The following is a 53,071-nucleotide window of genomic DNA, read 5'->3' on the forward strand; positions in this document are numbered from 1 at the left end:
TGGCTCTGCTGCATTTGGAGCAGAAAAATCATTTAAAAAATAATAAGGTGATTCACCTGCACCCGTTGGTAAGCTTGGTTCAATGCGTGGCACATTGGGTTCACTATGAGCAGCTTGTGGCAAATGTGGCTCAAATGGTGGGTGCGGCAAATTAGCTCCACCAACCACAGGCGCAGACGCTACAATTCGACGTTCAGGGTAGTCTGGCAAATTTGGAATATGCTCAGGATATTCCGGATTAAGACTTTTCTGAAAGGCGATATGGGGCGCACGACCACTGAGAGCAGAGAATGGTTCACCCGGTTGTGGAGGGTGCGGTGGCGCTCCGACAGGTAAGTCCAAGTTAAGGCCCGATGGAGAAGCTGAACTGCTTGAGCTTGGTAATGCTGAAAAAAACTCATTAGCAAGTCGAGCAATGGTGGACTCATCAGGGAAGTTGGCTGGTGGGTTAACACCAGTCACTTCAGGCCCGGTTGGACTACCTTGCAGATTACTTGTAGTTAACTGGGTAGTCATGATATTTGTCCACCTCCACATCATCTAATACTGCCAATGCATCATCAGTGAGTACTGCAAGTGAGCAATATAATGAGATTAGATACGACGCAATCGCGTTACGGTTGATTCCCATAAAGCGTACCGAAAGCCCTGGTGACTGTTCACCAGCAAGACCTGGTTGGAACAAACCAACAATCCCTTGACGCTTTTCACCAACACGAAGCAGCAAGATTTTAGTTTTGCCATCTTCTACAGGAATTTTATTTGATGGAATGAGTGGAATACCGCGCCATGTAATGAATTGCGAGCCAAATAAGCTAACAGTTGGAGGTGGTACACCACGGCGAGTACATTCACGTCCAAATGCTGCAATCGCATCAGGGTGTGCTAGGAAAAATCCCGGTTCTTTCCAGACTTTACGTAGCAAATCATCAAGATCATCTGGAGTAGGTGGACCATTTAAAGTCGAAATACGTTGGTCATCTGTCACACTTGCCAGTAAACCGTATTCGGGGTTATTGATAAGCTCACTTTCTTGACGTTCTTTAATGGTTTCAATGGTTAAACGGAGCTGTTCTTTAATTTGATCGTGTGGGCTGCTGTAAAGGTCGGCAACACGTGTATGTACATCTAAAACAGTAGATACACCATTTAAAAAGTATTCGCGTGGCTCTGGGTCATAATCAACAAAAGTTTGAGGTAAAGTTGCTTCATCACGTTGTGTGCAAGCGACTTGAATATCATCAGTATTATTTACACGGTTTAAGCGGTAGATACCTGCTTCAACAGGAAGCCATTGAAGTAAGTGAGTCAGCCATCTGGGAGTAATTGTAGAAAGTTGGGGAGCAGTTTTGGTTGCATTGGCCAGTTGACGCGCTGCGTGGTCCCCCAGCGCAAGTTGTGCTTTGTCAGTATTTTTCGCCATGAATCATTTTTCCTTATTACAGTGGCTTGGTTATAAAATGTTAAATTTTTAAATTATCGTGTTAACAGATTAGAATTAAATATTCGATTTTCAAAATATGAATAAGGTATAAATAAATGAATACAGTTCACTTATTATGAATAAGCATATGTTTATGAAAATTTAATATAAATAAGTAATAAACTGATTTATATATACCAAATTCATGTTTTTAATATATTGGTTAAAACTCTTATATATAAAATTGTGAATACGATTTATTTAAATTCTGGATTTTTTTGATAAGACTCCAGTGGTGACTGTAAAATCTGGCTTCCTGCGGGAATACTATGTGTAAGCCAGACATTTCCCCCAATAATGGACCCTCGACCAATCGTAATACGACCTAAAATAGTGGCACCTGCATAGATCACCACGTCATCTTCAACAATTGGATGGCGTGTATAGTCTTTTTTCAAAGCACCATCATCATTGGTTTCAAAGCGTTTTGCTCCAAGGGTCACTGCCTGATAAATACGAACGCGTTCCCCAATCACACAAGTTTCACCAATCACCACACCCGTACCATGATCAATGAAAAATCCTTTACCGATTTGTGCACCCGGATGAATATCAATACCTGTTGCAGAGTGAGCCAACTCCGAAATAATGCGTGACAATAAAGGCACTTGAGCATAGAGCTGATGGGCAATTCTGTGATAAATAATCGCAAATATGCCCGGATAGCAGAGTAATACTTCATCTACACTATGTGCTGCCGGATCACCTTCATAAGCCGCTCGCACATCGCCGTCTAAAAGGCGCCGTATAGAGGGCAAAGTGTTGGCGAAATCCTGCACAATAGTTTGAGCAAGTTCTTGTGGCTGCTGCACTGGGCTTGAATGACCCACATGTCGTTTTGCTTCATAATTTAAAGCCAGTTGTACTTGAGCATGTAAGGCGGTTAGCACCCGATTTAAGGTATAGGCAATATAAGAATCTTCAGTTTCCTGACGTAAGTCGGCAGGGCCTAAACGCATTGGAAATAAAATTCCACATAGGTCATCTAAAATGGCTTTTAACGCTTCTTTAGATGGAAGTTCACGGCCCCCAAATTCTTTGGTCCTGTGCTGCTGCTGACGCCAGTCATGCCTTGCTTGTTGTAAACCTTGTACAACAGCATTAATGTTCCATTGAGTCACAAGCTTTCCTTGATTCACTGAAAATTGATTAAAATATTAGTCTTGTTGCCAAGGAAGTTGATGGATGCGCCAGCCATTTTTCTGATTACGGTGTTGCTGATCATTGAGATCGCCTTCGAAGCCTTCAAGAACGTTATAAATATGCTCAAAACCAGCATTAAATGCGGCCTCGGCAGCTTGTGCTGAACGGTTGCCACTACGGCATAACAAAAGAATGGTTTTGTCTTTGCCAACTTTTGATTCGAGTTCTTTTAAAAAGCGTGGATTACGGTTAAACGATGTGCCTGTTGCCCAAGCGACATGAACACTTTCAGGGACATAACCTACAAATTTACGTTCTTCATTGGTACGCACATCAACTAAAACAGCTTCGCCTTGTTGTACGAGCTGCCATGCATCAGTAGGTGATAAACTGCCACTAAAATTAAGTTCATGGTCCTGTGCGTATTGCTGTGCTTTAGCAAGAATATCTTCGGCTGAAAAGGATGTATTTGAACCATTTGAGATAAAACTTTGCGGAGTTTCAGTATTTAATTTAGCGTTCATTGAATATATCCTTATCTTTGATTCAGATTGTTAAGGTTCAATTTACGCGGTTTTAAATATAAGCAAAAATAAGGAATATCTATTTATATATATTATTTTGATAAATAAGAATGAGGGATATTTTTATAAAAATAGTATTAGTTAATCTTATAAACTTATTAAAATAAAATAGATTTAAGAAATTTTATTATTTAGTAAAAACCGTGCAGATTAAAATAATCCGCACGGTTTTTTAAAATTAAGCAAATCCACCATTTACCCGAATGACTTGAGAGTTTATCCAGCCCCCATCTGGACCAGCCAGCATGGCCACTATGCCAGCAATTTCTTCAGGTGTTCCGATTCGTTCCAATGGAGCAAGTTTTGCAATAGCTGCTACTTGCTCATCAGTTTTTCCATTGTAAAAAAGGTCAGTGCCTGTTGGACCGGGTGCAACAGCATTTACTGTAATATTTCGACCGCGTAACTCATTTGCTAACACATGTACCAAACCTTCGACACCTGCTTTTGAAGCAATATAAGGACCATATGCCGGAAAAGATTTGGCAATTACACTGGTTGAAAGCGCAATAATCCGACCACCATCTGGAACTGTTTCGGCTGCATGCGCCAATATTAAAAATGCACCACGTAAATTGGTATGAATTATTTTATCGAAATCTGGCAGACTTTCAGGTGTAATTTTCGCCATAGGCATAATGCCTGCGCTATGAACCACAACGTCTAATTGACCGTTAATGGCTTTAGCTTCTTGAAACAAACGACTCACTTCATGTTCATTTGAGACGTCCGCTTGAATAGCAGAGGCTTGACCACCTTGTTCAATAATATGATCTACAGTGGCTTGGGCATGCACCTTATTGCCCGCATAGTTAACAATCACATAAAAACCATCTTGAGCTAAACGTTCTACAATAGCACGGCCAATACTACGTGATGCACCAGTAACCAGAGCTGTTTTTCTTGAAATATTCATTTTTAGATTGCCTGTTTGAGTAGGTATGTCTTATTTTAATAATATAGAAATATGGGATAAATCTTTATAATTGGATAGGATAATTCCATATTAATTAATAATAGATAGGGTTAAAAGCGAGCACCATGGATAAATTTGATACCTTGCAACTTTTTACCCGCATCGTAGAGCTGGGTAGTTTTAGTCAAGCAGCCGATCAGCTAAATATCCCACGCGCTACAGCAAGTAATGCCATTAAAGAGTTAGAAAATAATTTACAGTGCCGTTTGCTAGAGCGGACGACTCGGCATGTAAGACCATCACTAGATGGACAGGCATTTTATGAGCGTTGCACACAAATATTATCGGAACTCGATGATGCCGAATCATCTTTACGCAATGTAATTGCTCAGCCCCGTGGTTTATTACGTGTTGATTTATCAGGCGCACATGCAACTAAAATTGTTTTACCCAATATTGACCAATTTCACGAGTTGTATCCCGACATTGAACTCGTAATTAGTACGGGTGATCGTTTGGTTGATCTGATTAGGGAAGGGATAGACTGTGTGGTGAGAGCAGGACGTTTGGATGATTCAACTTTAATTGCTAGACATTTGGTTGATATGCCACAAGTCATTTGTGCGAGTCCTGACTATCTAAATAAACATGGAACACCACAGCAACCAGAGGATTTGTTATCACATTATTGTGTCAATTTCTTCTCGACATCAGGCGGGCGGAATTATCCATTTGAATTAATGGTGAATGGCAAAAAACAAGATTATTTTTTGAAAAGCTGGATCGCGGTAAATGATGCTGAAAACTATGTATTGTCTGCTTTACGTGGGGCAGGTTTAATTCAGGTCCCGCGCTATCATGTAGCGAATGAGTTAAAAGACGGGCAACTGGTTAAGGTTTTATCTGAATGGAAAATCCCGAAGATGTCAGTTTCTGCTTTATATCCACAGCATCGGCAGCTCTCGCCACGCGTACGAGTTTTTGTCGCTTGGCTGAGTGAGTTATATACGAGTTATTTTGCCAACTTTGAATACCCGCAAAAATGAAATATCTTGCGGGTAAGCCAAAAACTGAATGATATTTTTAAGACTGATTCTGTAATTTATCTTGAGTCTTGGTCTCAAAATCACTCGCATCATGGCGTTCATGCAACTGCGTAGTTAAATCACCAAAAGTACGATTGACCATACGACCACGTTGTACCGCAGGGCGCGCTAAAATCGCATCTGCCCAACGTTGAACATTTTTATATTGATCAACACCTAAAAATTCCGCGCCGTTATACACCCAGTTTTTAACAAGACCGCCATACCAAGGGAACGCTGCAATATCAGCGATGCTATATTCAGAACCAGCCAAATATTCGTTTTTTGCCAGATGCTGATCTAATACATCAAGTAAACGTTTCGTTTCCAAGGCAAAGCGGTTAATTGCATATTCAACTTTAATGGGTGCATAAGCATAAAAATGTCCAAAACCGCCACCTAGGTAAGGCGCGCTGCCCATTTGCCAGAATAACCAATTAAGACATTCAGTACGTGCAGCAATATCAGTTGGAATGAAAGCTTTAAATTTTTCAGCCAAGTAAAGCAAAATTGAGCCAGATTCAAACACTCTTAATGGCGGGTTTTGGCTATGGTCAACCAATGCTGGAATTTTAGAGTTGGGATTAATTTCTACAAAACCACTACCAAATTGCTGTCCTTCACCGATTTTAATCAGCCATGCATCATATTCAGCATCTTGATGTCCTAATGCTAAAAGCTCTTCTAGCAAAATAGTGACTTTTTGACCATTAGGCGTTGCTAAAGAATAGAGCTGGAGCGGATGTTTCCCTACTGGAAGTGTATGCTCGTAACGTGCACCAGAAGTAGGTTGGTTTAAATCGGTTTTTTCTCCAGTCCATTGCCAAACTTGTGGAGGAATATAGTTTGAATCACTCATTTTTTATCTCATGTTTGGTGTAAATATAAGGATTTATTTATGTCGCAAGGCAAGCCATTTTTGTACGGTCGGACGTTGCCATTGCTGTAATGCATAGTTTTTTAAACGTTTTGGTACAACATCACCATTTTGAATAAGGCGTTGCAACATCAGGGCAAGTTCAGCATCCACAATGCTCCATGAACCAAAAAGAAATTCGGCATCAGACGCAAGAAGTTTTTCTGCAACAAAGAAAAGTTTCTCGGCTGCTTTTTTGCCTTCTTCTGAAAGTGGAGTGGAGGTGGGCTGAATAAAAATAACATCGGTTGGACGCTCAGTTCTTAGTGCCACTAAGTCTGATCGGAGCCATGCCTGAATTTGTCTTGCTCTTGCGCGTGTTTGAATATCTTTTGGATAAATAGATGTGTTTGGATAAAGCTCTTCAAGATATTCCAAAATGGCAGAAGATTCTGATAAGGCAAAATCGTTATGCTCAAGTACAGGCACTTTGGCAGTTAATGACTTTGCTACATAAGATTTTTCAAACTGGCCTTGCTGGCCTAAGTTAATGGTCGCAATTTCAAATGGAATTTGTTTTTCATGTAGCCCTACAAAAACTGTAAACGCATAGGGGCTTAGAAATTGTGAATCTGTGTATAGCTTAAAATGTTCATTATTCATTGTTATTGTCCATGTCATAAAACAATCGGATCTAGTCTAAGTGAGCTGATCCAAGATTGGGTAGCTTTTTTGTGGAAAAGCTTTATCGGTTTTTGAATTAAGCCATTTCAGTGTTCTACGTTAGGGCTTAATGTGCTGAAAATGTTGACGAACAATGCTAAGCCATGCCTGTACCGCTGGTGAGACGGGAAGATTTTTTTTCCACGCCATCACTAAGTGCCACTGAATATTTGGTTTTTCAAGCGGTACTGCTGCAAATAAACTAGGGTCAAGCATGTCGGTATAATATTGTGGCAAGAGAGCAATTCCCATGCGTTGTAACACCATATCTGCCAAAAGGTGCCATTGGCTGGTACGGCAAGCAATGGTTGGGTAAAAACCATGCTGCTTACAGGCATCGAGAATAATACTGTTTAAAGAGAAATTTTCAGGAAACATTAAAAACGATTGGTGTTGTAGCTCTTCTAGATTTATTTTTTTGCGTGTTGCCCAAGTGGCATCACGACGTAAAAGAACCATTAAAGGATAGTTACATAGCTCAATGCTATTAAAGATTTGCTCATCAAAAGGCTGCAATAAAACGCCAACATCTAGTTCATTGTTAAGCAAAGCTTGTTCAATACCACGTGAACCAACCTCCATAAAAGCTAATTCAATATCTGGCAATTGCTGATGATAATCAAATAGGGCAGTCGTTAAGAGCTGCGAGCCTAAAGGCGGAACGCCAAGTTTTAAAGTTCCTGTTTTTAATTGTTGGTAGTTTTCTATTTCAAGAAAGATGTTCTGTTCTGCTTGAAGAAGCTCAATCGCATGTTGATAAATGCGCTCTCCAATTTCAGTTAACTCGATTTGTCTTTTACGGCCATGATCAGGTTTAACCAAAAGCTGTACCTGAAGTTGCTCTTCAAGCTGCTGTAATATTTTACTAATAGTCGGTTGAGTCAGATACAACTCTTCAGCAGTACGGGTAAAACTTTTAGTTTTTACCAATGTAACGAAGCACTGTAGTGATTTTAGAGAAAGCATAATAAAGAATAAATTATTCAATTTTTGAATAATATTAACATGAATAATTCATATTTAGCAGCTTTAACCAAGATAGCATAATGGTGTAGTTAACCATCTAATTTCGCAAAATGAGTACTGAATCTGCTTCTGGAACACCCACACAACCTTCACTATTCGTGTTAGTTAAACAAATTTTGATTTTGGCTGGATTTTGGTGGGTCGGATATCTCTTACATCAAAAACTTGGCGTACCTGTCTCGGCAGGCATTTTAGGTATGTTTTTATTGCTTCTATGCCTGTTCTTTAAAATTATCAAAATGGATCAGGTGGCAATCGGAGCAACTGTTGTTTTAGGTGAGCTATTACTATTTTTTGTGCCCGTTGTGGTCGCTGTAGTGCAGTATAAAACCTTGTTTATGACCGAAGGATGGCAAATTGTTTTGAGCATTGCGGTTGGGACCATTTCGGTCATGCTCAGCACTTGCCTGACGATTCACTTTTACAATCGTTTGAAAGCTTATTTACAGGCCCGCAAACGTCTTCAACATAAGCATATCTAAGAGAAAACGACATGAATATTTGGTCAGTTCTTTGTCTGATCTGGACTTTGGCAGCCTATGTTGTGGCAAAGCGAATCTATCAGAAAAATCCGAAACTTTGGTTATCACCCGCGATTAGTGTGCCTGTACTCACCATTATTTTGATGACGATTTTTGGAATTTCATATCAAACTTATGCTGAAGATACGCAGTGGATTGTTAATTTATTAGGGCCAGCAACGGTTGCGTTTGCTGTACCGATTTATCGCTATCGGGAAACAATTCGTAAAAACCTTGGGGTCCTTTCGATTGCGATTATTGTGGGGATGAGTGTAGGTGTGATGTCTGCCTATGAAATGGCGCAGTGGTTCCACTTTAGCCCAGAAGTGACCAACAGTTTAATGGCCCGTTCTATTTCAACTCCATTTGCCATGATTTTAGCTGAAGATATTCACGGTTCGGCAGCATTGGTTTCACTATTTACCGTTATTACTGGTTTGGTCGGTATGATTTGTGGCGATGCAATTTTAGCGATTACTAAAATCCATTCTAATGTAGCAAATGGGGCAGCCTTTGGCAATGCAGCCCACGGTTTTGGTACAGTTAGAGCACAGCAGCGCAATAGTGAAGAAGGTGTAATTGCCAGTTTGACCATGGTTATTGCTGGTATTTTAATGGTATTGATTGGGCCATTTGCCATTCATCTATGGTTGCTGTTGTAGGCTATATCTAAGTCGGCTTGTCATATTGTGGAATAATCTTTGATAGTTTTTTGATGGCTTGTCTCATCAGTTCGGGTTCAAAATCACCTAAGCCAACAATTAACCCCGGACGTTGTTGTTCTTTTGAAAATGTCGGTGAAATTGCTTTAATCGCAATGCCTGCACCGACTGCCGAGCTTGCAACGTCAATGTCATTAATATGATGAGCAAGCCATAACACCATATGCATGCCTTGATCGCCCGGCTGTAACCAAGCCAGTTCTTGAGGTATGTATTTTTCAATCAAGCCAATAATGTATTCTCGAACTTCTGCATAGACATTCCGAGTCCGTCGAATATGCCGCTCTAAATAGCCTTCTTGAATAAAAGCAGCCAAAACATGTTGGTCCGCAGCAGGTGGGTGTCGATCAATTAAGACTCTGAGCCCACAAAAAGGTGCCACCAGTTCTTTAGGCAATACTGCATAACCAAGTCTAAGTGATGGAAATAGCACTTTACTGAAAGTCCCAAGATAAATGACTTGGTCGGGCGCCATACCTTGTAAAGATGGGAAGGGCTGACCGTTATAACGAAGTTCACTGTCATAGTCATCTTCAATGATCCATGCATTTTGCTGTTTTGCCCAAGCCAATAAAGCCGTACGTCTTGCTAGACTCATCGGCATGCCAAGCGGATATTGGTGAGATGGGGTTACAAACGCAGCACGCGCTTGTTTAGAAAGCTTAATTCCGGTTTCAACCTGAATACCTTCTTCATCAACAGGAACACGTACCATACGAATGTTTTGTACAGCATGTTCAAAAATGGCTGTTGTACCCCGATAAGCTGGATCTTCAATCCAAACTTCATCTTTTGCTTCAAATAAAATCTGACTGCAAATATAAAGTGATTGCTGAATGCCGGGTGTAATCACAATTTGTTCAGGTTCGCAGTGGACAGAGCGGGATCGGCGTACATAGTCTGCTATAGCAACTCTTAGTGATAGCACGCCTTGAGGTTCACCATAACCCGAAGGAGCACCTGCACCTCGAGATCTAAATTTATTTCCGAACTTACGCCAAATATCACTCGGTTGGGTGCGGGCAATGGGAACAGATACTGCAAAAGGGGCATGAGGAAGCGGTTTAAACTCTTTAAGCACTTGAGCATAAGAACGTGCTGACTTTGTCAAAGGGATTGAGTTAGGTGTGGTCTCTTTTTGAGAATGTTGTGGTGTAGTTTTTTTAGCTAAAGCATGAGACACATAGGTGCCCGTTCGTGCTTGAGAGTCAAACACACCTTCGGCTAAAAGCTGATCGTAAGCTTCGATAATCGTTCCGCGAGCGACCCCAAGTGTTTGAGCCAATTCACGTGAAGAAGGCAACGGATCGCCGGGCTGTAAATCACCACTTTGTACAGCTTCACGCAAAGCTTGGGTCAGTTGAGCACTTATCTTTCCTTGGCTTTTATTAATCTTTGCAATCGACGGAAGTTCAACAACTTTTGCCATTCTTGCCATAATTCTGGTCTACTTAAAAAAATACAAAGTGGTTCTTTTTAATAAACCACAGAAACCAGAAAATTTACAACACAAAATATAAATAACCCTGATATTTACAGTGAGGTTTTAGCCATGTATATCCCCGATGATTATGCAGAAAACCGTTTGGACGTATTGCATTCTCTTATTACCGAATATCCATTTGGTGTGCTTTTTACGCATGGAAGTAATGGTTTAGATGCAAACCATCTTCCATTCGAATTACAGGCAAGCGAAGGGGAATTGGGTGTACTACGTGCGCATGTGTCTAGAGTTAATCCAGTCTGGCAGGATATTAAAAATGGAGATGAGGTGTTGGTCGTGTTTCAAGCAGGCGATGCGTATATTTCACCAAACTGGTACCCATCCAAACATGAACAGCACAGACAAGTACCGACATGGAACTATAGGGTTGTGCATGCTTATGGCAAAGTAAGCATTCGAGATGATGAACGTTACGTCCGTGGTGTTGTGGCTCGTTTAACTCGTACTCATGAAGCATCTCAACCTGAACCATGGAAAATGTCCGATGCACCAAAGGACTATCTTGAACCGATGTTAAAAGCCATTGTGGGTATTGAGATTGAAATTACCAAGCTACAAGGAAAATCAAAACTTGGGCAAAACAAAGAACGTCGAGACATTTTGGGCGCGGCAGATGGCCTATCGAAATCTGGTCATCAAACTATAGCGGACGCTATGTATAGTGTGGCTGAGTTAAATAAATAATTTTGAAAATATAAAAGTTTAATATCAATTGAGGAGGCAAAGATGTCTTTTACTACACCTGTTGAGTTAGTAGGTGAACACGTTATTTTAAAGCCGTTAAATGTAACTCAAGCTGGCTCACTGGCAGAGGCTGTTTGTGATGGTGAACTCTATAATCTTTGGTATACCCGTGTGCCAAGACCTGAACAAATGACTGCTGAAATTGAAAGACGTCTCAGTTTGCAAAATTCCGGTTCTATGCTGCCATTTTATATTGAAGATCGAAAAACGGGGCGAGCGTTAGGTATGACAACTTTAATGCATATTGAAGAAGCCCATCGCCGTGTAGAAATTGGATCGACGTGGTACCGCAAGTCTGCACAACGTTCACCTGTAAATACTGAATGTAAAAAGCTACTGTTGGCTCATGCATTTGAGTCATTGAACTGTATTGCGGTTGAGTTACGTACATCTTCTTTAAATGTTCAAAGTCAAACTGCAATTGTACGTTTAGGTGCAAAGCTTGATGGTGTGCTGAGAAGTCATCAAATTGTGAAAGATGATATTTTGCGGGACACTCACGTTTACAGCATTTTAAAACATGAGTGGCCTGCGGTTCGCCAAAACTTGGAATGGATGTTGAACAAGCCGCGTTAGGAATTAATGCATAAGTCTATATTCTTGCGGAGTATTACCCGTCCAGTTTTTAAATGCTCTACTAAAAGAATTGTGCTCTTGAAAGCCCAATAGAAATGAGATTTCACCCGTGCTCATTGATGATTTTTCTAAATAATGTTGGGCAAGAGATTGACGTGTTGCATCCAAAAGCGTTTTAAAATTAGTTTGTTCTTCTAAAAGTAGCCGTTGTAGCGTACGTTTGCTCATCGCGAGTCGTTGAGCAACATCTTCTATTGTACATAGTCCAGCAGGTAGGTTTTCTAAAAGTATTGCTTTAACTTTTTCGCTAGCTGTTGCATCTTCATCAAGCTGTATAAGACTACGTTGCAAGTTTGGCTCGAAAAAAGACCACATGGTCGGGTTGGCTGTTAAAAAAGGACGTTCAGCATCTTGGCGTGAAAAGACAATTGAAATGTGTTCACTTTTTTGTGGAAGTACGCCAAAAAATGTTTTGTACTCTGCCAGATTATTAGGTAAATCGGGCAGTGTAACTTTCAAAGGTATAACCTGATGTCTTGTACATATTCTTGCTAATTGAGCAAAAAAGACCAGTTCTGACATGGCAAGACTTTGCGGGGTTGGCGTAGATACATTATAAAATTTGAGTTCTAGCGTTGTTGTGTCGTTATCAATTGCTACTTGTAACTGCATTGGCCCAACGAGTCTTTTAAATTCAGATAGACGCTGTATTGCAATATTGAAGTTGGGACTACAAATATAAGCAAAAATCGCTGGGTCAAAAAGCTCAACTGTAATCATTTGACCGATTTTTAAAGGTAAGTCATTTATTCCGGCAAGTTGTTCAATTGCGTGCCAAAAATTGAAATATTGAACGGGCGTAAGGCTTGCATCTTTACGGTTGAACAAATCAAGCGGTAGAGATGCCAAACGTAATGCATCTTCAAGATTTATGCCTAGGTCATTCAGTAATAACTTCCAGTTGGTATTTAGGGCAAAATTTGAAGCATATTTCATTTGAGCATCTCAACATTAAACTTATACGGGTCACTTCATTTATTTAATAACTGACATCACCATACGATCAAACACACGGTCACCAAACCATTTACGTACAAATATCATCAGTTTGGCATATTTGCCACCCACATAACGTGTTTTAGGTGAGGATGCATGAACAGCTTTCATTAGCATATCGACGACAACTTGCACGTCTGAAAGTTCACCTTTTTCTACTGTAGTTTTTGTTGAGTTAGCAACTGCGGCTGCCATATGGCTATACGCACTTTGTCCTGAACGTTCCAGCATAGGTTGGATCATTACATCTGCAAATTCAGTTGCGATAGCACCCGGTTCAATGACAACAACATCAATATTAAATGATTTTAACTCTAAACGTAGACAGTCAGACCAACCTTCAACAGCATGTTTACTCGCATGATACCAGCTACCAAGTGGGGTATAAATTTTCCCACCCATTGATGAAATATTGATAATTCGACCCTGCATTTTTTTACGCATACTAGGCAGAACCTTTTGGGTTAAATAGGCCATACCAAACAGATTCACTTCAAATTGATAGCGTGCATCCGCAAGGGTAGTATCCTCCATAGCACCATACATGCCGAAGCCTGCGCAGTTAACTAAAATATCAACGCCATGGGTTTCTTTTTCAATAGTCTTCATAACTTGGTCGATATCATCCTGATTGGTAATATCCATTTTTAATGTATGAGCACCAAGGGCTTTTAGTTCTTGCATAGCATCAACGCGACGAGCAACGGCATAAACAGTTGCACCTTCTTTGAGTAATGCTTTGGTAAATGCTTTTCCCATACCAGATGATGCGCCTGTGATGAGAACGATTTTTTCTTTAACTGTGTTCATATTCTGTCTCTCAACTAAAGTTTTAAGGAACTTGCTTTTCGATAGAGACATCATAGGAATTTGAACGATATTTATCCAAATCGAATGGCGACAATGTGTAATCAAAGTGCGCCAAATTGTAGTAAAGATCATTTATTAGAAATAGAAAGATAAACTCAACATAAAGCGAAAACTTATTTTTTTGCTTAATCATGATGAACAAATGGTAATTAATAACCAGGGGATTAAAGCCATATTCATTGCTTTCCAGCCAAATAAATCGAGTAAAGCACCTGCGCTAAAAGAACAAATTAAGCCGACAACAAAAACAGTCATGTCGTTAATGGCTTGAGCCTTGATTTTAAGAGGCTGGACCTTCTTATAAACTTGCTTCAACTCTTTGTTGAATGGTTTTGATAACCAGATCTAATGCGCTTTGAATTTTAGTGTTCCATTCAAACGAACAGTTGATTCGCAAATAATGCTGCTGTGCAGGTAAAACACTAAACAGAGGGCTTGGTGCAACGCCAATGTCTTGCTGAATCAGCTCTTCATAAACTTGCATACTGTCTAGTGTGCTGGGAAGTTTGACCCATAGAAAATAGCCACTTGGGTAGTAATACACTTCACAAGAGCTAGGTAAATGTTGCTTTAAATAATGGTAAAACTGCTTTTTATAGCGCTCAAGCGAAAGTCTAAGTGTACGTAAGTGCTTTTCATAATGATGATGTGACAAAAACTCGACTAATGCATTTTGAATGAGTGCATTTACTGAAATAGTACTCATAAGCTGTAAATGTTGAATATGGTCTGAAAACTTACCCGCATAGACCCAACCAACCCGAAAACCAGCACCTAATGTTTTAGAAAAAGACGAGCAGTGAAGCACCAGATTTTGTTGGTCAAAATACTTCATTGAAAGTGGTTTTTGCCCACCATAAAAAAGCTCCTCATAAACATCATCTTCGATCAAATAAATTTGATGCTCATGAAGTAGTTTGGCAATTTTATATTTAATGTCATCACTGACGGTAAAACCAATCGGGTTGTGGCTATTTAACATGAGCCAACACACCTTGATAGGATACGTTTGAATAACTTGTTCAAAAGCCTCTAGGTCAAAGCCATGTTGAGGATGTTCGGGAATGGTAATGACTTTAAGCCCTAAACGCTCGGCAGCTTGCCAAGCGCCGTAAAACACGGTTTGTTGCAATAGAATATAGTCACCCGGTTTAGCGACTGCTTGTAGGGAAAGGTTCAGTGCATCTAAACCTCCCGATGTAATGACAATGTCATCTGGGTCTGTCTGTATGCCTTGCATACAGTAGCGCTGAGCAATCAGTTTCCTTAAAGCTAAATTACCGGGAGGTAGACTTGCTGTTTGGTCATAGCTTTGTCTTTGACGCGCAAGTTGCCCCATAATTTGAATGAGTTTGGGGGCAGCTAAAAGCTGACTATCTGGAAAAGCTGAACCAAAAGGTACAACAGATTCATGTTGAATCGATTTAAGATATTTAAAAACTAATGAGTTAATTTCGATTTTAGAATTTAATGAAACAACAGAATATTGCTCGAGTGGCTTAAGTGCAATTTGCTCGGCAACGAAGTATCCCGATTTTTCTTTTGAATAAATCAGACCTTGTGATTCAAGCTCCTGATAAGCATTCATTACGGTCATTAAACTAAAACCAGAGCGTTGTACCTGATCTCTTAATGAAGGTAATTTCTCATGTGCACTTAAAGTACCACTTTCAATGAGTTGGCGAATGCTATGAGCGAGTTGTTCTGATTTATACATGTATAAGCTGCACGAAATAAAAAAAGATGCACTGAATCAATAATAAATGCCGTTTGCAGAATCTACAAACGGCATTTGTTTAGAAAGTTGGAATTACTTTAAGTAAGGGGCTGCATAAATCAATATCACTTTAAATAAACCAGCAATCACAGCTAAGGCTAAAAAACCACCAAGCCATAGCAGAATAAACCATTGGGTTTGATTGAGTTTAACGGATGATTTTTTCATAAAACCCTCCATACTTAATGATAACCTTCATCACCTACACGGACTTTGTCTCTAAATACCCAGTAAGACACAATGGTGTAAGCAATAATGATTGGAATCAGAATAAGCGCACCGACCAAAGCAAACATTTGGCTAGAATGAGGTGCTGCAGCCTGCCAGATGGTGACTGATGGCGGAATAATATAAGGCCATAAACTAATCACAAAACCAGTAAATGCAAGGAAAACGAGGGCCAATGTATATGCAAATGGCTTAAGGTCATGATCCTGCTTTTTACACGCTGATAAAATTAGACCAACAAACAATAAGACCAAAATAGGCACAGGGCTAAAATAGAACAGATTTGGTAAAGAGAACCATCGATCTGCAATTTCAGGATGTGTTAAAGGCGTATATAAGCTGACAGCACCAAAGATAATGAGCAGTGCAATAATTAGCTTAGGCATAAGCTCATACATACGTTGTTGTAAGCCTTTTTCGGTTTTTAAAATGAGCCATCCACAACCCAAAGTGGCATACATAGCCACTACGCCAATACCTGTAAAGATCGTAAATGGAGACAACCAATCCAGAGACCCGCCAGCAAAAATACCATTTTCAGTTTTAATCCCTTGGATATAGGCACCCAAAATAATCCCTTGTAGGAAGCTGGTTAAAACTGAACCCCAAATAAAAGCCAAGTCCCAAAGATGTTTGGTTCGATGAGCTTTAAAGCGGAATTCAAAAGCAACCCCACGGAAAATCAGTGCAATCACCATGAAAATGATCGGTAAATACAGTGCTGATAAAACTGTTGAATAAACCAGTGGAAATGCTGCATATAGACCAGCACCCCCAAGGACCATCCACGTTTCATTACCATCCCAGACAGGGGCAACGGTATTCATCATGACATCACGTTCTTGGCTACTCTTAATGAACGGAAACATGATCCCGATTCCTAAGTCGAAGCCATCCATGACCACATAAATCATGACACCTAAACCGATAATACCGACCCATATTAAAGAAAGATCAATCATGACGGTTCTCCCCAGAGTTTTGTTTGCTGTCAATATTTTCATCGACTGCACTAAGTGGACGCATTGGTGTTTTAAAGTGTCCAACGCCACCAGACTCGATATTTGGTGTATCGATAAATGATGGGCCTTTATTAATGAGTTTTAATGTGTAGTAGATACCGCTACCAAAAACGATGGTATACACCACTACAAAAATAAAGAGACTGAGGCCAACTTGATCTGCCGACACCGTATGAGATAACCCATCTTTTGTTCGCAGAATGCCATATACCACCCAAGGTTGACGGCCAACTTCTGTGGTTACCCAGCCCGCCAGCATTGCAACATAACCTGCTGGGCCCATTAATAATGCAAATTTATGGAACCATGAAGTGTCATAAAGTTTTCCGCGTTTACGTAGCCAAAGTGCAATGAGTGACAAGGTGACCATGAGTACACCAAGTCCTACCATTACACGGAAGCTCCAAAAAATGATGGTTGAGTTTGGACGATCTTCAGGTGCGAATTCTTTTAAACCTGTGACTTGTCCATCTAAGCTATGCGTTAAAATTAAACTACCCAAATATGGAACGCCGACTTCAAAGTGGTTACGTTCTTCTTTCATATCCGGAATTGCAAAAAGCAACAATGGCATAGGCTCATTGTGGTTGGTTTCCCAGTGACCTTCCATTGCGGCAAGTTTGGCAGGTTGATGTTCACGAGTGTTTAAACCATGGTTATCACCAATCACCACTTGTAAACATGAAGTCACAAGTACCATCCATAAACCCATCGAGAATGATTTTTTCACCAATTCATCACGACGACCTTTTACCAAATGCCAAGCAGATGTTCCCACCACCAATAAAGATGAAACTAAGAAGGCAGCAGCACCCATATGGGCTAAGCGGTAAGGGAAGGATGGGTTAAAGACAATAGCTAACCAGTCTTTTGGCACAATAATGCCATTTTCGATGGCAAAGCCTTGAGGGGTCTGCATCCAGCTATTAGAAGATAAAATCCAGAACATGGAAATACATGTTCCGATGGCCACCATAAGTGTTGCGAAGAAATGGGCTCGAGGACCAACACGTCCCCAACCAAACAGCATAATACCCAAGAAACCTGCTTCTAAGAAGAAGGCACTCAAGACTTCATAGGTAAGTAAAGGACCAGTAATACTTCCGGCGACGCGTGAAAATTCACTCCAGTTAGTACCGAACTGGTAACTCATGACCACGCCCGAGACCACACCCATACCAAAGGCAACGGCAAAGATCTTAATCCAGTATTTAAAAAGATCTTTATAAATCGGGTTTTGGGTTCTTAACCATTTCCACTCTAACACTGCTAAAAAGCAGGCAAGACCGATGGAAGTGGCCGGAAAAATAATATGGAAGGATACTGTGAAAGCAAATTGTATTCGCGCTAATTCTAGAGCGGTTAGACCGAGGCTCATAAACTTTCCCCCTGTGAACTAGCTGATGATGATTAAATGAGTTAAATACTTATTTTCAGGCAAAAAAGTACTCTGGCGATTAAACTTACTTCTGTGATAAATGTTCTTAGCAAGTAAAATGCCAACAGGGTAAAGCAACATAATTGCTTGATATTTCAATAGAATAGAGCGATTGATTGTTTTCAATCTGTTAACAAAGTTTATGCTTGATGTTGCATTTGTAAAAATGCATGTTGCATTGAAACATTGATGAAATATCTGGCGATATGCAATAGATCGTCTCATGAAAACTACCTACCTTAAGAAGTTTTCTTAATCATGCACTCGCTCTATTTGTATATGTAGATACAGAAATTTTTTATAAAACTATAACAGTTCAGTGTGGTTTCGAGGGTGTGCTATAGTTTTTTTTCAATCATCTGTAGCTATATATTCATTCCTCCAAAGTTCACAATAAAAATGAACAGGATTTACCGCCAACCTAAACTAACCTTCAAGACTCAATGTGAACGCTGTTTTAGATTTTTTTAAGCACATGATTATGTTCTTCTTTTCTATTTCCATTGTTGTTTTGTGTAGGGTCCGGTTGCTGCGTGTTTCTTAAAGACCTAAGTGTAAGTGTAGCGCTTCTAAAATAGCTTGGATGTTAAAAAATGTTTATTACTTCTCAACTCAATGTTCTACATAAAATTATTAAAAATCAGTCTATTTCTACATTGGTGGTAGATCAGTTAGAACAGACTTATGTGAACCTTGAAGCAACTTTACTTAGAGCGAAAGTACTCAGAGACTTTTCTAAAACTCAAACGGTTTATTTAATTCAGTCTCATATTGAGCCACAGCAAAGCAGTTTGGCTTATCTATTCTCACCATTTATTTTTGCTAACTTAAACAAGGCAGCTATTTATACAACACTTGCAACTGCGCCTGTGCTTTCTATTCTTAATAAATATTATCAAGCAGACAAGAAGGTTGTGTTTAAGATAGATGAGGTTTTAGAGAGTCTAAAAATATATCTCGATTTAGAGCTAACAAATATACAAGAGATAGACTTTCTCTATTTAAAATTAATCAAGGCATTATGTCGAAGCGATATCTCTACAATTTTTTTAATCACCCATTTAGAGCTTGATTTGGAGGCTTTAAAGAAACTTGAACAGTTCTTAAAAATAAAAATTCATTGGGTGAAAGTCGTAAAAGATGAAAGTCTAAAAGGCTTAGATCAGCTAGATATGCGTAAATTATTATTTAAAAATAAAGATGAAGCATATGTACAGTTATGTGCACGCTTTGCTCAAATGAACGCAGCGCTGGTTGGTTTATGCGACACCTTTACTGCCAGTCAAATGACGCACTTAATTGATGATATGTTTTATTCAGAGCATATTTTCGAGAAACTATCTGTTTATTCAGAATATATGCAAACCTTATTGCAAAGTCAGCATAGTCTTACCAAGAAAGAGATTGCTTAGTGCTTTCAGGCTCTTATTTTGCGTTATATAAAGAATGAATACAGTTATAAAAAAATAATCGTTTTCATGTGAAATAAATATTTTATGGTAAAAGCAAAGCAATATTGGTTTTACTTACATGACAAATTTAAATTTTGAGCATCATCTCGGTTCACTAACTCATGCAGCACTTAGTCAGGCTTCAATCATTTCTCGCGTGTGGGGTGAAGGGCCTTCAGAACGTTATGATGAATTGGCAAAAAATTTCAGACCAACTTTTGCCCGTATTAAAGAAGGGGCTTTAATCCGTGAGCAGCAGCATATTTTGCCCTATGAACAACTTCAGTGGCTCAAAGATGTTGGTTTTACACGGCTAAGACTTCCCAAAGCTCATGGTGGCTTTGATGCAACTATTCCTGAATTATTTGCATTGCTTATTGAACTTGCAGAAGCCGATTCAAACTTACCGCAAGCTTTGCGTGTGCATTTTGGTTTCACTGAAGATGTGTTGGTAAGTAAAGACAAAGCGTTTCAACAGCGTTGGCTTAGCCGAATTGCAAATGGGGAAACAGTAGGCAGTGCCTGGTCTGAAGGCGGGAAAGAATCAATTGATCAGTTTGAAACACATTTGTATCGAGACAGTGAAGGAAAAATTCGCGTTAAAGGTAAAAAATATTACACAACAGGAAGTTTATATGCAGACTGGGTGGATGTTGGTGTAACAGATTTAAAGGGTGAATCTGGCTCGGTCGTTGTTCGCCGTGAAGATGAAGGCGTCGAAATTGTTGATGACTGGAATGGCTTTGGTCAGCAACTCACCGCAAGCGGTACAGCATATTTCCATGATGTATTGGTCGATGAAACTGAAATTTTACCTGATGATGACCGTTTTAAATATTCAGCGGCTTACTATCAACTGGTTCAACTGGCAATCATTACAGGTCTAGGACGTGCTGCAACCTATGATGTTTCTCAAGCTGTTGCTAAACGTACCCGAAACTATACGCATGCGAATGCTCAATTTGTAAAACAGGATCCGCAAATTTTACAAGTCGTAGGTCAAATCCGTGGTGCAGCTTACAGTGCAGGGGCGATTGTTGAAAAAGTCGCACAAAGCTTACAACGTGCTTACTTAGCTGCATTTCAAAATAATGAGCAGCTTGAAGAGGAGCAAAATGCGCTTGCCGAACTTGAAAGTGCGCAGTCTCAAACGGTCATTACCGATCTAATTTTAAATGCTTCTACAATTTTATTTGATGCTTTAGGTGCTTCTGCAACAGACAAAGATTTAGGTCTAGATCGATACTGGCGTAATGTACGAACTTTATCTTCACATAACCCGAGAGTATTTAAAAATCGAATTATTGGTGATTTTAGTGTGAACGGTACATTACCTCCGTATCAATGGCGAATAGGGAATGTTGCTAAACAATAAATTATAGTTTTAGATATTAAGCTGCTATTTTTGGCGGCTTAATATTATTTATGTTTTTTAATAAAATATAAAAACCTATTAGAATAAAATCATATTTTGTTTGGGGTTTATATTATAAAGAAACCCTAAAATTTGCTTTAGTATAAAAATTAAATAAAATGCTGGTTGATATTTTATGACTAAGAAAATTAGTTTTAATGCTTTTGAAATGAATTGTATTGCCCACCAATCTCCTGGATTATGGCGACATCCTCAAGACCGATCTGTTGAATATAAAGATTTAGAATATTGGACAGATTTAGCACAAATTCTTGAGCGTGGTTTTTTTGACGGTATTTTTATTGCAGATGTGCTTGGTATTTATGACGTTTATCATCAAAGTGCTGAACATGCCTTAACAGGTGCAGTACAAGTTCCGGTCAATGATCCACTACAGATTGTGCCAGCGATGGCAGCAGTCACAAAGCACTTGGGTTTTGGTGTCACGACCTCTATTTCCTTTGAACATCCTTATCCTTTTGCTAGACGTATTAGCACGTTAGACCATTTAACCAAAGGGCGAGTTGGTTGGAATATCGTGACGTCTTATTTGGAAAGTGGTTCGAAAAACTTAGGTCTAAAAACTCAGGTTAATCATGACAATCGTTATGATATTGCTGATGAATATTTAGAAGTCCTTTACAAACTTTGGGAAGGGTCTTGGGAAGAAGGTTCGGTACTTCGTGACCGTGAAAGCGGTATCTTTGCTGACCATAAAAAAGTGCATCCAATTCAGCACGAGGGTAAATACTTTACTGTACCGGGTATCCATATTTGTGAGCCATCACCGCAGCGAACACCAGTACTTTACCAAGCAGGTGCATCTTCACGCGGACAGAAGTTTGCTAGTCAAAATGCCGAGTGTGTATTCATAGCAGCTCCATCTAAAATCGCCACTAAAAAAGTGGTACAGGGTATTCGCCAGAAATTGGCTCAAGAAGGCCGCGACCCGTACTCTGTTAAAATTTATGCACTTTTGTCGATTGTCACTGATGAAACCGATGCAAAAGCTCAGGCTAAGTTTAAAGAATATCAAAGCTATGGAAGCTACGATGGGGCATTAACATTACTGTCTGGCTGGTCTGGTGTCGATTTTTCACAATATCAACCAACGGACAAAGTTGAATATATTCAAACCAATGCCATTCAATCTTTATTAGATTCTTATGTGAATGCAGACCCAGAACGTGTTTGGACCATTGAAGAAATTGCAAACTGGAACAGCTTAGGCGGTAATGGGCCAGTATTGGTGGGTTCGGCAGAAACAGTTTCAGATGCTCTACAGCAATGGGTTGAAGATACCGATATTGATGGCTTTAACCTTGCCTATATTTTGGCTCATCAAACCTTTGCCGATGTGGTCGAATTTATTGTTCCAGAGTTGCAAAAACGTGGGGTATATCAAACCTCTTATGCACAAGGAACATTAAGAGAAAAATTATTTGGTGCTGGGCCATATTTGCCTGAAAATCACCGCGGTGCAAAATATCGTAATCTAAAAGAGTTAAAACTTGCTGAGGCGAGTTAATATTTTAGAAAGCCTTTAAATAAATAGCTGGTTAAATACCAGCTATTATTTTGTCTTTTTATATCGGTTTTACTGCTGAGTTAATAATGAAAAGATAATTCTATAATTTAGATTAAAACATCAGATTAATTTGTTTTTGTATTATGTGAATAATCATTATTTTGTTCCTGTTATTAAAGTTTAGGAATTATTAAGTGAGCACACAAGAACTCGATCATAACCATCGTTATGAAATTAAATCTCCCGATGATGTTTCACAATTAATTTCAAAATTTGCAGGGAAGGGTAAATCGAATAAAGTTATTTGGTTGGCACTAATTGGGGTGTTTATTGATGCCTATGATTTAACAACGCTGTCCTTTGGTATTGAGCAAGTCATCTCAGAGTTTTCTTTAAGCCCTGTGATGACTGGTGTGGTGGCTTCAGCAATTGTCTGTGGAACCATTGTGGGTAACCTGATTGGTGGTTGGCTGACAGATAAAATTGGCCGTTATCGGGTCTTTATGGCGGACATGGTGCTGTTTGTCATTGCTGCAATTGTTGCTGGTTTTGCACCGAATGTATGGGTTTTGATTTTAGCCCGATTTATTATGGGAATTAGTGTTGGTATTGATTTGCCTGTGGCAATGTCATACTTATCTGAGTTTTCCAAGTTTAACGGTAGTAGCAACAAGGCAGCGCGTTTAGCTGCATGGTGCCCAATGTGGTATGCCGCTTCTTCGGTGTGTTTTGGTCTAGTTCTGGCGCTTTATTTTCTTTTACCTCCTGAGCATAGCAACTGGTTATGGCGAGCATCTTTAATTTTTGGAGCAGTGCCAGCGTTACTTATTATTTTTATTCGTGGTAAATATTTAACTGAATCACCAATCTGGCTTGCAAACCAAGGCGATTTAAAAGGTGCAGCTCAAGTTCTACAAGAGTCCTATGCAATTAATGCAGTCGCTACAGTTGAAAAAGTAGAAAGAACTGCTGAAAAGAAAAAGCGCGAGGGTTTTGCAGTTTTATTTAATAAAACCTATTTACCCAGAACGATTGTGGCCATTGTGATTCACATTTCGGTGGCATTTCAGTACACGACCATTGCCTTCTTTTTACCTTCCATTTTAACGCGTTTCTTTCATACCGATGTTTTGACGACCATTACTACAACACTCGGGCTTAATTTATTGTTTGCATTTACGGGCGGGCTATTAGGCGTATTTGTTGCTAGCAGATTTAAATCTCGTCATGTGTTGCTTACAGGCTTTTTACTCCAGTTTATAGCCCTTATTGCCTTAGCACTCATTGGTGAACCCGGTAATAGCTTTTTACTCTATACCGCAATTGGCATGCTAGGTTTATGGCTTTTTGCTGAAGGTTTTGGGCCAGGTGCACAAATGATGGTTTATCCAACCATGGCTTATCCAGCTTCGATTCGTGGCGTTGGTGTTGGCTTTAACCGTGCGGTAACTGGTGTTGCTCAAGCAATTGCTTTGTTTGTTTTACCGATCTGGATGGCGGGATATAAAACTGATGTTTACCTGATTATTTCTATCTTTGCCTTTATTCCTTTAATTGTGATTGGGCTGCTGATTAAGTTTGAGCCTACCGCCCAAGATGTCGATGTTATCGATGAAGATAAAACAGAACTTACTCTCAATAATTCACCAGTAATCGACTAGAGTAAAACTAGATATCTAGATAAAAACAAAGGCCAACGGATGTTGGCCTTTGTTTTTCGAGTTAGAAGTAATAAGCAAAAATTACAAACGCTTTTTTATTCCATTTATCATTGCTTCCACCAGCCGCAAGGCCTTCACTGTCTCCTAGATATGGATCGTGTTTACCCACCAGCAACTCGGCTTGTACTGTCAATTTTTGATAGTTAAAGGCAATGCCGGGAATAAAACGGGTGGAGTCTTTAAAGCCATCTTGCTCTTTTCGATAAGAACTATAGTTTAGGTAGGGGCGAACAGAGGTAATTGGGCCAAACTGCTGAGGAAATAAATAGCTCAGTTCGGCTGAGTAAATCTGACCTTTGGTTGCGGAGTTAAATGAATAATCGAAACCGCCCAAAGTCAGATGATTTTTATATTGGGTGTCGGCATTATCAATGTCTTGATAACCAGCCAAAAGCTGTAAATTCCATTGATTATAATTGGTATTGCTAAAAACCGAATAGACTTGGCGATCTCCATCTTGCCCTGAACGTTTATTTTCAATGGTGGAATACCATACAGAGGCACCCAGTTGGGTAGAGAAATTCTCTTGTCCTAATACGTTCTTAAAGGTATGAGCACCACGAACAACAATGGAGTTCTTTTCTTTGGTATTGGTGCCTTGTGGTACTGAGTCATCTGCATTGACAGGGTTAATACTAAATCGACTTGAGTCTTTGCTTTTACCTCTATAGGTGCCACCATCGGTAGGATAAAAGGCGAGTTGTGCTTCATTGATGCCATCATTGAAATCATATTTCACCCCAAGATTATGTACATCTTCCCAACCGGCACTATTGGCAATGCCTAAATAATAAGTATTTCCCCAAAAGCGACCCAAGCCAAAAGGAACTGGGTTTAAGCCAGCAATAATTTTACTGTTGTCATTAATTTTATAACCCAACCATGCATCGGTAAGCCAATTGGCATCGCCTAAACGCCCGTAATATTCATAAACCCGATAATCTAGGCGGCCAATCCATTTAGGAGAATTATAATCTAACCATAATACGGCGTCATTAAAGGAAAATTTACTGGTAGTGGGATCAGAGTCAAAGTCATAAACATATTTAGCTCGAACAGTACCACTCACTTTAAGTTGACCTTCTTCAGCATTACCAAAGGTGAGAGCCGCATGACTTGAAAGGCTAAATGTAATTAAAGACGCTGTAATTAATGTTTTTTTCAAAAATTGAGAATGTTTAAACAAAAGAATTTTTCTCCTCTTAAAAATAAAAATTAAATTTGCGTCATGTATAAACCAGAAAAAGATTTGTCCAAATCTAAATATTTGCAGAAGTTTTAAGATAAAAAGATAATAAAATCTGAACTTTATATAAAAGAATGAAAATTAATTAGATACAAAACTCTGGATGCGATAAGCAAAAAATAAAAATGACGAAATGAGTAGGATAAAATAATTAGAGTAGATGTGTCAGGTTTTTCTCATCATGTGTTTTTTGAATATCCTTTTTAATTATTGATATATAAGTATTTTAATTTTATGGCTAATCTGTAAGTTTGCTTGATATTTGCTTTTTACCAAAAGATAAAAACTTATATGAAAAAGTTATTTATCAAAAATAGATAAGTAACTCATATTTTTTTATTTTTCATTATAAAGCCAGCTGCATACCATGAGCTTATATTATTGAAAGATCATGAAATTATGAGCACAAAGACCAAACCGTTGATTATCACGGCAATTGTGGTTGTAGCAATTGTTGCATTTATCGTATGGCAAAATAAAAAAGACAATAATACAAGTGCTTCAGTTCGCGACAGCAAACCTGTCGTAATTGCCTACCAAACAGGGGTTGACCCAAGCAAAGTTGCGCAGGCCAAGGGGGAATATGAAAAACATAGCCAACGAAATATTCAATGGAAAAAATTTGATGCGGGTTCAGATGTTGTAAACGCACTTGCTTCAGGTGATGTCGTACTTGGCAATATTGGCTCAAGTCCACTTGCTGCTGCGGCAAGCCGTGATTTACCGATTGAAGTATTCTTAATTACATCAAAACTTGGTGGATCTGAAGCACTCGTAGTAAGTAATAAATCAGGTATTAAAACTCCTCAAGATTTAATTGGCAAAACCATTGCTGTACCGTTTGTTTCAACTACGCATTACAGTCTTTTGTCGGCACTTAAACATTGGAACATTCCAGAAGACAAAGTAAAAATTATTAACTTGCGTCCACCTGAAATTTCAGCTGCTTGGGAACGTGGTGATATTGATGCAGCCTATGTGTGGGAACCTGCTTTAAGTAAAGCCAAAGCATCTGGTACGGTTTTAACCGACTCAAAACAAGTGGGTGAATGGGGTGCTCCAACTTATGACTTATGGGTTGTGCGTAAAGATTTTGCAGAGAAAAATCCTGATTTCTTAAAAGCTTTTGTTAAAACTACACTTGAGCAGCTTGAAAAATATAATCAAGACCCAGCCGCTTACGTTAAAGATGCCGATAACGTGCAAAAAATTGCGCAGCTCACAGGTTCTGATCCAAAAGATATCCCACTTTTATTAAGTGGAAATATTTACCTAGACCATGCTCAGCAAAAACAAACGTTAGATGGTGAATTCGCGCAAAATATTTTTGATACAGCGAAGTTCTTAAAAGGTCAGGGCAAGGTCGATCAACTTAAAGCCGATTATAAAGGCAACGTGAATTCTTCATTTTTGCAGCCTTAAGGAGTTGTCATGAGTGTACTAGAAGCTAAACATATTCATCTGACTTTTCCTAAACAGCAAAAGCCAGTTTTACAAGACATTAACCTAACCATTGAAGAAGGTTCTTTAACCGTGATTTTAGGCGAGTCAGGTTGTGGCAAAACAACTTTGCTTAATATCTTGGCAGGGTTTCAAAAGCCGAGTTCAGGTGATGTGCTTGTAAATCACGAAGTGGTAAATGGACCAGATGTAACCCGCGCTGTCGTGTTTCAGGATCATGCACTCCTTCCTTGGTTGAATGTTGCAGATAATGTTGGCTTCGCTTTGCAGTTAAAAGGTTTAAAGCGCGCAGATATCGAAGCACAAGTGAACGCAATTTTAAAAATTGTAGGTTTAAGCCACGTTGAAAAAGCCAATATTTGGGAACTTTCCGGTGGTATGAAACAACGTGTTGGTATTGCCAGAGCTTTGATCAGCCACGCGCCGTTTATTTTATTAGATGAACCTTTTGCGGCATTAGATGCTTTTACGCGTGAAAACATGCAGGAGTTAGTGCTCGATTTATGGATTCAACAAAATAAAAGCTTCTTTTTAATTACTCATGACATTGAAGAAGCATTATTGCTCAGCAATCAGTTAGTTTTGATGACAGCGCATCCAGGCAAAATTGTAGAAACTCTACATCTCGATTTTGCTAATCGATATCGTCAGGGCGAGTCTATTCGCTCAATTAAATCGGACCCACAATTTATTCAGCTCAGAGAGCAGCTGTTTGAAAGTTTAAGGGCACAAAAACAAAGCGGTAAGGAGGCGTTAACCACATGAGTACTAAAGATAACGTCTATGAATATGACAAAGCAGGGCTAAAACTTAAGCCAGATGTGCAAACAGAAAATGCTTCATTTCTATCGTCATTTTTTGAGAAGCATCGCACTTTGGCAGTTAGCATAATTAGTGTGGGAAGTGTGGTCGCACTCTGGTTTCTCATTACTGCTTTGCATATCGTACCTGAACTGTTTTTACCGAGCCCACAGGCAGTCTGGCAAAAATTTATATCGGTCAGCCAAGAAGGCTTTATGAAGGCTACTTTGTGGCAACACTTGGCCGCTAGTATCTCGCGTGTGTTTTTGGCTTTGATTGCTGCCGTGGTGATTGGTGTACCACTGGGCTTATGGATGGGCCTGAACAAATGGGTTCGCGCTGTTCTAGATCCTTTGGTTGAATTGCTACGTCCAATTCCGCCGTTAGCTTATTTACCCTTACTCGTAATTTGGTTCGGTATTGGCGAAACCACAAAAGTACTTTTGATTTTCTTCTCGATTTTGGCACCTGTCATTATTAGTAGTGCGCATGGTGTGTTAAGCCATCAGCTTAATCGTGAACGTGCTGCACTGTCGCTAGGGGCAAGTCAGACACAAGTATTTTGGCATGTCATTTTACCAACAGCTTTACCTCATATTATTACCGGTATTCGTATTGGTCTCGGGGTGGGCTGGTCAACATTAGTTGCAGCAGAATTGGTTGCAGCGGACCGTGGTATTGGTTTTATGGTGCAATCGGCAGCGCAGTTCTTAATTACCGATACGGTGATTCTAGGCATTATTGTGATTGCGATTGTCGCAGTTAGTTTTGAGCTGTTTTTACGTTGGTTACAAAAACAGTTTTCTCCTTGGTATGGTCAGCAGTTGTAGTAAAGAAGATGAATACAGAAGTAGCAAACTTAAATATTGAAGTGATCAAGCCTACCATTGGCGCAATTATTCACGATATTGATTTGAATGCGTTAAATGAACAGACAACGCAACAAATCCAGCAGGCTTTGCTTGATCATCAGGTCATTTTTTTTCGAAAGCAACAATTAGCGCCGCAAGCACAAGCAGACTTGGCACGCAGTTTTGGTAGCTTACATGTGCACCCGATTTATCCTTCAATTGAAGATGTACCTGAAGTGATGGTGCTTGATAGCTGGAAACAAGATTTGCGTGACAATGAACTTTGGCACACAGATGTGACTTTTAGTAAAAATCCACCTTTAGGTTGTGTGTTGCAAGCCATTAAAATTCCACCTGTAGGCGGTGACACTTTATGGTCGAGTAATACAGCAGCTTTTAAAGGGCTTCCGCTTGATTTACAGCAAAAATTACGTGGCTTAACTGCAACACACGATATTCGTAAGTCTTTTCCACTTGAACGTTTTGCCCATAACGAAGTAGAACGTGAAAAGCTTTTGCAAACATTTAAGCGTAACCCACCAGTGATTCACCCAGTGGTGCGTACCCATCCTGTTACAGGTGAGCCTTTGTTGTTTGTAAGTGAGGGCTTTACCACTCGAATTAATGAGTTACCTGAACAAGAAAGTGAGCAATTACTTAATTTCTTGTTTGAACATGCGACCCAAGAGCAATTTCATTTGCGTTGGAAGTGGCAAGATGGTGATATCGCGATTTGGGATAACCGTTGTACGCAACATAAAGCATTATTTGATTATGGCGATGCTCATCGCATCATGCACCGTGCAACTATTAACGGTGATGTGCCATTTTATAAAAATGAACAACAGCCAGAGTTAGCCGAAGTTTAATTCTTTGGTTTTGAGCCGTTTCAATTCCAACGCAGCGTTTTGAGTTGGAATTGAAACAATAACCCTTTAGCGCATTCCAAATCCTGACAATATGCCTGTGTAATTTTTTACAGGAGGTGAGGCCCAATCACCAACTTTGCTGGTTTTTAAATTTAACTGAACTAACATTTCAGCTTGTTTAACTGCTGCTGCAACGCCGTCAATAACAATCACTCCCAACTCGTTTTGTAGTTTTAGACATAAATCACTCATACCTGCACAGCCCAAAACAATCGCATCGCTTTTATCTTCTACCAGTGCTCTTTTGCACTCATCTCGTATGGTTCGATAAGCATCTGAGTCAGGAAGCTCCAACTCTTCAACTGCAATGTCACAAGCTCGAACATTTTTGCAAAATGGTGTAGCCCCATAGCGATGAGCCAGATGCCAACTCATATTCACTGTGCGTTGTAAGGTTGTGACCACACTAAAACCATTACTGACATAACTTGCAGTTCGCATAGCTGCTTCGGCAATCCCAATCACAGGCGCTGAAGTCATTTCACGGGCAGCATAAAGCGCAGGGTCACCAAAACAGGCAATAACATAAGCATCTACGCCTAGAAGTTCACCTTGGTGAATTTCTTCTAACACACCTACTGCACTTAGAGCTTCATCATAATAACTTTCAATTGTTGCAGGTCCCATTTGAGGACTCACAGCAATAATTTGAGTATCAGAATTTGCGACTATCTTTGCTGATGCAGCAATTTTGTCAGTCATGCTTTGGGTGGTATTAGGATTAATAATTTTAATTTTCATTGTACTTTTACCTTAGTCATTGCTGATTTAGCATGGGCAAGCGGTTGGTTAAGAAATCGGTAAATGACAAAACCGAATCCCATACCAATAAACCATGTGAAATTAGCCAGCCCAGACAGTTGTGGTAAAAGTACGCAGAGAATAGGAATTAATGAAGCTGGAATTAAGGCATAAAAGGCAGAGTGGTTATAACCATTTTTGTACCAATACAAACCCTTGGTATCTAAGGTATATAAATCATCTACCACAATTTTTTGTTTTTTAACAAGATAAAAATCTGCTAGCAATACACCAAAAAGTGGACCGATAAATGCACCTAAAATATCAATGGTGTAATGGATCACTTGAGGGTTATTAAACAGGTTCCATGGGGTAATGAAAATTGAACCTACTGCTGCAATCATTCCACCCATACGCCAGCTAATTTTGCTCGGTGAAACATTAGAAAAATCGAAGGCAGGTGAAACAAAGTTAGCGACAATATTAATTCCGATGGTGGCAATCATTAAGGTTAAACTGCCTAAAATAACCACAAATGTATTATCAAGTTTTCCAACCATCTCCACAGGATCTGTAATGAGCTTGCCGTAGACTGGAAGCGTTGCAGCAATACACACCACAGTAAGTAAAGAAAAGCCTAAGAAATTAATCGGTAGTCCAAGAAAGTTACCCATTTTAATCGCGTTAAAGCTTTTGCCATAACGAGAGAAATCACCAAAATTCAGCATAGGGCCTGAAAAATATGAGACAACAAGCGCAATAGCACCAATCATGACTGGTACAACCGCAAAACCGTCGTATTGAACACCGCTCAAGTTTAAATCAATATTTTGCCATCCAGCTTTCCAAATGAGCCATACGGCCATCGCAAACATTACAACGTAGACAGCTGGACCTGCCCAGTCAATGAATTTACGAATGCTGTCCATACCAGACCAAAAAACAATCGCTTGCAGTAGCCAAAGCAGCATGAAGCCAACCCATCCTAAATAGGAAAGTCCAAGAAAGCCATAAGTTGAAACATCGGCATAGACCGACCATTCTGGAAAGAACTTTAAAATGACCAATAAGAAAGCACTTGAGGCCAAATAGGTTTGAATGCCATACCATGCGACAGCAATAAGACCACGAATAACAGCAGGAATATTTGCACCAAGTACACCAAAGGTTGCGCGGCAAATAACAGGATAGGGCGTACCAGTTTGTTGGCTAGACTTGGCAATCAGGTTTGTAAAAAACTGAACTATGGCAATGCCGATGAGTAAAGATAAAAGTACCTGCCAGCTATTGAGCCCAAGTGCAAAAAGGCTCCCAGCCATGACATAACCGCCGACACTATGAACATCAGACATCCAGAAAGCAAAAATATTATAAGCGCCCCATGTTTGCTTTTTTAAAGGAGCTAAGTCTTGATTTGTCAGTTTTGCATCATAAGAAGGTTTAATTATTGCTTCGGTATTATTCATCTTGAACACTCACTTCCTTAAGATGGAGGCACTTTCAGCAGCATTGTTTTTCTGTCTAAAAGAATGAAATTAATATTGTGTACAATGTGATATTTAAATTGTGCACAATATTAATTGAGCAAAAGTTATGCCAAATTTACGAAGTAGCGCTTATGAGTTATTTAAACTGGTATGGATTTTGGATATGAAGAGACAGATTTATAAAATGGGAAGTGCTTAATTTTTTATAAAAAGTAAGTAAATTGAGGTGTATAAGTGGATATTTAGAGATTTAATATTGAATCGCTCAGCTCAGTATAGATGGTGTGAAAATAAGAGCAATATTCCAAAACGCTTAAGTTAAACTTACACTATTGTCATTAGATAAAGTTTTAAAAAGAGGGGGCATCAATAAAAATGGAGAAATCAATGTCATCGAATGCACCAAAAAAAGCCGTAGAAATGAGCAATGATGAAATTGATGACCATATATATAACGCTATTGTAGATGCTATTTTAAATCGACAACTTGGCCCTGGCGCACGTTTAGTTGAAGCACCTTTGTGTGAAGCATTCGGCGTAACGCGAGGAGTCTTAAGACGTGTTTTCGTCAAGCTTGCACATGATAAGGTCATCGAAATTCAGCCCAATCGTGGAGCACTCATCGCAAAACATAGTGCTCATGAAACAAAAGAGGTCTTTGAAGCACGCAGCATGCTTGAAATCGCTACTGTAAAAAAGCTAGCTCAAAAGTCACATCACCTAGATTTTAGTGAGCTTCGAGGTTTAGTAGATCAAGAGTCTCATGAGCGTTTAGCTGGCAATTGGGCCGAGTGGATTAAGCTATCAGGGCAATTTCATTTAAAGCTGATTGAAGCAAATCAAAATACGATCATGTCCAGTTATTTGCAGACGCTTATTGCAAGGACTTCGTTATTAATTGGGTTATATGAAATTCCCAAACATAATAATTGTTCGGCAGATGAACATCGTGCAATTTTAAATGCCATTGAGCAAGGCGATGAAAAACGAGCCACTCAATTGATGGAAGAACATTTAGAACACTACGCGACGACATTTGTTGAAGAAGACAGCACAGCAACAGCAGAGCAAAATTTATTAAATTTATTTAAAAATAAGAAGATTGAAACTATTTAAACTAACTAAAAAATAATGGGCCAATTCCTATGGAAAAGGCCCAGATTGGTTATTTTATAGGAATGATTTGATGCGTTAAAAAATCAATAAATAGTTTTACTTTCTTCGATAAAATCTTACGGTTTGGCCATGTAACATATAAGTGAAGTGGCTGACTGGTGTAGTCCTCCAAACATTTCTGTAATTTACCTTCTTTGTAGTAAGGCTCTGCAATAAACTCTGGAAGAAAGACGATACCGTGATCTTTTAAACACATATCTAATAATAATTCACCATTATTACAGGTCATCACAGGGAAGCAATTAAAGGACACTTCTTTTTGATCTTTTTGGAAAATCAATTTTTTATGTCGACTATCCTGATAGTAAATCAGAAATTTATGTTCTTTAAGTTCTTCTAATGACTCTGGTAATCCATGCTGATTAAAATACTCAGGTGTCGCATATAGATAGCGCTGATAAGTATTTAATATTTTGCTATTTGCTAAGTTTGGAGGAGAGCCATCTACTCGAATGGTTAAATCAAATTTATTATTATTCATGTCTAGTAGTTGATCAGTCATGAATAGATCAATTTTGATGCTGGGATATTTCTCAATAAAATCTGAAATGATATTTTGAAGAAAAATATTGCTAAAAGACATTGGCGTATTAAGCTTGAGTTCGCCTTCTGGGTACTGCTGGTTGTAGCTAATTTCGTAGGCAGCCCATTCAAACTCACTTAAAATGACTTTACTATGCTGATAAAACTTTTCTCCACAAGAGGTGAGGTTCATCTGTCTTGTGGTTCGGGTTAACAGTGTGGTTTTCAGGTCATTTTCGAGGTAGCAAACACGTTTGGCCACTAAGTCACGAGAGATGTCGAGTGCTCTGGCTGCGCTACTAAAATTCCCATGTTCTACGACACTTACAAAAGTGGAAATACAGTCTAATCGATCCATGGTTAAGCAAAAGTTAAAAAAATATATATCAATGATTAAACTATAAAAATTAAAAAGCAATCATTGATTTTATTGTATTCGTACAGCATACAGATTCGTGCTGATTTGCTGTCTATGCTTTTACATTTTTATCTGTTTTGATAATGACCAGTAAGCAATTTTAATGCATTACTCATAAGGAATAATGGAGTTTACCCATGAATAAGTCACTTTTAGAACAACTTTCACCAACAAATTGTCAGGTTATTTTTATTGATCATCAGCCACAAATGGCTTTTGGGGTACAGTCAATAGACCGCCAAGTATTAAAGAATAATACGGTAGGATTAGCAAAAGCAGCTAAAACATTCAATATTCCTGTCACCATTACCACGGTTGAAACTGAAAGTTTCTCTGGTCATACCTATCCAGAACTTTTAGATGTATTTCCAGATGCTCCATTACTAGAACGTACTTCAATGAACTCATGGGATGACCAAAAAGTACGTGATTCGCTTGCAAAAAATAATCGTAAAAAAGTGATTGTTTCAGGTTTGTGGACTGAAGTGTGCAATAACACCTTTGCTTTTGGCGCCATGCTTGAAGGTGATTACGAAATTTATATGGTTGCCGATGCTTCTGGTGGTACATCAAAAGAAGCACATGATTATGCCATGCAACGTATGATTCAAGCAGGTGTTGTTCCAGTAACTTGGCAACAAGTCTTACTCGAATGGCAACGTGATTGGGCACATCGTGATACGTATGATGCAGTTATGGCTATTGTACGCGAGCATTCTGGTGCTTATGGTATGGGTGTGGACTATGCCTATACGATGGTACATAAGGCGCCTGAACGTACAACATCAAAACACGAAGTACTTGCACCAGTTCCTGCAAAATAAAACAGTACTGATTTAGGTAAAGGCATGTCTAGTATTCAATATTTAAGTGATATTAATACAGAATGCCTTTATTTTTTAGAACGATAATTCACAAGAATGGAGTTCAGAATGACCGAAATAAACCTCATACTCATAAACGGTAAAATCACAACACTAGATCCTCAGAACCCCGAAGTACAAGCAATTGCGATTGCAGACGGTAAAGTCGTACGTACGGGTACAAATGATGAGGTTATGAAGTTCGCAACACCTACAAGCAAAGTCGTAGACTTAAATGGTCGTCGCGTTATACCTGGTCTAAATGACAGTCATCTGCATATTATTCGTGGTGGCCTAAATTACAACATGGAACTGCGCTGGGAAGGTGTGCCATCCGTTGCAGATGCACTACGCTTGCTTAAAGAGCAAGCAGATAATACGCCAGCTCCACAATGGGTCCGTGTAGTAGGTGGTTGGACTGAGTTCCAGTTTGCCGAAAAGCGTTTACCGACTTTAGAAGAAATTAATAAAGCTGCACCAGATACTCCTGTATTCGTTTTACATTTATATGCCAGTGCCTTGTTGAACCGAGCTGCGCTTAATGTATTAGGCTTTAACAAAGACACACCAGACCCACCGGGTGGCAAGATTGTAAGAGATGAAAAGGGTGAGCCAACAGGTCTGTTGCTCGCTACGCCATCGGCTATGATTTTATATTCGACCTTAGGTAAAGCGCCGAAATTGCCAGTTGAAGATCAAGTCAATTCAACTCGTCATTTCATGCGTGAGTTGAACCGATTAGGCATTACTTCAGCAATTGATGCAGGTGGCGGCGGTCAAAATTATCCTGAAGATTATGATGTGATTAAGCAATTGCATGATCAAAATCAGATGACAGTGCGAATCGCTTATAACCTATTTGCTCAGAAGGCAGGCCAAGAGCTTGATGATTATCGCCGTTGGACAGAAATGACATTTCCGGGCGATGGTGATGAGCTATTTAGAATGAATGGAGCAGGTGAGAACCTGACTTGGTCGGCAGGTGACTTCGAAGATTTCTATGAGCCACGTCCAGATTTACCGGAAAAAATGGAAGGTGAACTCGAAGCTATTGTAGAGCACTTGGCTGAAAAGAAATGGCCATTCCGTATTCATGCCACCTATGATGAAAGTATTAATCGTTTGCTCAATGTATTTGAGCGCGTCAATTCAAAACAGCCATTTGCAACTCGATTTATTATTGACCATGCCGAAACTGTATCTGAGCGTAATATCGAACGTATTGGTGCGTTAGGTGGTGGTATCGCCATTCAACACCGTATGGCATATCAAGGTGAGATTTTCGTAAAACGCTATGGAGCAGAGGCTGCTCAGGCAACGCCCCCAATTAAGAAAATGTTGGAACTTGGTGTTCCTGTGGGTGCCGGAACAGATGCGACTCGTGTTGCCTCTTATAACCCTTGGGTATGTTTGTATTGGCTAAGTACTGGTAAAACAGTTGGTGGTTTGCCACTCTATGATGAAAAAAATCTATTAGACCGTCAGACAGCACTTAAACTCTGGACTAAAGGTTCGGCTTGGTTCTCAGGTGAAAAAGATGTTAAGGGTTCACTGACAGCAGGGGAACTTGCTGATCTAGTCGTATTGTCCGATGACTACTTCAAGGTTGAAGCAGAAGATATCCAGTGGATTGAGTCTGTACTCACTATTTTAGGCGGAAAAGTGGTATATGCAGGTGCAGAGTTTAAGCAAGATGATCCGCCGTTACCGCCAGCATCTCCAACATGGTCTCCAGTAAAACGCTTTGGTGGTCAGTGGCGTTTATCCGAAAATCGTAATGCACCTTCGAATCAATCATTACAGTCACAAAGTGCATTGTGTGAATGTGCTAGCAGTTGTGGCATGCATGGGCATAGCCACTCATGGATGTTTGATGTTCCTGTAAATGATAAGGATAAAAAATCTTTCTGGGGTGCACTCGGGTGTTCTTGTTTTGCATTTTAAATAAAATAGTATGGGAACCTGCTTCGTTAAATGGCTTGCTTCCCTAAGGTATGTACGATGAAAATGTACTTGTTATCTTTGGCTGTAGGGTTGCTCGTTGGTGTCTTATATTACGTTTTAAATGTTAAGTCACCAGCTCCACCTCTTGTTGCGTTAGTCGGATTATTAGGCATGGTAATAGGAGAGCAACTCCTTCCTTTTATCAAATCCTATTTTTAATCCGTTTCATTCAAAAAAAGCTAAATGGTGTCATGCCATTTAGCTTTTTATATTAATAAGTATCTTCAATTACTTTATACGATGGCCTTGTTCGTCAATAATCACTTCGCCATCTTCTTTTGCAAAATAGCCTAAGTTTTGTGAATCTAAAATGTCGAGCACCACTTCAGAAGGTCGGCAAAGTCGTGTGCCTTTTGGTGTAACCACGAATGGGCGATTAATTAAAATTGGGTACTGAACCATAAAATCAATTAACTGCTCATCGGTCCAATGATCTTGTTCCAACTCTAAATCTTTATATGGATCAACATTTTTACGAATTGCTTCACGTACAGTTAGGTTTGAATCCTTAATGAGTTGGATTAGCTCATCTTTACTTGGTGGTGTTTTTAAATATTCAATAACGAGAGGTTCAAGCCCGGCATGACGAATGAGTGCCAAAGTATTGCGTGATGTGCCACATGCAGGGTTATGGTAGATCTTCACTAATTCAGTCATGGTAAATTTATTGTCAAATTAAGATATTGCATTTATATATGGATATCCGTATATTTGCAATAACGAATATATTCTGTTGAAGATATGATCAACCAAGTCGATTTCTTTAAATGTTTATCTGACCAAACTCGGTTAAATATTCTTAAATTAGTTCTAAACAAACAAAATATTTGTGTTTGTGAGCTAACAGAACAGCTTGAGTTGAGCCAACCGAAAATCTCTAGGCACTTAGCCTTATTAAGAACTCATGGCGTATTGCTGGATGAAAGAAAAGGACAGTGGGTCTATTACAGCTTAAATCCTGATTTGCCTCTATGGGCTTTAGATATTTTAAAGGTTATAGAAAATGACGCGAGTGAGACAAGAGTAAAGCAACAAGATCAGCCTTTCATCACTACAACGTGCTGTGATTAATCTTCCTAGATTTCTGTCTTAAAAATTCGGTTTTCTAGCATAGGTGCATTAATCATTTGTGTATTGAACAAAATTAATCAATTCTTTCTTCGAGTAGAACATGACCAGACAAGGGCTTTCATTTTTAGATCGAAACCTGACGCTGTGGATTTTTATTGCGATGGCTTTAGGCTTAGCGATTGGAGTTTTCTTTCCTCAGGCATCTGTGTCTTTAAATGAATTAAGTGTAGATAACGTTAATATTCCGATCGCAATCGGCTTAATTTTGATGATGTATCCACCTTTAGCAAAGGTTGATTATGCTGCGTTACCAGAAGTATTTAAAGATAAGAAAACCTTAACTTTATCGTTGGTACAGAACTGGATTATTGCTCCAGTTTTAATGTTCATTCTTGCGATTGTTTTTCTACATAGTTATCCAGAGTATATGACTGGCCTTATTTTAATTGGCTTAGCACGTTGTATTGCAATGGTTCTGGTTTGGAACGGTTTAGCCTGCGGTGATAATCAATATGTTGCAGCGTTAGTTGCCTTTAACAGTATTTTCCAAATTTTATTCTTTAGCACCTATGCTTGGTTTTTTTTGACCTTTTTGCCGCCGTATTTTGGTATGGCAGGGCAAGTCATTGATGTGAATTTCTGGACGATTACACACGCGGTTTTGGTGTACTTAGGTATTCCATTTTTAATGGGATTCTTGACACGTTTGATTTTAGTCAAGTCGAAAGGGTTGGAATGGTATCAAACTAAATTTTTACCAAAAATCAGCCCAATTAGTTTAATTGCTTTACTTTTTACCATCGTGGCGATGTTTAGCCTAAAAGGTGGTGATGTAGTGAGCTTACCTTTAGATGTATTACGTATTGCGATTCCACTCACGATTTACTTTGTCGTAATGTTCTTTATTAGCTTCTTTATGAGTAAACGTATGGGGAATAATTACCCGCGTACAGCGGCAATTTCATTTACCGCGGCAGGTAATAACTTTGAGTTGGCTTTAGCTGTTGCTATTGCAACTTTTGGTTTGGCATCACCAGTTGCTTTTACTACAGTGATCGGGCCGTTGGTTGAAGTGCCAGTTTTAATTTCACTCGTTACAGTTTCTCTTTGGTTAAAGAAAAAGTATTACTCTTGAAAACGTAGCAAAATTTAAACTATTTTTTTGCTAAAAATGACTTTAACAAAGTGCCTTTATATAGGCACTTTTTATTGCCTAGCTTTTAAACTTAGGTCATTGTCGGTAAAAGTTTTTGCATAAGTTCAATGAAATTTGACACTTTAGCCGAGTTTTCATTTTCACGTGTAATCAAGTAAATAGGCGCATTCAGTTTTATTGAATCATCAAATTCTCGATATACAATTCCATGTTCCCAAAAGTTATGCATTGAGGCTGGCACAATTGTTATACCAATTCCAGCAGCGACTAAATTTAATGTTGCGGTAGGTCGAGGTGCTTCCTGAACAATGCGCGGACTAAAACCTGCTTGATAGCAACTATATAAAATATTGTCATATAAGCCTTGTCCTGAAGAACGACGGTATAAAACAAAATTCTCATCAGATAAGTCAACTAAACTAATTTTCTCTGTTTTTGTAAGTGGATGGTCTATGGGCAATGCCACAACCATTGGCTCATCTAATATGTGAAGATGTTTTAACCCGATATCACGACTAATGGGTGCTCTCAGAAAAGCAATATCAAGTTTTTCGGAAATTAACCAATCCAGTTGCTTTTGACTGCCTGCTTCTTCAAGTTTGGTTTGTACCGCAGGATATATTTCACGATATGAGCGCAATACTAATGAAATAAGCGGATGTAAACCTGCGGAACTTGTAAAACCAATATTGAGTTGTCCAGTTTTACCTTGGCTAACATCTTGGACTAATTTTGGAATATGTTTGGCATGTTCTAATAAAAGTTGTGCTTCTTTAAATAAGGCTAAACCTGCTTCAGTCGGTTCAATGCCACGAGGCTGGCGAATAAGTAACTGTGTCCCGAATTCTTCTTCAAGCTTTTTGAGTAAACGCGTCAAAGGTGGTTGTTGAATAAATAATCGGTTTGCAGCATGCGTGATATTTCTTTCTTCTACCACCACCACAAAGGCATGAAGCTTATGTAAATCTAGCATAGGAATACCTTTAGGGTATGGTTAGTGAAAATAAAAGCATTTGTAGATATATCATAAAAGTAGCATTCTATCTTGGTCAGATAAAGTGAAAAGTAACGAAAATGAACCATGTTGAGATTGCTGTGCAGAAGGAGACCGTACCGACCTGCACAGAACTGTTTTTAGGTTTTTTAACATTAGGTTTAATCGGATTTGGTGGTGTATTACCTTTGGCTCGTAAAGTCGTTGTAGAGCAGAGGCAGTGGCTAAGTCCTGAAAAATTCACTGAGTTACTGGGTCTGTGTCAATTTTTACCGGGCGGCAATATCATTAATTTATCTGTTGCGATTGGCATGGAGTTTCGCGGTGTCCGTGGAGCGGTGAGCTCACTGATTGGCTTGATCCTTGCGCCTACGATAATTGTTGTACTTTTACATTATGTCTATGAGCAGTTCCAAGACAACCTTATGGTTAAGCATCTTTTTGAAGGGCTGGGAGCAGCAGCAGCAGGGCTTTTGGTGGCAACAGGTTTGAAAATGCTTAAGCCTTTATTGCGTAACCCAATAGCGATGTGTGTTGTTGTGGCAGCAATAGTTAGCATTGCTTTTCTAAAAATCTCTTTGCTTTTGACCATGCTGATTTTGTTGGCACTTTATTCAACTATTATTTGGAGACGTGTGTAATGGGCGCAGTTCTACTTACTTTAGCCATCATTTTTACTCAATTGTCTCTTATTGCATTTGGTGGCGGCAATACAATTTTGCCTGAAATGCAACGCCAAGTCGTTGATATTCATCATTGGATGACGGCACAAGAATTCAGTGCATTGTTCGCCATGGCTCAAGCTGCCCCTGGTCCGAACATGATGATTGTACCGTTGGTAGGGTGGCATGTAGCAGGGCTGTCGGGTCTACTTGTGGCCTCTACCGCTAAATTTTTACCTTCATCTCTTATTACTGTGTTTGTAATGAGAGGCTGGTCTAAGTTCAAAGACAAAAAATGGCGCCGTGTTTTACAGCTTGCTTTACAACCTGTCACTGTGGGAACTGTGCTTGCCAGTGCTTGGATTATTTCTGAGGCAGCGGCAATAAATACTTTACTTATTATTATGGTCATCATTGCAACTTTATTATCTTTAATTAAAAAAGTTCATCCTTTACATGTCTTAATTGCTGGGGCTGTATTTGGTGTGGTCTTACTCTAGTTTAACCAGTTTGCCGACCTGCGTTGGGATAAGTTCAGGTTGGCTTTTTTTGATTGAAGAAATGATAAAATCTAAAAAACCGATCAAATATATAAAAACATACTGTTTCACCTATTTTGTGTTTTAACGTACTATGCATCTATTGAAAGAATTTGGATGTATTGGAGTAAAAACAGATGTTAGATCAAAACATTAAAACTCAATTAAAAGCTTACTTAGAACGTTTAGAAAGTCCAATCGAATTAGTAGCTGCTTTAGATGAATCAGATAAAGCGGCTCAAATTAAAGAGTTAGTGACAGAAGTCGCTGAGCTTTCTGACAAAGTGACTGCCCGTTTTGATGGCAACAATACACGTCGTCCAAGCTTTGGTGTAGCTAAAGCAGGTGAACAGCCTCGTGTGTTCTTTGCTGGCTTACCAATGGGACATGAGTTTACGTCTTTGATCTTGGCACTGTTACAAGTATCTGGCTACGCACCTAAAGTGTCGGATGAGGTTTTAGATCAAATTAAAGGTTTAAACCTCAAAGCCAATTTTGATGTATTTGTTTCGCTTAGCTGTCATAACTGTCCGGACGTGGTACAGGCGCTTAACCTGATTGCTATTTACAACCCGAACACTACAGCAACCATGATTGATGGTGCATTCTTCCAAGACGAAGTTGAACAACGCAAAATCATGGCTGTACCAATGGTGTTCCGAGACAATGAGCACATTGGTCAAGGTCGTATGACCCTTGAAGAGATTGTGGCAAAACTCGATACCAACTCAGCTGAAAAAGATGCAGCAGCACTCAATGCCAAAGATGCCTTTGATGTATTGGTGATTGGTGGTGGACCTGCAGGTGCAACAGCTGCAATCTATGCAGCACGTAAAGGCATTAACACCGGTATCGTAGCTGAACGCTTTGGTGGTCAGGTGATGGATACCATGGACATTGAAAACTTCACTTCAGTGCAAAAGACTCAAGGTCCTAAGTTTGCTGCCGAGATGGAAGCCCATGTTCGTGAATACGATGTGGATATCATGAACCTGCAACGTGTCAGCAAAATCACAGGTGCCAACCAAACTGCAAATGGTCTGGTTGAAGTTGAACTTGAAAACGGTGCCAAACTTGAATCGAAAACAGTCATCCTTTCAACAGGTGCACGTTGGAGAGAAATGAATGTACCGGGTGAGCAAGAATACCGTACCCGTGGTGTAGCATATTGTCCACACTGTGATGGCCCATTGTTCAAAGGCAAACGTGTTGCTGTGATTGGTGGTGGTAACTCAGGTGTTGAAGCTGCAATTGACCTTGCCGGAATTGTTGAGCATGTGACTTTAGTTGAATTCGACACCAAACTTCGTGCAGACCAAGTGTTGCAAAACAAATTGCATAGCTTGCCAAACACAACTGTGATTATGAATGCCTTAAGTACAGAAGTGTTAGGTGACGGCTCACAAGTAACCGGTCTTAAATATAAAGACCGTGCCACTGATGAAGAGCATGTGGTAGAGCTTGCAGGGATCTTTGTACAGATTGGTTTACTCCCAAATACTGACTTCTTAAAAGACAGTGAAGTTGAGTTAACCAACCGTGGAGAGATCATTGTCAATGACCGCAACGAAACCAATGTACAAGGTGTCTTTGCTGCGGGTGACTGTACCACTGTGCCTTACAAGCAAATCATTATTGCTACAGGTGAAGGCGCTAAAGCATCCCTTTCTGCGTTTGATTACATCATTCGTTCTGGGCAGTAAAATCTAGTCTAAAACAAAAGAGCCAAAGGATATCCTTTGGCTCTTTTTATTTTTATGGTTTATACAAACCGTGTTCAACTAAATGCTCTCGTAAAATACGACGCAATTCTAATACCGCTTGTGGTGTTAACTGAATAGAGTGTCCACCCGGAAGTACTTTCTCAGACTTTGCACCGTCTAAGTGAGCACTTTTATAAGGAACAATACCATCGGTGATCACATTTGGATCATCGCTCTTGGTAATGTTACCCATAATTGAGTGGAAGACTAATCCTTGGTGTGGGTTAATATTTTCCGTAAGCTCCATAAATTTAGATTGATGACTCAAATCACTTGGACCATTTTGAATCAAACCATTATCAATGTTATTCAAGAAATCTTTAACATCTAAATTTTCAGTGGTGAGTGAAGTGGCAACAGCAGATAAAAAAGCACCCGGCAAACGAATAATTTTACGAGCAGCCAAAGTAAACCATCGGTCTGCATAATCTGTACCTCTATGAGGCGATGCCAAGAAAATTGCACGATCAAAGTTTCCAATTGAATGCATTTGCAATCGCTCGGTAACCATAGGATGTTTTTTAAAACGGTTTTGTTGACGTACGGTCATCAACTTCAAGGCTGGTTGAGTAATATCACCATCGCTGACCAGCAAACGGCTAATAATACCGCCCATACTATGACCTACAAGCACAGCATCGTGTGCAGCAGGGTCATTGGGGTTTAGCGAACCGAACGCTTGTTTAAGCAGAGCATAAATCTGGAAGCGACTTTCCAAAATTGGCATATTGGTCGAGTAGAAAACTTGCCAAACCTGATAGTTATCTCTTAAAACAGTATCGCCCATGACATCGTTGGTGAGTGCAATCCATGCCTCGGGGCTACTTGCCAAACCATGCACCAACACAATAATTTTTTTGTTTGGATTATAAGGTTCGAGCATATATAAATGCGGCATAGTTAAATGCTGATCACGATCAATCAGGCTTAAATAAGCCGCTACGCCTAAGTTATTTTCAGCTAGCCATAAACCATAAGGTGCAGAGAAGTTCGCAGCTAGAGGGTATTGCTTACCAGCGACATTAATATTATCGGTGCGATAAGGGTCATAAACTCGAATTACAAATTCTGGGTTATTTATAATGTCTTGAACAGTTTTGGCATTTTTAGGCTCAGCCACAATCGTTGCTGCTAAATAACGGGCATGGTGAATATTAGGATTTACACCATTTTTATAGCTGTAATTGAGTGGATCTAAAATATATTCATTAATGTCTTCTTTTCCAGAACTCGGAAAAACAGCCACAAATTCAGAACCGAAACCATCACGACGGTTGATCGTTCTTAAACCAGAAAAATTTAAGTTATAGCTCGAAATTAATTTCTCTAACTTTTGACCAGTTAATTGTCTATGAAACTCAAAGTCTATTGAATAAACACTCTTACCAATATGGATTTGCGGCTCTACCACATTTTTTTTTGGGTATCTTAAATCATAGACACTCACCATTTTGGCAATGGCTTGATTATAAAAGTCGCGTATTTGAACTTGTCTGTTATCAAAAATGCGATCGGTCGGCTGACGTTTGGTTGAAAACAAATAGGCATAACTATAACGAATGCTCTTGTCGAGTAAGTTCAATTGCTGGTCTAAGCAATCGTCATATTTATTCTGAATCGCTTTTTGTTGATCAGACACTTTGTGTTTAGTGAATCGACTAATTTTACACTCGGAAGAATCTGATAAAGCCATCGCTTTTGCCAGATACATTTCGCTTGCAGCAGATAACAGCTGTTCGTCTAAAATTTGGGGAAGATTTTTAAGCTGATTAACACAGGTGTCAGGGGAGTCTGTACAGGTTTTGGCCTCTTGTCCTGACATAGACAAAACGTTAAGACTTGCTTCACTCAGTTTATCTTGGGTAAGAATACTATTACGTTCATTTGCAATAGTAACGTTGAGAGCTTGTTGCTTAACATTGACCACCTGACATCCACTCAGAATTGAACCGAGGAGTATGACCGTGAAGAGCGCTGAGTTTCTTTTTCTAACAAACATTATGGTCAAATATGTGGATCAGTAATATGCTGATCATACAAATTTTAAAGTATTTTTCAATTGATCAAATATAAAAAAAGGGCTGTCAAATCAGCCCTTTTTAATAAGCCTATACTCTTACTTTTTTGCAGGTGCAGTAGTTGGAGTAGCTGGTGCCATAGCAGGGTTTGTTAAAACTTGCCATACATTCCAACGACCTTGTTTTTCAATTTCTTGAATTAAACGATCTGCAACTTCAGCTTCGTCAGGGTATTTAACCTTGTAATTTTTCAAAGTCTGAATCGCATTTTTCTTTTGTTCCATTGCAATATAGTTATTTGCAGCGGCTAAATATGCTTCTTGAACATTGCCTTTAATGGCTTTGTCTAAGTATGGAATAGCTTCACGTTGACCACCACCTTCAGACAAACCAAAACCAAACCAGAAATTCGCTTCTGCATCGTCTGGGTTAATTTTTAAAAGTCTTTGTGCATACTCTAAAGATCTAGTTGTATGCGCAGTACCTAAATCGAGATTACGGGCAAGTACGCTTGCTTTAAAAGCACGAATAAGAATATCAAATGACGCATTTGGATTAGCAGCTAATGTATCTAAGCGCTGAGTGACTTCTTTAAGTTTGCTTTCAAAACCTTTACGTTCTTGACGGTCAGTAAAGCGAGGTGGGTAGTGACGAGCTTTACCTTCAACAAGTTGTAAGAAGTCATCAATTTCAGTCACATCAATTTCATTATCGCCCGCTAAAACTGCGTATTTCATTGAACGTTGTGAATTATTGATAGTAGGTACAATTAATTTATTTGTATCTAATGTAAGTGATTTAGTTGGATCGTCCTGACGAGTTACCACCATTTTAGTTACAGGCTGTGCTGCAGCTTCTTTTAAAGCGACTTCAAACGCAGGTGGAGCATCATAATTAAATGGATTTAACGCATAAAATGGAGGAGTAAGCTCTGGTTCCTTGAAAACAAAAGGTTCAATTTTTTGTTCTTTTACAGGTGCCATTGTACACGCTGTTAAACTAGAAGTTGCAAGGATTAAATACGCCAATGGCTTAAAATTCATAGGATCTTCCGTTCATTTTAGTAAAGTCAGATTTGGTACAGCTAAGTCTAGGAAAAGCTAAACCCACTTGCAAGGGTAAGCGTGTTACATTATGAATCAAGAATATTACGTTTTTGATGTCTTGTTTTGTGCACCGCATTCACGACGAACTTCTTCAAGAATTTTTAGCTCTTCATCACTAAAAGGCTGTTCATCTTGGCTTTCTTTTTTGAAAGTTGGGTCAAGTTCAGATAAGCGTTGGCACAAACTATTCATACGTGTTTCATTATGTTGAATACGGTCAAGTAAAACTCGCATTCCTTCTAAAATTGGGTCAGATTGATCAGCAGTAGTCGCATACGGAGCAAAACCAATACTCTGTGCATAATCACGGCGACGTTCTTCATCTTTATCTTTAGTTTTGTCGGCATCTTTATAAATATAGCGAGCAGGGTTTCCAACTGCTGTTACACCAGCAGGAACCGCTTTTGTCACCACAGCATTTGAACCAACTTTAGCACCTTTACCTACTGTAAATGGGCCTAAGATTTTTGCACCGGCCCCTACAACCACGCCATCTTCTAGCGTTGGATGGCGTTTGCCAGTTTTCCATGTGGTACCACCTAAGGTAACACCATGATAAAGCGTTACATCGTCACCAATTTCAGCAGTTTCACCAATTACAACACCCATACCATGATCGATAAAGAAGCGTTTACCAATTTTGGCACCAGGATGGATTTCAATACCTGTTGCAAAACGGCTAAATGATGAAACAAAGCGAGCAGTCCCTTTGCAATCTTTTTTCCAAAGCTCATGTGCAAGTCTGTGCAAGAGCAAGGCATGAATACCAGGATAAGTGGTGAGTACTTCAAATGTATTTCGTGCAGCAGGATCTCGCGCGAATACAGCCTGTATATCTTCTTTAAGCTGTTTAAGCATTGGATTGATCCTCCTTATCCGATGATGCTTTTTTCCATTTGCCGCTAGTCAGAGCTTGAACTCGACTAAAAATACCGCGAAGTAAATGATATTCCATACGATCTAATTGTATACGACCAAATAAACGACGCAAGCGTAAAGGTAATAAACGAGGATTTTCTGGATCTAAAAATTCAATTTCAGTGAGCATTTTTTCCAAGTGAGGGTAAAACTCTTCCATTTGTTGCTGAGTGACTAAAGGCTCATCCCATTGCATGCTTTGACCTTGGGCAAGTGGCATTTGTCCATCATCAAAAACAGACTCTTTTTGCTCTAATACCGACATGCGAAGTTCGTAACATACAACTTGAATCGCTTGAGCAACGTTAAGTACACCATAGTCCGAGTTTACAGGAATAGTAAGGTGATAGTTTGCCAAAGCTAATTCTTCGTTGGTTAAGCCGCGGTCTTCACGTCCGAAAACAATAGCAATCTGCTGACCTTGTGAAGCTGCCTTAATTGCTTCTTTGGAAGCAGGGCGCACATCAAGCAAAGGCCATGGAATAGTACGGCTACGCGCACTCGTTCCAAAAACTAAATGGCAATCTTTAATCGCGTCTTCGAGTGTTTCAACAATTTCAACTTGTTCTAATAAATCTTGTGCACCAGCAGCAAGCGCCTGAATATCTGGATGTGGATAGATCTTTGGTGAAACCAGAACCAATTTACTCAAGCCCATTGTTTTCATTGCGCGTAAAGCACTGCCAATATTAGCAGGCAAAGTGGTATTGACCATGACAATACGCACTTGTGCTAATTGTTCTGACACGGCGGTGTCGTCAAACAAACTCATAAGATTTCCAGAAATTACGAATATTGAGAAACTTCGCTTTGGTATGAATCCAACGCATCATCAATAGTCATGTCCACAGGAGGTGAGGCAACAGGTTGTGGACGAACAGGTTCTGCTGCTTTAGCTGCCTTAGATTTTACCTGATATTCAATATGAATATTATCTTTACCAAAGTAATCTCTCAGTTTGGCAAGAAGTTCATCTAAAGGAGCGACTTTCCATTGCGGACCAAGCTGAAGCTCAGCTTGAGCATATGGTTGGTCAATCTGTAGTTGTATTGCAATATGCTGATGCATATCGACGTTACAATAAGGCAATAATATATTTTGTAGATCTTTAGCCAAACTTGGTTGCATTAAATCATGGGTTAATTTGATTTGAATACTGTTGGCACGTTTTTGTCTGATTTCATTTAAGTTAAATGCTTTGTTTAATCGCCCCATTGGACGATCAAAGCCTTCACGCTCATAAATTTCGCCTTCAAAGACGACTACACGTTCAACTTGAATGATATCTTTAAAGCGTTGGAAACGCTCATGGTTACAGCTTACTTCAATACGTGCTGTTCCATCGTCGAGTACGATAACAACACGGTTTGGGAAGTTGGCTACATCAAGAACAAGACCTGCATAAACAGTCGTTACGCCACGACGAGTTGCTGTAATTTCATTAAGTTTTGCAGGAATAAAGGCTTTGAGTTCTTGACGGTAAACATCAATAGGGTGACCTGTTAAATACAAACCAAGTGTGTCTTTTTCACCCTTAAGACGAACTTCATCGCTCCATGGCTTAACTGGCTTGGCAGGTTTACGTTGAACTTCTTCAACTTCACCAAATAAGTCCATAATGCCGCTTTCACGGTTACTACGTGCTTGTTCAGCAGCTTGTACGGCTTCAGGCAATTGAGCCATTAAACTCGAACGTTCAATACCTAAACAATCTAGCGCACCAGCACGGATAAGTGCCTCTAAAGTTCGTTTATTGATTTTTTTCAAATCAATACGGTGGCAGAAGTCGAATAGGTCGGTATAAGGCCCTTGTTGACGACGTGAATCAATAACAGACTGCATTGCCTGTTCACCAACGCCTTTAATTGCACCTAAACCATAAACAATGGTTTTATCATCACTGGCATGGAAATGATAAGTCGACATGTTAACCGATGGAGGTAGAACTTCGAGTCCATTATTTCGACAGTCATCAATCAAAAATACGACACTGTCAGTGTTCTGCATTTCCGATGACATTACCGCTGCCATAAATTCGGCAGGATAATGAGCTTTTAACCATGCTGTATGGTATGCAACAAGCGCATAAGCAGCTGCGTGCGATTTGTTGAAACCATAGCCTGCGAACTTTTCCATATAGTCAAAGATATGGTTGGCTGTGCTTTCATCAATGCCTTTTTGTCCAGCACCTTCAAGGAAGATTTGGCGTTGTTTCACCATTTCTTCAGGTTTCTTTTTACCCATTGCACGGCGAAGTAAGTCAGCGCCACCGAGCGTATAACCCGCACAAATCTGTGCAGTTTGCATTACCTGTTCTTGGTAAACCATAATCCCGTAGGTTGGCTCTAACACGCCTTCAAGCAAAGGATGAAGATATTCAAAATCTCCACCATGCATACGGTGAATAAAGTCAGGAATCAGGTCCATCGGGCCCGGACGATACAAAGACACGAACGCAATAATTTCTTCGAATTTACTTGGACGTGCTTCTTTCAGCATTCGTTTCATACCGACGGATTCAAACTGGAATACCGCGGTTGTATTTGCATCGGCAAAGACAGAATAAGCTTTAGGATCGTCAAGAGGGACGTGAGAAATGTTTAATGGGTCATTGCCACGATTTTTATTAATATTTTGAATCGCGTCTTCAATAACCGTTAAGTTACGTAAGCCCAAAAAGTCAAATTTTACGAGACCTGCAGCTTCTACGTCATCTTTATCGTATTGAGCTACACGGTTAGTACCGTCGGCGTCACAAAGTACCGCAGAGAAATCGGTAATTTTACCGGGTGCAATAACAACACCACCGGCATGTTTACCAGTATTTCGGGTAATACCTTCTAACTTTAATGCCATTTCCCAAATTTCGCTGGCATCATCGTTATCGGGGTTTGAAGGGTTAGTTACGATATCTTTAAGCTGAGGTTCCATCTCAATCGCAGTTGCCAAATCTACACCGAGTGGTTTAGTTGGAACCATTTTTGAAATACGGTCAGCTAGACCATAAGATTTACCTAAAACACGGGCAACGTCACGAATTGCTCCTTTTGCAGCCATGGTACCGAACGTGGCAATCTGGGAAACCGCTTCACGGCCATAAGTACGTGATACATAGTCAATAACACGGTCACGACCTGCGATACAGAAATCGACGTCAAAGTCGGGCATCGATACACGTTCTGGGTTTAAGAAACGTTCAAAGAGTAGATCGTAACGAAGAGGGTCAAGGTCGGTAATTTTTAAGCTATATGCAACCAATGAACCAGCACCAGAACCACGGCCCGGCCCTACAGGGACACCATTATTTTTTGCCCATTGAATGAAGTCCATGACGATAAGAAAGTAGCCGGGGAATCCCATTTTAAGAATGATTCCGACTTCATAATCAATTCGCTCATCATATGGCTTACGAATTTCTAGCCAGTCTTCACCACGTTTTTCAACTGGGTAAAGATAGTTTAAACGCTCTTCCAAACCTTCTTTTGATAAGTGCTCAAAATAGCTGTCGATGGTAAAACCATCAGGAATTGGGTACTCAGGTAAGAAGTAAGTGCCGAGTTTTAAGCTGACATTACAGCGTTTAGCAATATGGTAGGTGTTTTCAATAGCACTTGGGATATCTGAAAATAGCTCGATCATTTCATCTGAGGTTTTGAAATGCTGTTCCGGGCTATATAAACGTGGACGTCGGTCATCTGCTAAAACATAACCATCTGCAATACATACACGTGCTTCGTGTGCTTCGAAGTCTTCTTTTTCAACAAAGTGCACATCGTTATGTGCAACTACACCAATTTTGTATTTAGCTGCAAGTTTGGCAGCTTCTTGAATAAAGTCTTCTTCGCCCGGACGATCAGTACGTGTTAAAGCAAGATAAACACGATCGCCAAACTTTTCGATCCACTCTTCAAGTAACGGTTCAGCTTTTTGTGGGTTAGATGAGCAAAGCATTTGTCCAACATCGCTGTGCTGACCCAGTAAAACAATAATATCTTGGTGTTGTTCTAGAACCCATTCTTTTTGTACGCAAGGGATACTGAGTTGTTGACCTTCAATGAAGCCACGCGAAACAATTTCAGTCATACCTTTCCATCCAACCTCACTCATTGCAAGTAACGTTGCACGATGCTGGGCATCGTTAAGACGGATGGTGCTACCTAAAATAGGTTTAATACCTTTTTTTAGACAAGAGTTATAAAACTTTACAGCAGCATGCAGGTTGGATAAGTCGGTAAGTGCCAGCGCAGGCATTTCATCCTTTACAGCAGCCTTGACCAAGTCGGGTATGCGAACAATCGACTCTGTAATCGAAAATTCTGTGTAAATACCGAGATGAACAAACTGCATAAACCAATCCTTAATGCGACCGAAGCATAGTTTAACACGCAAAGTTCAAACGAAATGCTTAATATTTTGGCAACTGTTATGGATTTTAGTATTTAAACAGAATGTTGAGAACACGAAAGTGGAGGATTGACCAAAGATGGAGCGTATTTTCAAGGAGAGAATTAAGGAGAAAAGAACCAGCCCAAATCAGTTTGGGCTGGTTGAAAAACTTAGTACTGCCAGAACATACGTTGAATTTCTTTAGCATCATTAGTCTTAGTAAGAGCTAAAGCTGCAAGAAGACGTGCTTTTTGTGGGTTTAAGTCATGAGCAGCTACCCAACCATATTTATCATCAGGTTGTTCAGCATTACGTAATACGAAACCTTGTGGTACACGTGATGAACGGATAATTTGAATACCGTCTTTATCATGAAGTTTTTGTAAAGTTGGAACGATATAGTTCGCAACAGAACCGTTACCTGTACCCGCATGGATAATCGCTTTAGCGCCAGCTTTTGCATATGCTTCATAAGCATCAGGAAGCATAGAGTCTGAACCGTAAACGATTTGTACGAGTGGAAGTGCATCACCTTTAATATTTTCAATATTAAATTCTGAAGCATTTGCAAAACGTTTAACAGACTGTCTGAACCAGTATGGTTTACCTTCAACTAATGTACCTAAAGCACCCCATTGGCTAACAAAAGCATTTGTATGAATGTTAATGCCTTTAGTTACATCACGTGCAGCAAAAATAGAGTCGTTCATGAGAACCATAACGCCTTTATTTTTTGCTTCATCAGAAGCTGCTAAAGCAACTGCGCTATAAAGGTTAAGTGGTCCATCTGCTGAAAGTGCAGTTGAAGGACGCATTGAACCAACAACAACAATTGGTTTGTCAGTATGAACAACAAGATTTAAGAAAAATGCTGTTTCTTCTAAAGTATCTGTACCATGAGTAATTACGACACCATTCACAGATGGCTTCTTAACAAGGTCGTTTACTTGACGAGCAATTTGTAATAATTCCTTGTCAGTAATACTTTCAGAAGCAACCTGTAATGCTTGAATGCCGCTTACATTTGCCAAATCTTTGATTTGTGGCACTGCATTGATTAAAGCATCAACTGGAACTTTTGCTGCTGTGTAAGTTGCACTATTTGCTGAGCTTGCACCAGCACCAGCGATTGTACCGCCAGTAGCAACGACAACAACATTGTTTTTTGCGTAAAGTGGGAGAGAGCAGGCCAATAAGCCCATAGCTAAACCGAAAGATTTAACAGTTTTAGTCAACATCGAAAATATCCTTATGAAGTGACGAAGTAGAAGTTTGCTGAATACGCCTGCTTGTCCTAAGCAAAATACATACCATGTAAAACATATTCGCAACTTGTTTGAATAAGAAGCATCCCTGAATATCATTTTGTTTCGACAACAATCATTTAGTCATTGCTCTTATTCAGCGCTAATAAATATCATGAAAAAAATAAAAAATCTATTAAGTTTTTCTAATTTATCTCTCTTTTTTTACTTTTTTATATAAAGATTACAAATGACTTTTTTATTATTATAAAAATAGAAAATAATAGGTGGTTTTGAAGTTTTATTTACCATATGATAATTTTATGC

At 39.4% G+C, this 53,071-nt stretch carries 49 protein-coding genes and 1 pseudogene (1 of these 50 running past the window's edge); 22 read left to right on the plus strand and 28 right to left on the minus strand.

Features of this window, described 5'->3' with window-relative positions; translation table 11 throughout:
* The 5 genes from ACH8JV_RS09835 to ACH8JV_RS09855 form a co-directional block, all read right to left on the minus strand.
* Positions 1 to 516: the start of a family 2A encapsulin nanocompartment cargo protein cysteine desulfurase gene (locus ACH8JV_RS09835; protein ID WP_396520984.1), read on the minus strand. It extends 1,446 nt beyond the left edge of the window; the window shows 516 of its 1,962 coding nt (coding positions 1–516); it begins with the start codon at positions 514 to 516; its stop codon lies beyond the left edge, outside the window.
* Positions 491 to 1,423, minus strand: coding sequence for a family 2A encapsulin nanocompartment shell protein (locus ACH8JV_RS09840; RefSeq protein ID WP_001107602.1), 933 nt, complete (start codon positions 1,421 to 1,423; stop codon positions 491 to 493). Before ACH8JV_RS09840 ends, ACH8JV_RS09835 begins: the two co-directional genes overlap by 26 nt.
* Positions 1,424 to 1,680: 257 nt before the next feature.
* Complete coding sequence (epsC, locus tag ACH8JV_RS09845) at positions 1,681 to 2,622, minus strand: serine O-acetyltransferase EpsC (protein WP_396520986.1); 942 nt, start codon at positions 2,620 to 2,622, stop codon at positions 1,681 to 1,683.
* 18 nt (positions 2,623 to 2,640) lie between these two features.
* Positions 2,641 to 3,150: a rhodanese-like domain-containing protein gene (locus tag ACH8JV_RS09850; protein WP_396520988.1), complete on the minus strand. Its 510-nt coding sequence runs from the start codon at positions 3,148 to 3,150 to the stop codon at positions 2,641 to 2,643.
* A gap of 238 nt (positions 3,151 to 3,388) precedes the next feature.
* Positions 3,389 to 4,126, minus strand: coding sequence for an SDR family oxidoreductase (locus ACH8JV_RS09855; protein ID WP_396520990.1), 738 nt, complete (start codon positions 4,124 to 4,126; stop codon positions 3,389 to 3,391).
* A 125-nt stretch (positions 4,127 to 4,251) separates the two neighbouring features.
* Between ACH8JV_RS09855 and ACH8JV_RS09860 the strand changes: the two genes are divergently transcribed.
* The gene (locus tag ACH8JV_RS09860) at positions 4,252 to 5,172 is read left to right on the plus strand and encodes a LysR substrate-binding domain-containing protein (RefSeq protein WP_396520992.1); all 921 of its coding nucleotides are present in this window, start codon (positions 4,252 to 4,254) and stop codon (positions 5,170 to 5,172) included.
* A 37-nt stretch (positions 5,173 to 5,209) separates the two neighbouring features.
* Here ACH8JV_RS09860 and yghU read toward each other — a convergent pair whose 3' ends face one another.
* The 3 genes from yghU to ACH8JV_RS09875 all read right to left on the minus strand — a co-directional run bounded on the left by yghU (position 5,210) and on the right by ACH8JV_RS09875 (position 7,756).
* A complete protein-coding gene (gene yghU, locus ACH8JV_RS09865; RefSeq protein ID WP_396520994.1) occupies positions 5,210 to 6,070 on the minus strand; it encodes a glutathione-dependent disulfide-bond oxidoreductase in 861 nt (286 codons plus the stop codon).
* A gap of 33 nt (positions 6,071 to 6,103) precedes the next feature.
* A complete protein-coding gene (gene yfcF, locus ACH8JV_RS09870; protein ID WP_396520995.1) occupies positions 6,104 to 6,730 on the minus strand; it encodes a glutathione transferase in 627 nt (208 codons plus the stop codon).
* A 120-nt stretch (positions 6,731 to 6,850) separates the two neighbouring features.
* A complete protein-coding gene (locus ACH8JV_RS09875; RefSeq protein WP_032006752.1) occupies positions 6,851 to 7,756 on the minus strand; it encodes a LysR family transcriptional regulator in 906 nt (301 codons plus the stop codon).
* A 110-nt stretch (positions 7,757 to 7,866) separates the two neighbouring features.
* On the opposite strand from ACH8JV_RS09875, the gene ACH8JV_RS09880 reads away from it, so the two are divergent.
* Both ACH8JV_RS09880 and ACH8JV_RS09885 read left to right on the plus strand, forming a co-directional pair.
* Entirely contained in the window at positions 7,867 to 8,298 is a 432-nt protein-coding gene (locus ACH8JV_RS09880; protein WP_396520997.1) for a CidA/LrgA family protein, read from the plus strand.
* Between the two features lie 11 nt (positions 8,299 to 8,309).
* Complete coding sequence (locus tag ACH8JV_RS09885) at positions 8,310 to 8,999, plus strand: LrgB family protein (RefSeq protein ID WP_396520999.1); 690 nt, start codon at positions 8,310 to 8,312, stop codon at positions 8,997 to 8,999.
* A gap of 7 nt (positions 9,000 to 9,006) precedes the next feature.
* Here ACH8JV_RS09885 and ACH8JV_RS09890 read toward each other — a convergent pair whose 3' ends face one another.
* Positions 9,007 to 10,497, minus strand: a complete 1,491-nt coding sequence (locus tag ACH8JV_RS09890) for a PLP-dependent aminotransferase family protein (RefSeq protein WP_396521001.1) — start codon at positions 10,495 to 10,497, stop codon at positions 9,007 to 9,009.
* A gap of 114 nt (positions 10,498 to 10,611) precedes the next feature.
* Between ACH8JV_RS09890 and ACH8JV_RS09895 the strand changes: the two genes are divergently transcribed.
* Together ACH8JV_RS09895 and ACH8JV_RS09900 are read left to right on the plus strand one after the other, a co-directional pair.
* The gene (locus tag ACH8JV_RS09895) at positions 10,612 to 11,247 is read left to right on the plus strand and encodes an FMN-binding negative transcriptional regulator (protein ID WP_396521003.1); all 636 of its coding nucleotides are present in this window, start codon (positions 10,612 to 10,614) and stop codon (positions 11,245 to 11,247) included.
* A 42-nt stretch (positions 11,248 to 11,289) separates the two neighbouring features.
* Entirely contained in the window at positions 11,290 to 11,883 is a 594-nt protein-coding gene (locus ACH8JV_RS09900) for a GNAT family N-acetyltransferase (RefSeq protein ID WP_396521005.1), read from the plus strand.
* A gap of 3 nt (positions 11,884 to 11,886) precedes the next feature.
* Here the strand turns inward: ACH8JV_RS09900 and ACH8JV_RS09905 are convergent, their stop codons facing one another.
* The 7 genes and pseudogenes from ACH8JV_RS09905 to ACH8JV_RS09935 all read right to left on the minus strand — a co-directional run bounded on the left by ACH8JV_RS09905 (position 11,887) and on the right by ACH8JV_RS09935 (position 18,214).
* A complete protein-coding gene (locus tag ACH8JV_RS09905) occupies positions 11,887 to 12,879 on the minus strand; it encodes an AraC family transcriptional regulator ligand-binding domain-containing protein (RefSeq protein ID WP_396521007.1) in 993 nt (330 codons plus the stop codon).
* A gap of 39 nt (positions 12,880 to 12,918) precedes the next feature.
* Positions 12,919 to 13,749 carry an oxidoreductase gene (locus ACH8JV_RS09910; RefSeq protein WP_279985933.1) on the minus strand — a complete coding sequence of 277 codons (831 nt, stop codon included), beginning with the start codon at positions 13,747 to 13,749 and terminating at the stop codon, positions 12,919 to 12,921.
* A 189-nt stretch (positions 13,750 to 13,938) separates the two neighbouring features.
* Positions 13,939 to 14,091 (minus strand): annotated as a pseudogene (locus ACH8JV_RS09915) (MFS transporter); the annotation flags it as partial.
* Between the two features lie 16 nt (positions 14,092 to 14,107).
* A complete protein-coding gene (locus ACH8JV_RS09920) occupies positions 14,108 to 15,526 on the minus strand; it encodes a PLP-dependent aminotransferase family protein (protein ID WP_396521009.1) in 1,419 nt (472 codons plus the stop codon).
* Between the two features lie 93 nt (positions 15,527 to 15,619).
* Positions 15,620 to 15,754 (minus strand): hypothetical protein, encoded by a 135-nt coding sequence (locus tag ACH8JV_RS09925; protein WP_000749813.1) that lies wholly within the window; start codon positions 15,752 to 15,754, stop codon positions 15,620 to 15,622.
* 14 nt (positions 15,755 to 15,768) lie between these two features.
* Positions 15,769 to 16,776 (minus strand): cytochrome d ubiquinol oxidase subunit II, encoded by a 1,008-nt coding sequence (gene cydB, locus ACH8JV_RS09930; RefSeq protein ID WP_396521011.1) that lies wholly within the window; start codon positions 16,774 to 16,776, stop codon positions 15,769 to 15,771.
* Positions 16,769 to 18,214, minus strand: coding sequence for a cytochrome ubiquinol oxidase subunit I (locus ACH8JV_RS09935; protein WP_086496763.1), 1,446 nt, complete (start codon positions 18,212 to 18,214; stop codon positions 16,769 to 16,771). Before ACH8JV_RS09935 ends, cydB begins: the two co-directional genes overlap by 8 nt.
* A 653-nt stretch (positions 18,215 to 18,867) precedes the next feature.
* Between ACH8JV_RS09935 and ACH8JV_RS09940 the strand changes: the two genes are divergently transcribed.
* The 4 genes from ACH8JV_RS09940 to ACH8JV_RS09955 all read left to right on the plus strand — a co-directional run bounded on the left by ACH8JV_RS09940 (position 18,868) and on the right by ACH8JV_RS09955 (position 24,328).
* On the plus strand, positions 18,868 to 19,686 hold the full coding sequence (locus ACH8JV_RS09940) for a hypothetical protein (protein WP_396521013.1): 819 nt from the start codon (positions 18,868 to 18,870) through the stop codon (positions 19,684 to 19,686).
* 118 nt (positions 19,687 to 19,804) lie between these two features.
* Positions 19,805 to 21,100: an acyl-CoA dehydrogenase family protein gene (locus ACH8JV_RS09945; protein ID WP_396521017.1), complete on the plus strand. Its 1,296-nt coding sequence runs from the start codon at positions 19,805 to 19,807 to the stop codon at positions 21,098 to 21,100.
* Between the two features lie 175 nt (positions 21,101 to 21,275).
* Positions 21,276 to 22,667 (plus strand): LLM class flavin-dependent oxidoreductase, encoded by a 1,392-nt coding sequence (locus ACH8JV_RS09950; protein WP_004642499.1) that lies wholly within the window; start codon positions 21,276 to 21,278, stop codon positions 22,665 to 22,667.
* Between the two features lie 194 nt (positions 22,668 to 22,861).
* On the plus strand, positions 22,862 to 24,328 hold the full coding sequence (locus ACH8JV_RS09955; RefSeq protein ID WP_320138019.1) for an MFS transporter: 1,467 nt from the start codon (positions 22,862 to 22,864) through the stop codon (positions 24,326 to 24,328).
* Positions 24,329 to 24,389: 61 nt separating this feature from the next.
* On the opposite strand, the gene ACH8JV_RS09960 is transcribed toward ACH8JV_RS09955, so the two are convergent.
* Positions 24,390 to 25,574, minus strand: a complete 1,185-nt coding sequence (locus ACH8JV_RS09960) for a hypothetical protein (RefSeq protein WP_396521019.1) — start codon at positions 25,572 to 25,574, stop codon at positions 24,390 to 24,392.
* Between the two features lie 441 nt (positions 25,575 to 26,015).
* Here ACH8JV_RS09960 and tauA point away from each other — a divergent pair, with 441 nt between their 5' ends.
* Genes tauA through tauD form a run of 4 tightly spaced genes read left to right on the plus strand, consistent with a single transcriptional unit; the run spans position 26,016 to position 29,616 of the window.
* A complete protein-coding gene (tauA, locus tag ACH8JV_RS09965; RefSeq protein ID WP_396521021.1) occupies positions 26,016 to 27,056 on the plus strand; it encodes a taurine ABC transporter substrate-binding protein in 1,041 nt (346 codons plus the stop codon).
* Between the two features lie 9 nt (positions 27,057 to 27,065).
* Positions 27,066 to 27,860: a taurine ABC transporter ATP-binding protein gene (locus tag ACH8JV_RS09970; protein ID WP_396521023.1), complete on the plus strand. Its 795-nt coding sequence runs from the start codon at positions 27,066 to 27,068 to the stop codon at positions 27,858 to 27,860.
* Positions 27,857 to 28,726: a taurine ABC transporter permease TauC gene (tauC, locus tag ACH8JV_RS09975; RefSeq protein WP_311071493.1), complete on the plus strand. Its 870-nt coding sequence runs from the start codon at positions 27,857 to 27,859 to the stop codon at positions 28,724 to 28,726. Before ACH8JV_RS09970 ends, tauC begins: the two co-directional genes overlap by 4 nt.
* 8 nt (positions 28,727 to 28,734) lie before the next feature.
* The gene (gene tauD, locus ACH8JV_RS09980) at positions 28,735 to 29,616 is read left to right on the plus strand and encodes a taurine dioxygenase (RefSeq protein WP_396479415.1); all 882 of its coding nucleotides are present in this window, start codon (positions 28,735 to 28,737) and stop codon (positions 29,614 to 29,616) included.
* 66 nt (positions 29,617 to 29,682) lie between these two features.
* Here tauD and ACH8JV_RS09985 read toward each other — a convergent pair whose 3' ends face one another.
* On the minus strand, positions 29,683 to 30,417 hold the full coding sequence (locus ACH8JV_RS09985; protein WP_396521025.1) for an aspartate/glutamate racemase family protein: 735 nt from the start codon (positions 30,415 to 30,417) through the stop codon (positions 29,683 to 29,685).
* The gene (locus ACH8JV_RS09990) at positions 30,414 to 31,883 is read right to left on the minus strand and encodes an NCS1 family nucleobase:cation symporter-1 (RefSeq protein ID WP_005111104.1); all 1,470 of its coding nucleotides are present in this window, start codon (positions 31,881 to 31,883) and stop codon (positions 30,414 to 30,416) included. The genes ACH8JV_RS09985 and ACH8JV_RS09990 overlap by 4 nt, the downstream gene beginning before the upstream one ends.
* 396 nt (positions 31,884 to 32,279) lie before the next feature.
* Between ACH8JV_RS09990 and ACH8JV_RS09995 the strand changes: the two genes are divergently transcribed.
* Positions 32,280 to 33,020: a GntR family transcriptional regulator gene (locus ACH8JV_RS09995; RefSeq protein ID WP_396521027.1), complete on the plus strand. Its 741-nt coding sequence runs from the start codon at positions 32,280 to 32,282 to the stop codon at positions 33,018 to 33,020.
* Positions 33,021 to 33,069: 49 nt separating this feature from the next.
* Here ACH8JV_RS09995 and ACH8JV_RS10000 read toward each other — a convergent pair whose 3' ends face one another.
* Positions 33,070 to 33,960 (minus strand): LysR family transcriptional regulator, encoded by an 891-nt coding sequence (locus ACH8JV_RS10000; protein ID WP_049836460.1) that lies wholly within the window; start codon positions 33,958 to 33,960, stop codon positions 33,070 to 33,072.
* A gap of 197 nt (positions 33,961 to 34,157) precedes the next feature.
* Here ACH8JV_RS10000 and ACH8JV_RS10005 point away from each other — a divergent pair, with 197 nt between their 5' ends.
* From ACH8JV_RS10005 to ACH8JV_RS10015, 3 genes are all read left to right on the plus strand, one after another.
* Positions 34,158 to 34,844: a hydrolase gene (locus ACH8JV_RS10005; RefSeq protein WP_001043290.1), complete on the plus strand. Its 687-nt coding sequence runs from the start codon at positions 34,158 to 34,160 to the stop codon at positions 34,842 to 34,844.
* Between the two features lie 108 nt (positions 34,845 to 34,952).
* Positions 34,953 to 36,827 (plus strand): amidohydrolase, encoded by a 1,875-nt coding sequence (locus tag ACH8JV_RS10010; protein WP_396521029.1) that lies wholly within the window; start codon positions 34,953 to 34,955, stop codon positions 36,825 to 36,827.
* Positions 36,828 to 36,884: 57 nt separating this feature from the next.
* Positions 36,885 to 37,046, plus strand: coding sequence for a DUF1427 family protein (locus ACH8JV_RS10015; RefSeq protein WP_000784879.1), 162 nt, complete (start codon positions 36,885 to 36,887; stop codon positions 37,044 to 37,046).
* A gap of 69 nt (positions 37,047 to 37,115) precedes the next feature.
* Here ACH8JV_RS10015 and arsC read toward each other — a convergent pair whose 3' ends face one another.
* On the minus strand, positions 37,116 to 37,544 hold the full coding sequence (gene arsC, locus ACH8JV_RS10020) for an arsenate reductase (glutaredoxin) (protein ID WP_396521031.1): 429 nt from the start codon (positions 37,542 to 37,544) through the stop codon (positions 37,116 to 37,118).
* Positions 37,545 to 37,628: 84 nt separating this feature from the next.
* On the opposite strand from arsC, the gene ACH8JV_RS10025 reads away from it, so the two are divergent.
* Positions 37,629 to 37,958, plus strand: a complete 330-nt coding sequence (locus tag ACH8JV_RS10025) for a metalloregulator ArsR/SmtB family transcription factor (RefSeq protein ID WP_135925033.1) — start codon at positions 37,629 to 37,631, stop codon at positions 37,956 to 37,958.
* A gap of 100 nt (positions 37,959 to 38,058) precedes the next feature.
* Complete coding sequence (arsB, locus tag ACH8JV_RS10030; RefSeq protein WP_396521033.1) at positions 38,059 to 39,093, plus strand: ACR3 family arsenite efflux transporter; 1,035 nt, start codon at positions 38,059 to 38,061, stop codon at positions 39,091 to 39,093.
* Between the two features lie 91 nt (positions 39,094 to 39,184).
* Here arsB and ACH8JV_RS10035 read toward each other — a convergent pair whose 3' ends face one another.
* Positions 39,185 to 40,087: a LysR family transcriptional regulator gene (locus ACH8JV_RS10035; protein WP_396521035.1), complete on the minus strand. Its 903-nt coding sequence runs from the start codon at positions 40,085 to 40,087 to the stop codon at positions 39,185 to 39,187.
* Positions 40,088 to 40,188: 101 nt separating this feature from the next.
* Here ACH8JV_RS10035 and ACH8JV_RS10040 point away from each other — a divergent pair, with 101 nt between their 5' ends.
* The 3 genes from ACH8JV_RS10040 to ahpF all read left to right on the plus strand — a co-directional run bounded on the left by ACH8JV_RS10040 (position 40,189) and on the right by ahpF (position 43,012).
* Entirely contained in the window at positions 40,189 to 40,749 is a 561-nt protein-coding gene (locus tag ACH8JV_RS10040; RefSeq protein ID WP_013198158.1) for a chromate transporter, read from the plus strand.
* A complete protein-coding gene (locus ACH8JV_RS10045; protein WP_396521037.1) occupies positions 40,749 to 41,270 on the plus strand; it encodes a chromate transporter in 522 nt (173 codons plus the stop codon). The genes ACH8JV_RS10040 and ACH8JV_RS10045 overlap by 1 nt, the downstream gene beginning before the upstream one ends.
* Before the next feature lie 176 nt (positions 41,271 to 41,446).
* Positions 41,447 to 43,012: an alkyl hydroperoxide reductase subunit F gene (gene ahpF / locus ACH8JV_RS10050; RefSeq protein ID WP_396521039.1), complete on the plus strand. Its 1,566-nt coding sequence runs from the start codon at positions 41,447 to 41,449 to the stop codon at positions 43,010 to 43,012.
* Between the two features lie 52 nt (positions 43,013 to 43,064).
* On the opposite strand, the gene ACH8JV_RS10055 is transcribed toward ahpF, so the two are convergent.
* The 6 genes from ACH8JV_RS10055 to ACH8JV_RS10080 all read right to left on the minus strand — a co-directional run bounded on the left by ACH8JV_RS10055 (position 43,065) and on the right by ACH8JV_RS10080 (position 52,738).
* Entirely contained in the window at positions 43,065 to 45,071 is a 2,007-nt protein-coding gene (locus ACH8JV_RS10055; protein WP_396521041.1) for an esterase/lipase family protein, read from the minus strand.
* Between the two features lie 117 nt (positions 45,072 to 45,188).
* Positions 45,189 to 46,133 carry an ABUW_2363 family tetratricopeptide repeat lipoprotein gene (locus ACH8JV_RS10060; protein ID WP_396521043.1) on the minus strand — a complete coding sequence of 315 codons (945 nt, stop codon included), beginning with the start codon at positions 46,131 to 46,133 and terminating at the stop codon, positions 45,189 to 45,191.
* A 105-nt stretch (positions 46,134 to 46,238) separates the two neighbouring features.
* The gene (cysE, locus tag ACH8JV_RS10065) at positions 46,239 to 47,054 is read right to left on the minus strand and encodes a serine O-acetyltransferase (RefSeq protein ID WP_311071465.1); all 816 of its coding nucleotides are present in this window, start codon (positions 47,052 to 47,054) and stop codon (positions 46,239 to 46,241) included.
* Positions 47,047 to 47,886 carry an RNA methyltransferase gene (locus ACH8JV_RS10070; protein ID WP_396521045.1) on the minus strand — a complete coding sequence of 280 codons (840 nt, stop codon included), beginning with the start codon at positions 47,884 to 47,886 and terminating at the stop codon, positions 47,047 to 47,049. Before ACH8JV_RS10070 ends, cysE begins: the two co-directional genes overlap by 8 nt.
* 14 nt (positions 47,887 to 47,900) lie before the next feature.
* On the minus strand, positions 47,901 to 51,461 hold the full coding sequence (gene dnaE / locus ACH8JV_RS10075) for a DNA polymerase III subunit alpha (protein ID WP_396521047.1): 3,561 nt from the start codon (positions 51,459 to 51,461) through the stop codon (positions 47,901 to 47,903).
* Between the two features lie 209 nt (positions 51,462 to 51,670).
* Positions 51,671 to 52,738 (minus strand): type II asparaginase, encoded by a 1,068-nt coding sequence (locus ACH8JV_RS10080; RefSeq protein ID WP_022574713.1) that lies wholly within the window; start codon positions 52,736 to 52,738, stop codon positions 51,671 to 51,673.
* Between the last annotated feature and the right edge of the window lie 333 nt (positions 52,739 to 53,071).

It is taken from the genome of Acinetobacter sp. ABJ_C5_2 (genome assembly GCF_044538485.1).
In the GTDB taxonomy this organism is placed as follows: domain Bacteria; phylum Pseudomonadota; class Gammaproteobacteria; order Pseudomonadales; family Moraxellaceae; genus Acinetobacter; species Acinetobacter nosocomialis_A.

Excerpts from the sequence above, each read along its gene's own strand:
- ACH8JV_RS09840 (WP_001107602.1), bottom strand. The coding sequence starts at position 1,423 with ATGGCGAAAAATACTGACAAAGCACAACTTGCGCTGGGGGACCACGCA.
- ACH8JV_RS09850 (WP_396520988.1), bottom strand. The coding sequence starts at position 3,150 with ATGAACGCTAAATTAAATACTGAAACTCCGCAAAGTTTTATCTCAAAT.
- ACH8JV_RS09855 (WP_396520990.1), bottom strand. The coding sequence starts at position 4,126 with ATGAATATTTCAAGAAAAACAGCTCTGGTTACTGGTGCATCACGTAGT.
- ACH8JV_RS09860 (WP_396520992.1), top strand. The coding sequence starts at position 4,252 with ATGGATAAATTTGATACCTTGCAACTTTTTACCCGCATCGTAGAGCTG.
- yghU (WP_396520994.1), bottom strand. The coding sequence starts at position 6,070 with ATGAGTGATTCAAACTATATTCCTCCACAAGTTTGGCAATGGACTGGA.
- yfcF (WP_396520995.1), bottom strand. The coding sequence starts at position 6,730 with ATGAATAATGAACATTTTAAGCTATACACAGATTCACAATTTCTAAGC.
- ACH8JV_RS09875 (WP_032006752.1), bottom strand. The coding sequence starts at position 7,756 with ATGCTTTCTCTAAAATCACTACAGTGCTTCGTTACATTGGTAAAAACT.
- ACH8JV_RS09880 (WP_396520997.1), top strand. The coding sequence starts at position 7,867 with ATGAGTACTGAATCTGCTTCTGGAACACCCACACAACCTTCACTATTC.
- ACH8JV_RS09885 (WP_396520999.1), top strand. The coding sequence starts at position 8,310 with ATGAATATTTGGTCAGTTCTTTGTCTGATCTGGACTTTGGCAGCCTAT.
- ACH8JV_RS09890 (WP_396521001.1), bottom strand. The coding sequence starts at position 10,497 with ATGGCAAGAATGGCAAAAGTTGTTGAACTTCCGTCGATTGCAAAGATT.
- ACH8JV_RS09895 (WP_396521003.1), top strand. The coding sequence starts at position 10,612 with ATGTATATCCCCGATGATTATGCAGAAAACCGTTTGGACGTATTGCAT.
- ACH8JV_RS09900 (WP_396521005.1), top strand. The coding sequence starts at position 11,290 with ATGTCTTTTACTACACCTGTTGAGTTAGTAGGTGAACACGTTATTTTA.
- ACH8JV_RS09905 (WP_396521007.1), bottom strand. The coding sequence starts at position 12,879 with ATGAAATATGCTTCAAATTTTGCCCTAAATACCAACTGGAAGTTATTA.
- ACH8JV_RS09910 (WP_279985933.1), bottom strand. The coding sequence starts at position 13,749 with ATGAACACAGTTAAAGAAAAAATCGTTCTCATCACAGGCGCATCATCT.
- ACH8JV_RS09920 (WP_396521009.1), bottom strand. The coding sequence starts at position 15,526 with ATGTATAAATCAGAACAACTCGCTCATAGCATTCGCCAACTCATTGAA.
- ACH8JV_RS09925 (WP_000749813.1), bottom strand. The coding sequence starts at position 15,754 with ATGAAAAAATCATCCGTTAAACTCAATCAAACCCAATGGTTTATTCTG.
- cydB (WP_396521011.1), bottom strand. The coding sequence starts at position 16,776 with ATGATTGATCTTTCTTTAATATGGGTCGGTATTATCGGTTTAGGTGTC.
- ACH8JV_RS09935 (WP_086496763.1), bottom strand. The coding sequence starts at position 18,214 with ATGAGCCTCGGTCTAACCGCTCTAGAATTAGCGCGAATACAATTTGCT.
- ACH8JV_RS09940 (WP_396521013.1), top strand. The coding sequence starts at position 18,868 with ATGTTTATTACTTCTCAACTCAATGTTCTACATAAAATTATTAAAAAT.
- ACH8JV_RS09945 (WP_396521017.1), top strand. The coding sequence starts at position 19,805 with ATGACAAATTTAAATTTTGAGCATCATCTCGGTTCACTAACTCATGCA.
- ACH8JV_RS09950 (WP_004642499.1), top strand. The coding sequence starts at position 21,276 with ATGACTAAGAAAATTAGTTTTAATGCTTTTGAAATGAATTGTATTGCC.
- ACH8JV_RS09970 (WP_396521023.1), top strand. The coding sequence starts at position 27,066 with ATGAGTGTACTAGAAGCTAAACATATTCATCTGACTTTTCCTAAACAG.
- tauC (WP_311071493.1), top strand. The coding sequence starts at position 27,857 with ATGAGTACTAAAGATAACGTCTATGAATATGACAAAGCAGGGCTAAAA.
- tauD (WP_396479415.1), top strand. The coding sequence starts at position 28,735 with ATGAATACAGAAGTAGCAAACTTAAATATTGAAGTGATCAAGCCTACC.
- ACH8JV_RS09985 (WP_396521025.1), bottom strand. The coding sequence starts at position 30,417 with ATGAAAATTAAAATTATTAATCCTAATACCACCCAAAGCATGACTGAC.
- ACH8JV_RS09990 (WP_005111104.1), bottom strand. The coding sequence starts at position 31,883 with ATGAATAATACCGAAGCAATAATTAAACCTTCTTATGATGCAAAACTG.
- ACH8JV_RS09995 (WP_396521027.1), top strand. The coding sequence starts at position 32,280 with ATGGAGAAATCAATGTCATCGAATGCACCAAAAAAAGCCGTAGAAATG.
- ACH8JV_RS10000 (WP_049836460.1), bottom strand. The coding sequence starts at position 33,960 with ATGGATCGATTAGACTGTATTTCCACTTTTGTAAGTGTCGTAGAACAT.
- ACH8JV_RS10005 (WP_001043290.1), top strand. The coding sequence starts at position 34,158 with ATGAATAAGTCACTTTTAGAACAACTTTCACCAACAAATTGTCAGGTT.
- ACH8JV_RS10010 (WP_396521029.1), top strand. The coding sequence starts at position 34,953 with ATGACCGAAATAAACCTCATACTCATAAACGGTAAAATCACAACACTA.
- ACH8JV_RS10015 (WP_000784879.1), top strand. The coding sequence starts at position 36,885 with ATGAAAATGTACTTGTTATCTTTGGCTGTAGGGTTGCTCGTTGGTGTC.
- arsC (WP_396521031.1), bottom strand. The coding sequence starts at position 37,544 with ATGACTGAATTAGTGAAGATCTACCATAACCCTGCATGTGGCACATCA.
- ACH8JV_RS10025 (WP_135925033.1), top strand. The coding sequence starts at position 37,629 with ATGATCAACCAAGTCGATTTCTTTAAATGTTTATCTGACCAAACTCGG.
- arsB (WP_396521033.1), top strand. The coding sequence starts at position 38,059 with ATGACCAGACAAGGGCTTTCATTTTTAGATCGAAACCTGACGCTGTGG.
- ACH8JV_RS10035 (WP_396521035.1), bottom strand. The coding sequence starts at position 40,087 with ATGCTAGATTTACATAAGCTTCATGCCTTTGTGGTGGTGGTAGAAGAA.
- ACH8JV_RS10040 (WP_013198158.1), top strand. The coding sequence starts at position 40,189 with ATGAACCATGTTGAGATTGCTGTGCAGAAGGAGACCGTACCGACCTGC.
- ACH8JV_RS10045 (WP_396521037.1), top strand. The coding sequence starts at position 40,749 with ATGGGCGCAGTTCTACTTACTTTAGCCATCATTTTTACTCAATTGTCT.
- ahpF (WP_396521039.1), top strand. The coding sequence starts at position 41,447 with ATGTTAGATCAAAACATTAAAACTCAATTAAAAGCTTACTTAGAACGT.
- ACH8JV_RS10055 (WP_396521041.1), bottom strand. The coding sequence starts at position 45,071 with ATGTTTGTTAGAAAAAGAAACTCAGCGCTCTTCACGGTCATACTCCTC.
- ACH8JV_RS10060 (WP_396521043.1), bottom strand. The coding sequence starts at position 46,133 with ATGAATTTTAAGCCATTGGCGTATTTAATCCTTGCAACTTCTAGTTTA.
- cysE (WP_311071465.1), bottom strand. The coding sequence starts at position 47,054 with ATGCTTAAACAGCTTAAAGAAGATATACAGGCTGTATTCGCGCGAGAT.
- ACH8JV_RS10070 (WP_396521045.1), bottom strand. The coding sequence starts at position 47,886 with ATGAGTTTGTTTGACGACACCGCCGTGTCAGAACAATTAGCACAAGTG.
- dnaE (WP_396521047.1), bottom strand. The coding sequence starts at position 51,461 with ATGCAGTTTGTTCATCTCGGTATTTACACAGAATTTTCGATTACAGAG.
- ACH8JV_RS10080 (WP_022574713.1), bottom strand. The coding sequence starts at position 52,738 with ATGTTGACTAAAACTGTTAAATCTTTCGGTTTAGCTATGGGCTTATTG.